A 55788-nucleotide genomic window follows, 5' to 3' on the forward strand; every position below is an offset into this window, starting at 1 on the left:
GAGCTGGTGACCGCTGCGGAGGACTCCCTGGGCGGAGCCGCCGCCGTGGCCACCCAGGCGCAGCTGCCGGAGCTGGCCGCGCAGGCCAGGGTGGCGTTCACCGACGCGCTCGCCGACACCAGCCTGGTGGCCGGCGTGTTCATGCTGGTGGTCAGCGTCGTCGTCTTCGCCACTGCGCCCAAGGGGCTGGACATCACCAAGCAGGAGCACTAGCCCCACCCGGTGGCCTGCACGGGATACGTTGCCGCACATGAGCACACCCCTGGTGACCACGACCCGTGAGGGCCGGACGCTGGTGATCCGGCTGGACCGGGAGGCCAAGCGCAACGCCCTCAACCCCGACGTCACCGCCGGGCTGGACGCCGCCCTCAACGAGCTGGACGACGACCCGCAGCTGTGGTGCGGCGTGCTCACCGGCGGCCCCGCGGTGTTCTCCGCCGGCGCCGACCTGGCCACCGGACCGGGTGAGCCCACCGAGCGCGGTGGCATCGCCGGGCTCATCACCCGCCGCCGGGTGAAGCCGCTGATCGCCGCCGTGGAGGGCCTGGCCCTGGGCGGGGGCATGGAGCTGGTGTTCTGCTGCGACCTGGTGGTGGCCTCGCGCACCGCTGCCTTCGGCCTGCCGGAGGTCAAGCGTGGCCTGGTGCCCGACTTCGGCGGCGCGTTCCGGGCGGCGCACCTGCTGCCGGCCAACGTGGCCCGCGAGCTGCTGCTCACCGGCGCCACCCTGGACGCCGAGCGCGCCGAGCGGCTGGGCTTCGTCAACCGGCTCACCGCACCGGGGGAGGCGCTGGCCACCGCGCTGGCGCTGGCCGAGGAGATCAACCGCAACGCGCCGCTGGCCGTGCGGGAGGCGCTGCGCCTGGGCGGCGAAGAGATCAGCGGTGACGAGACGGCGTCCTGGCAGCGCAGCAACGCCGCGCACGCCCGGCTGCTGGCCTCGGCCGACGTCAAGGAGGGCATCTCCGCGTTCTTCGAGCGGCGCGACCCGGACTGGTCCGGCCGCTGAGCGAACCCGGTCAGCGGGGCAGGAACAGGTCCCGCCGCGCCATGGTGCTGGACACCGCCGCCGCGGCGGCCCGGACCGCGTCCACGTGCGCCTCCGGGCGAAACCGCGACGTGGGCCCGGTGACGCTGATCGCCGCCACCGCCCGCTCGTCCGCGCCCAGCACGGGGGCGGCCACGCACTGCAGCCCCACCGCCGACTCCTCGTGCTCAAAGGCCACCCCGCGCTCCACCACCGCGTCCAGCTGGCGCAGCAGCAGTCCCGGCGCCACCACGGTGTGCGGGGTGCGCCGCTCCAGCCGCCCGCTGAGCACCGCCCGCCGCAGCTCGGGCTCCGCGTGCGCCAGCAGCACCTTGCCGATGGCCGTGCAGTGCAACGGCATCCGACCCCCGTGCCGGGACGGCGTGGCGGCCTGGCGGTGCCCGCCGATCTTGGCGACGTAGACCACCTCCCGGCCCTCCGGCACGCCCAGGTGCACCGTCTCGTGGGTGCGCTCGTAGAGGTCCTGCAGGAACGGCATGGCCACCTCCAGCAGGCTGCGCTCCACCGACGCCCGCAGGCCCAGCTCGAACAGCCCGCCGCTGAGCCGGTAGCCGGCGCTGCTGCCGCTCACCCGGTCCAGCAGCCGGGTGGCCACCAGCTCACCGGCCAGGCGGTGCACGGTGGCCTTGTGCAGCCCGGTGCGCCGGACCAGCTCGGCCAGGCTGAGCACCTGGTCGTCCGGGGTGAAGGCGCGCAGGATGGCCACCGCCTTGCCCAGCACCGTGTTCAGGTCTCCGGTTCCCACCGACGGGTCCACAGGCGGGTCCACCGCTGGGTTCACCACCGCGCCCTCCTCGGCCGACTTTCGCCCACCGTATCGCTGAGCGAGACGAAGGGGTGGTCTGTGCCCGCTGGGTGGCGCAGAGTGGCCGGCGAACCAGAACCTGTCGAGAGTGGAGCACCACCATCAGCCAGTACCAAGTTCCGACCGGGCCCGCCGAGGCGCCCAGCACGGACATCGCCGCCGAGACGGTCGCCGCCGCTGCTGACCGCCTGGTGCAGGCGCACTTCAGCGGAGTGGCCTGCGCCCCCATCCGCGACCTGATCGGCCGCGACGACGTCGCCGCCGCCTACCAGGTGCAGGAGCGGCTCAACGCCGCCCGCACCGACCGCGGCGCCCGGGTGATCGGCCGCAAGATCGGGGCCACGTCGGAGGCTGTGCAGACCCAGCTCGGCGTCGACCAGCCCGACTTCGGGGTGCTCTTCGACGACATGGGCTTCGCCGACGGCGAGGAGATCCCCATCAACCGGCTGATCCAGCCCAAGGCCGAGGCCGAGGTCGCCTTCGTGCTCAGCGAGGACCTCGGCGAGGGGCCGCTGGACGCCGCACAGGTGCGTGGCGCCATCGCCTACGCCGTCGCCGCGCTGGAGATCGTGGACAGCCGCATCACCAACTGGGACATCTCCTTCGGCGACACCGTGGCCGACAACGCCTCCTCCGGCCTGTACGTGCTGGGCTCCGAGCACCGCACGCTCGCAGAGGTGGAGCCGGTGGACGTCACCATGTCCATGAGCATCGACGGCGAGGAGGTCTCCACCGGCAACGGCGCGGCCTGCCTGGGCGACCCGCTCACCGCGGTGGCGTGGCTGGCCCACCAGGCCCGCACCTTCGGCGAGCCGCTGCGCGCCGGCCAGGTCATCCTCTCCGGTGCCCTCGGCCCCATGCGGCCGGTCGCCGCGGGGTCCGTCGTCACCGCCACCATCTCCGGCCTGGGCACCGTCACCGCCCGGTTCGGCAACCAGTCCACCACCGAGGAGAACCACTGATGAGCGAGAAGAAGACCAAGGTCGCCATCATCGGGTCGGGCAACATCGGCACCGACCTGATGATCAAGGTGATGCGGCACTCCCAGCACCTGGAGATGGGCGCGATGGTCGGCATCGACCCCGACTCCGACGGCCTGGCCCGCGCCAAGCGGATGAAGGTCCCCACCACCCACGAGGGCGTCGACGGCCTCATGGCCATGGACAACTTCGACGAGATCGAGATCGTCTTCGACGCCACCTCGGCCAAGGCGCACATCGCCAACGACGCCAAGCTGCGTCCGCTGGGCAAGCGGATGATCGACCTCACCCCGGCGGCCATCGGCCCGTTCCTGGTGCCGGCGGTCAACATCGACGAGCACATCGACGAGCCGAACGTGAACATGGTGACCTGCGGCGGGCAGGCGACCATCCCGATCGTCGCCGCCGTCTCCCGCGTGGTCCCGGTGGAGTACGCCGAGATCGTCGCCTCCATCGCGTCCAAGTCGGCCGGTCCGGGCACTCGCGCCAACATCGACGAGTTCACCGAGACCACCTCGCACGCCATCGTCAAGGTCGGCAAGGCCAAGCGGGGCAAGGCGATCATCATCCTCAACCCGGCCGAGCCGCCGCTGATCATGCGCGACACCGTGTTCTGCCTGGTCTCCGCGCCGGACGAGTCGGTGCACGAGCAGATCCGCGCCTCCATCGAGAAGATGGTCGGCGACGTCGCCGCCTACGTGCCCGGCTACCGCCTCAAGCAGAAGGTGCAGATCTCGGAGATCCCGGCCGACCAGCCGGTGGAGACGCTGCTCGCCGAGGGTGAGACCGACCGGCCCACCCACCAGGTGTCGGTGTTCCTCGAGGTCGAGGGCGCCGCGCACTACCTCCCGGCCTACGCCGGCAACCTCGACATCATGACCTCGGCCGGCGTTCAGGTCGCCGAGCGGATCGCGCAGAAGAAGGAGACCGCTCGATGAGCGCCGACCAGAGCACCTCCGACCAGCCCGCGGGCGCCGAGATCTTCGTCCAGGACGTCACCCTGCGCGACGGCATGCACGCCGTGCGGCACCGCATCAAGCCCTCCGACGTCAAGCGGATCGTCTCCGCCCTCGAGGCGGCCGGCGTGGACGCCATCGAGGTGGCCCACGGCGACGGCCTCGCCGGCGGCTCGGTGAACTACGGCCCCGGGTCCAACACCGACTGGGAGTGGATCGAGGCCGCTGCCGAGGTGATCGACAAGGCCCGGCTCACCACCCTGCTGCTGCCCGGCGTCGGCACCATCGAGGAGCTCAAGCACGCCTACAGCCTGGGGGTGCGCTCGGTGCGGGTGGCCACCCACTGCACCGAGGCCGACGTCTCGGCGCAGCACATCGCCACCGCCCGCGAGATGGGCATGGACGTCTCCGGCTTCCTGATGATGAGCCACATGGCCCCCGCCGAGGAGCTGGCCAAGCAGGCCAAGCTGATGGAGTCCTACGGCGCGCACTGCGTGTACGTCACCGACTCCGGTGGCCGGCTCACCCTCAAGGGCGTCGAGGAGCGCGTGCAGGCCTACCGCGAGGTGCTCGACGCCGGCACCGAGATCGGCATCCACGCGCACGAGAACCTCTCGCTGTCGGTGGCCAACTCCGTGGTGGCCGTGGAGAACGGCGTCTACCGGGTGGACGCCTCGCTGGCCGGGCACGGCGCCGGGGCGGGCAACTGCCCCATCGAGGCGTTCATCGCCGTGGCCGACATCTACGGCTACCAGCACCGCTGCGACGTCTTCGCGCTGCAGGACGCCGCCGACGACATCGTCCGTCCGTTGCAGGACCGGCCGGTGCGGGTGGACCGCGAGACGCTGACCCTGGGCTACGCCGGGGTGTACTCCAGCTTCCTGCGCCACGCCGAGACCGCGTCGGAGCGCTACGGCATCGACGTGCGCACCATCCTGATGGAGGCCGGCCGGCGCCGGCTGGTCGGCGGCCAGGAGGACATGATCGTGGACATCGCGCTCAACCTCTCCGCAGAGCGCGACGCCCAGGCCAGCTGACCCACTCGCTCGACCCCGCACCACGTTCGTCCCCCACCACGCCGCACCGGAGCTTCTCGGTGCGGCGTGGTGTGCGTCGTGGACGGGCTCGCCCCTGCCCGTCGCGCTGCACGGCGGGCAGGGGATGCTGGGGGCGTGCAACTCTCCCAGCCTGAGCTGACCGCGGCCCTGACCGGCGCCGCCAAGACGGTGCTGGCCAGCCAGCGCAAGGACGTCCGGCGCGGCAAGGTCGACGTCGACACCGCGTGGGAGGAGATCGAGCCCTACCGGCGCTTCCAGCTGCTGGAGTCGCTGGGGGAGCAGCTGCTGCCGGTGCTTGCCGCGCTGCCCGAGGTCCCCGTGCCGGTGGGCACGCGTCCGTCGTGGACCACCGCTCAGGTGACCGACGCCGTGGAGGGCTTGTTCACCGAGGACGTGGGCCGGCTGCGCCGCAGGGTGCTGGTGCGGGCCCGCGTGGCCCTGGTGCAGGCCGCCGTGGCCAGCCTCCCGCCGCGGCCGGACCCGAAGCGGCTCGACGACCTGCAGCGCTAGCCCAGCACCACTGCTTCTCCCATTGTTTTAGGCACACAATGGTGAGTTCTGACTGGGACAATCAAGCACTCTACGTAGTAAATAACTGCGCTGCGTTTCCACATCGGTACAAATACTCCTTTGTGCCGCGCGCCGGTTCGATCTCTCGTATTGTTCGGCGACCGAGGGGTTTTGAACCGCAGGGGGTGGAGCGTGGAAACACAAGACGCAATGGTGAGCCGACGGCGATTCGTCGCCGGAATGGCGGCGACCGGTGCGGCGCTGACCAGCGTGGGGTGGATCTTCTCCGGCGCGGAGGCCGCCGCGTACCCGCTGGAGCCGGCAGTGCGGGACACCACCAACGCCATTCTCGCCTTCGTGGTGCCGGGCAACGACCGGTACTCCCAGCACCAGGGCATGGCCACCGATCGCCCCGGAGGGGTCACCCCGGGCACGGCGGCCTCGCTCGAGCTGACCTTCAACGAGGCCATCCCCGAGCCGATCAAGGGGCTGCTCGGGATCGAGGAGACCGGGTCCATCGCCATCGCCGCGCTGGTCAACCTGTTCACGGTGACGGCGTTTCCCCAGTCCATCCACGGACCGTTCGCCGCGCCCTTCGCCAACCTGAGCCACCAGGCCAAGGCGCACGTGTTCGAGCTGCTGGACACCGACCCGCGGCTGCCGGGGCTGCCCATCGAGTTCGCCATCAACGCCATCCCCACGCTGGCCGCCTTCGCGGCGTTCTCGGAGCACTCGGCGTTCGACCGCCAGCGCCGCGTCCTCACCGGCCGTCCGGTGGGGTGGGAGCTGACCAAGTACCGGGGCGTGAGCAACGGTCGCAATGAATTTCTCGGCTACTACCGCGGCGTCGACCGCGTGGAGGACTGACATGACCGACGTGATCGTCATCGGCTCCGGCGGCGGCGGCCCCGTGGTGGCCAAGGAGCTCGCCGCTCGCGGGCTCGACGTGCTGGTGATCGAGGCCGGGCCGCGCTACGCCGACCCGGAGAAGGAGTGGACGCACTTCGAGGACGACGCCAACAACCCCATCACCGGGTTCCTCCGACAGGGCCCGGGCGACCGGTCCAAGGGACCCTGGCTGCGGGACCTCCCGCAGAACTCCTGGGTGTGGCAGGTGGCCGCCGTGGGTGGCACCACGCTGCACTTCTTCGGCAACTCACCGCGCGCGGCCCCTGGGGCGTTCCTCGGCTACGACGGCGCCGACCGCGACATGTACGACACCGCTCACCTGTTTCCCTTCGGGTACGAGGAGCTGCGCCGCTACTACGAGTGGGTGGAAGCCACCCTCCCCGTCCAGACCGCACCCATGGGCGCGAAGGAGGAGATCTTCCTGCGCGGCGCCGCCGCCATCGGGCTGCCGCACCAGACCACCCTGGACACCACCGGGCCGTCCCACCGCGCCCAGCAGAACGCGATCCTGCAGCCCGGGGGCACCGCGGGACGCACCGACGACGACGCGCGGCTGCACTACCCCGAGGCGCAGGGGTGCACCATGTGCGGTCACTGCTACCAGGGCTGCTACCTGCCGCTCGGGGCACCACGCAACCTCAAGGCCCGGCGCTCGACCGACAACTCCTACGTCCCGATGATGCTCACCGCCGACGCGTGGTCACCGACCGGCAAGCCGGTCACCCTGGTGACCGACGCCATGGTCACCCAGATCCTCTCGCACGACGTCTGGGGCCAGCGCACCGCGCACGGCGTGCGGTTCCGCACCACCGACGGGGTGTTCCACGAGGCGCAGGCGAAGGTGGTGGTGCTGGCGGCGGGCGCCCTCGAGTCGCCCCGGTTGTGGTTCAACTCCGGGCTGCCCAACCCCAACGACTGGGTGGGCCGGGGCCTGACCGACCACCACCTGGACGGCGTGGCCGGGGTGTTCGACGAGTACACCGGCCAGACCGGGGGAGCCGGGTCCAACGCCCGGGTCGACCTGCCCGGGTACGGGGGGATCGAGCAGGTGGCGCTGCCGCCCGCGCTGCAGGCGTACTCGGCGAACTACAGCGACTCCGGGATCCACGGCTACGGCCGGGCCGGTGGTGTGGTCGGCTCGGCCGGGGCAGACACGATGGGCCGGCTCGTCGGCCACGACCTGCTCAACACCCTCTCCGACGCCGACCGCACGCTGTGGGCGCTGGTGATCACCGATGACGACGTCGAGCCCGGCAACCGGGTGACGGTGCCCGGGTTCCTGCCCCCGGACGACGGCGGTTGGGTCCCGCGGCTCACCATCAACCACCGCGCCCGCTCGGCCCGCACCCGGCGCAACCGCGAGCACTGCACGCGGACGGCCGTCGAGCTGATGCGGGCAGCGGGGGCCAAGTCGGTGCACCGCTCCGACTGGCCGCCGCTGATCCTGCACGTGCAGTCGAGCATGCGCATGGGGATCAGCCACCAGGACTCCGTGCTGGACTCCGACGCCGAGGCCCGCTGGGTGAAGAGCCTCTACATCACCGACAACTCGGCCCTGGCGAACAGCCTCGGTGGTCCCAACCCCACTCTGACCACGCAGGCCATCGCCACCCGCACGGCGGAGAAGATCTTCGCCAAGCACTTCGGCGGCGACTCGTGGGTGGGCAAGGAGAACCCGGTCTCCTCGATCGACGACCGGGTCACCCAGGCAGTGGTGCAGCGGGGGATCTGACTCGGTCGCCGCGGTCACCTTCCTGCGCCGCACGGGCGTCAGCGCAGGAAGGTGACCGCCTGGTCGAGCTCGGCGCGGTCGGTGCGGAAGGAGTTGGCCGGGTGCGCAGGGTCGGCGTAGCCGAAGGACACCGCGCACACCACCGAGCGGTCGTCGCCGAGGTCGAGGAAGTCGTGCACGAAGTCGGAGTACAGCGCGATGGCGGCCTGGGCGATGGTGGCCACCCCGAGGCTCTGGGCCACGGTGAGCAGGGTGGCGACGTAGCCGCCGCAGTCCACGGCGCCGTAGGTGCCGAGCGCGCGGGGACTGCTGATCACCGCCACGTGCGGGGCGCCGAAGAACCGGAAGTTCTCCGCGCCCTGGCGCATCCGGCCCTCCGGGTCGTCCCGGCCGATGCCCATGGCCTGGTACAGCCCGAACCCGGCGCTGCGGCGGCGCTCCAGGTAGGCGCCCTCGTAGCTCGCCGGCGGCTCCAGGTCGGGCTGCTGCGGGTGGGTCGCGGCCCACTCGGCGATGCCCTTGGCGAAGCGGCTGGTCTGCTCCCCGGAGCAGACGTGCACCTGCCAGGCCTGGGAGTTGCACCACGAGGCCGTGCGCTGGGCGCGGGTGAACATCGTCCGCATGGTCTCCTCGGGGACCTCCTCCGGCAGGAACCCGCGGCAGCTGTACCGGGCCGCGAGCACGTCGGCGACGGCATCGGCAGTATGTCGATCAGTCATGTGCTGAGTATGAGTGGCCGCCGCCGGGCAGGGGCGCGCGCTGCCTCCCAGTGGGACTGTCACCCAGCAAAGCTGTGTCTCAAGGGGATTGGTCAGGGAACGACGCGGACCTTGAGGGCCTCGCGGTTGGCCATGGCCGCGTAGCCCGTGGCGATCTCCGCCAGCGGCAGCTGTGCGTCGAAGACCCGGCCGGGCTCGATGGCGCCCTCGATGATGTCGGGCATGAGGGTGTTGATGTAGGCCCGGGCCGGGGCCACGCCGCCGGAGAGGGTGATGTTGCGGGCCATGGTGCCAAAGCCCATCGGCACCTCGGTGTACTGCGCGGCCCCCACCCGCCCCACGGCACCGCCGTCGCGCACCGCGTCCAGGGCCATCCCCAGCGACTCCGCCGTGCCCACGCACTCCAGCACCGCGTGGGTGCCGTCGCCGCCGGTCAGCTCCCGCACCAGCGCCACGCCCTCCTCGCCCCGTTCGGCCACCACGTCGGTGGCGCCGAGCTCGCGGCCCAGGGCGGTGCGGTCGGGGTGGTGGCCCATCAGGATGATCCGCTCCGCGCCGAGGCGCCTGGCCGCGAGCACCGCGCACAGCCCGACCGCGCCGTCCCCGATGACGGTGACCTGGGTGCGCGGGCCCACCCGGGCCGAGACCGCCGCGTGGTGGCCGGTGCAGAGCACGTCGGACAGCGTGAGCAGGGACGGCATCAGCGCGGAGTCGGCGGGCACGGGCAGGCGCACCAGGGTTCCCTGGGCCTGCGGGCAGCGCACCGCCTCGCCCTGCCCACCATCGCGGTGGTGACCCCAGTTGCCGCCGTGCCGGCACGAGGTCTGCAGGTTCTCCCGGCAGAAGTCGCAGGTGTTGTCCGCCCACATGAACGGGGCGACCACCAGGTCACCGCGCCGCAGCTCCAGCACCTCGGCGCCGACGTCGGCCACCACGCCGATGAACTCGTGTCCCATGCGCCGGCCGTGGTCGGTGCGGGGCAGCGAGCGGTAGGGCCACAGGTCGCTGCCGCAGATGCAGGAGTGCGCCACCTGCACCACCGCGTCGGTGGGTTCCTTGATCGACGAGTCGGGGACGTGCTCCACGCGGACGTCGCCGGCGCCGTACATCAGGGTTGCGCGCACGAGCGGCTCCTCTCGGGTGCGGCTCACACCGAGAGTACGACGAGCCGAGCGGCAGCGCCGTGGACCTGTGCGCCACCCCGGCCGACCGCGGCGCACCGGAGCGAAGACGCCTGGGGCCAGCGGAGATCGTGCCGCCGTTAGGCTAGCCTCACGCGGTGTCTCCTCCTGCCACTGCCGGGGCCCTGCTCCGCCGCGCGGTGCACCGCAACCGCCGCCCGCTCGCCGGCTCGGTCGCCCTGATCGCGGTGTGGCAGGTCTGCGAGGTCTTCGTCCCCGTCCTCATCGGCGTGGTCATCGACGCCGCCGTGGCCACCGGCGACGTGTCCCGCGCCCTGCTGTGGGGTGCCGTCCTCTGTGTGCACTTCGGGGTGCTCAGCACCTCCTACCGGCTGGGCTCGCGGATCGGCTTCCGGGCCACGCAGACCGAGGGGCACCGCCTGCGCACCGAGGTCTCCGCGCACGTGCTCGACGACCGGGGCGCGCGCACCGAGCAGCCGCCCGGCGACCTGCTCAGCGTCGCCACCGCGGACGCGGACATGGCCAGCGGGGTGCTGCAGCAGGTGACCTACGCCGTGGCCGCGGTGCTGGGGCTGGTGGTCACCGCGGTGGTGCTGGCCAGCATCGACCCGGTCCTGGCGGTGGTGGTGCTGGTGGGGGTCCCGCTGGTGCTGGCCTGCACCCAGCTGCTGGCCCCCGCCCTGGCCCGGCGCAGCGAGGTGCGCCAGGCCGCGTCCGGGCGAGCCATCGGCGTGGCCACCGACCTGGTGCAGGGGCTGCGCCCGCTCAAGGGCATCCGCGCCGAGGGCACCGCGCTGGCCCGCTACCAGCGGCAGAGCCGCGAGGCCGCGGGCGCCGCCGTCTCCGCCGCCCGCTGGGAGGGCGTGCTCTACGGCGTCACCGCCGGGCTCAGCGGCATCTTCCTGGCCGTGGTGGCCCTGCTGGCCGGCACCCGGGCCCTGGACGGCGAGCTGGGCGTCGGCGAGCTGATCGCCGTGGTGGGGCTGGCCCAGTTCATCGCCGAGCCGATGCGCACGCTGGCCTACCTCGTCGCCCAGGTCGCCAAGTCGAAGGCCTCGGCCGGTCGGATCGTGGCCGTGCTGGCGAGCCCGCACCTGGTGGTGTTCGGCGACCAGCCCGACGCCGACGGCCCGCTCGAGCTGCAGGAGGTGCACCACGGCCCGCTGCAGGCGCTGAGCCTGGTGGCCCGGCCCGGCGAGATCGTGGGCGTGGTGGCCGAGGACCCCGCCGACGCGGTGGCCATGATGACCCTGCTGCGCGGCGAGGCGGTGCCCGAGCGCGGCAGCGTGTGCCTGGGCGGGCAGCGGCTGACCGACCTGGGCGCCACGGCGGTGCGGCGGCGGCTGCTGGTCGCCGACCACCACGTCGACCTCTTCGAGGGAACCTTGGGCTCCAACGTCGACCCGCTGGGTCACCTCGACCCCGAGCAGCTGCGCGAGGTGCTCACCGCCTCGGCGGCCGACGACGTGGTGGACCACGCCCCGCTCGGCCTGGCCGAGCCGGTGGCCGTGGGCGGGACCACGCTCTCCGGCGGGCAGCGCCAGCGACTGGGCCTGGCCCGCGCCCTGGCCGGCGACGCCGACGTGCTGGTGCTGCACGACCCCACCACCGCGGTGGACGCCGTCACCGAGCTGCGCATCGGGCAGGCGCTCCGGGCGGTGCGCGCCGGGCGGACCACCGTGGTGCTCACCAGCAGCCCGGCCCTGCTCAGCCAGGCCGACCGGGTGCTGCACGTGCGCAGGGGCCGGGTGGTCGCCACCGGCACCCACCCCGAGCTCGTCCACCAGCAGGCCTACCGACAGGCGGTGCTGCGATGAGCGGCACGCTGCTGCCGATCGCCTCCGGGCGCGAGGCCTGGCGACTGGCCTGCGGGCTGCTCACCCAGCGCCGCGCCGCCCTGGTGGCCTGCCTGCTCGCCTTCGCCGCGGGCGGGCTGGCGGGGCTGGTCGGGCCGGTGCAGCTCGGTCGCATCGTGGACCTGGTCTCCTCCGGCGGCACCTCCGGGCAGCTGTCCGTCGCCGTGGCCTGGATCGCCGGCGCCGGGGTGGCCACCGGGGTGACCACCTGGCTGTCCAGCCTGCTGCTGGCCCGGGTGGCCGAGCCGGCCCTGGCCGAGCTGCGCGAGGAGGCCCTGGACCGGGCGCTGCGGCTGGACAGCGCGACGCTGGAGGAGGCGGGCTCGGGTGACCTGCTCTCCCGCATCGGCGACGACGTCCGGCTGGTGGCCGACTCCCTCACCACCGCGATCCCGCTGCTGGTCACCTCGGTGGTGGCCATCGTGTTCACCGCGGGCGGGCTGTTCACCCTGGACTGGCGCCTCGGGCTCGCCGGCCTGGCCATCCTGCCGTTCTACGCACTGGGGCTGCGCTGGTACCTGCCCCGCTCCGGGCCGTACTACCGGCGCGAGCGCGTCGCCAACGGGGAGCGGGCCGAGGCGTTCCTCACCGGCATGCACGCCAGCCGCACCCTGCGCGCCTTCGGCATCGCCGAGGCGCACCAGCAGAAGGTGGACGCGGCCTCCTGGCGGTCGGTGCAGATCTCCGTCGACGTCTACCGGCTGCTCACCCGCTTCGGCGCGCGCACCAACCGCTCCGAGCTGATCGGGCTGCTGCTGGTGCTGGGCACCGGCTTCGTGCTGGTGCGAGGCGGCTGGGGCACGGTGGGTGCGGCCACCGCGGCCGCGCTGTTCTTCCACCGGCTGTTCAACCCGATCGCCGCGGTGATCATGCTCTTCGACCAGGTGCAGTCGGCGGGAGCGTCGCTGACCCGGGTGGTGGGCCTGGCGCAGCTGCCCCCGCCGGCCGCCCGGGCGGGCCTGCTGGCCCCGGCGGACAGCACCGTCACCGTGCACCAGCTCGGCCACAGCTACACCCCGGGCCGGGCCGTGCTCGCCGACGTCACCCTCACCGTGCCCGCCGGCCAGCGAGTGGCCGTGGTGGGTGCGACCGGAGCGGGCAAGACCACCCTGGGTGCTGCGGTCGCGGGCCGGCTGCAGCCCACCTCGGGAGAGATCCGGGTGGGCGGCGTGCCGCTGGCGCAGGTGCAGCCGGACGGCCGTCCGACCGTGGCCCTGGTGAGCCAGGAGGTGCACGTCTTCACCGGCACCCTGCGCGACAACCTCACCCTGGCCGCCCCGGCCGCCGGCGACGAGCAGGTGTCGGCCGCGCTGGCCGAGGTGGGGGCCACCGGATGGGTGGCGGCGCTGCCGAGCGGGCTGGACACCGTGGTGGGCGACGGCGCCGCGGTGCTCACCCCCGCCCAGGCCCAGCAGGTGGCGCTGGCCCGGGTGGTGCTGGCCGACCCGCTGGTGGTGGTGCTGGACGAGGCCACCGCCGAGGCCGGCTCGGTGGGCGCCCGTGACCTGGAGCAGGCCGCGCTGGCCGCCACCCGCGGACGCACCTCGCTGACCATCGCCCACCGCCTCACCCAGGCCGTCTCGGCCGACCAGGTGGTGGTGCTCGACGACGGCCGGGTGGTGGAGACCGGCACCCACGCCGAGCTGGTGGAGGCCGGCGGGCCCTACGCCATCCTGTGGAAGGCGTGGTCGGGCACCTAGGCGCTAGTGGTGCGCCGCCGCGGTGACGTGGTGGCGCCCGATCGGCAGCATCAGCGGCTTGCCCGAGGTGGGGTCGGGGATCACCTGGCAGTCCAGGCCGAACACGGTGCGCACGCACTCCTCGGTGAGCACCTCGTTGGGCTCGCCGGCGGAGTGCAGCCGGCCCCCGGCGAGGGCGATGAGGTGGTCGGCGTAGCGGGCGCCCAGGTTGAGGTCGTGCAGCACCATCACGATGGTGGTGCCGCGGGAGCGGTTCAGGTCGGTGAGCAGGTCGAGGACCTCCACCTGGTGGCTGACGTCGAGGAACGTGGTGGGCTCGTCGAGCAGCAGCAGGTCGGTCTGCTGGGCCAGCGCCATGGCGATCCACACCCGCTGCCGCTGGCCGCCGGAGAGCTCGTCCACGGAGCGGTCGGCCAGCATCGCCGTCTGGGTGGCGTCCAGTGCGTCGGCGACGGCGGCGTCGTCCTCCTTGCTCCACCGGGAGAACAGGGACTGGTGCGGGTGGCGGCCGCGGCCGACGAGGTCGGCGACGGTGATGCCCTCGGGGGCGATCGGTGACTGGGGGAGCAGCCCCAGCGTGCGCGCCACCTCCTTGGCCGGCAGGCGGTGCAGCGACTTGCCGTCCAGCACCACCCGGCCCGCCTGCGGGGACAGCAGCCGCGACATCGACCGCAGCAGCGTGGACTTGCCGCACGCGTTGGCCCCGACGATCACGGTGATCTTGCCGGGCGGCACCAGCAGGTCGAGGGACTCGATGACCGTCCGGTCGCCGTAGCCGAGGGTGAGGTCCTCGACGGCGAGAGTGTGGGTAGTGGTCACAGGGAGCCTCCCGCGCGGTTGGTGCGGACGATGAGGTAGACGAGGTAGGGCGCACCGAGCACGCCGGTGACCACCCCCACCGGGAAGCGGGTGTCGAAGGCGAACTGGCCGCAGAAGTCGGCGACCAGCACCAGCAGGGCTCCGACGAGGGCGGCGGGCACCAGCAGCGACCCGCCGGGGCCCACCAGCCGGGCGGCGATGGGCCCGGAGAGGAAGGCGACGAAGGCGATGGGTCCGGCGGCCGAGGTGGCGAAGGCGATCAGGCCGACCGCGGCGATGATGACGACCAGGCGGGTGCGGTCCACCCGCACGCCCAGGGCCGAGGCGGTGTCGTCGCCCAGCTCGCTGGTGGTGAGGTTGCGGGCCTGGCCCAGCAGCACCGGGGCCAGCACCACCAGGGCGACGAGCACCGGCACCACCTGCGTCCAGGCCACGCCGTTGAGGCTGCCGGTCAGCCAGCGGGTGGCCAGCTGCAGGTCCCACTCGGCCGCGGTGGAGAGCACGTAGGCGGTCAGGCTGTCGAGCATCGCGGCAAGGCCGATGCCGATGAGGATCAGCCGGGTCCCGACCACGCCGTCCTTGAAGGACAGGACGTAGACCAGCAGCGCCACCCCGAGGCCGGCGACGATCGCGAAGATGGACACCTGCGTCTCGCCGAGGGACAGCGTGATGATGGCGAAGGCAGCCGCCGCGCTGGCCCCGGAGCTGATGCCGATGATGTCCGGGCTGGCCAGCGGGTTGCGCAGCATCGTCTGGAAGGTGACGCCACCCAGGCCGAAGCACAGTCCGGCCACCACGGCCAGCACCGCGCGCGGCAGCCGCAGCCGGCCGACGGTGAAGGTGGCGCCGGGCACCTGCTCGCCGCGGATCACCTGCCACACCTCGGCGGGCGGGTAGAAGGTGTCGCCGCACATCAGGCTGACGGCGAAGGCGGCCACGATCAGCGCGGCGAGCACCGCCATCACCAGCTGGCGCCGCCGGCCCCGCCGCCGCCGGCCCCGCGCGACCAGCACCGCCGTCGGGGTCGCCGGCTTCGGTGCCGGTGGCTTCGGGGCTGGGGTTGCCGCCGTCTGCACGCTCACAGGGCCCGCACCTTCTGTCGCCGGACGATGTAGATGAAGAACGGGGCGCCGATCAGCGCCGTCACGATGCCCACGTCGAGCTCGCCGGGGCGGGCGGCGATCCGGCCGACCACGTCGGCGGCGGTGAGCAGGGACGCACCGAGGAGCGCGCAGAACGGCAGCATCCAGCGGTGGTCCACCCCCACCAGCAGCCGGCAGGCGTGCGGCACGACGAGCCCGACGAACCCGATGGGCCCGGTCACGGCGGTGCAGGCGCCACACAGGACCACGGCCCCGACCGCGGCGAGCGCGCGCACCACGACGACGTTCTCGCCCAGCCCGGCGGCCAGGTCGTCACCCAGGGCCAGGGAGTTGAGCCCGCGGGCGGAGAGCAGGCAGAGGGCGAAGCCCACGAGCAGGAACGGCAGGATCTGCCCGATCTTGTCGTACGAGCCACCGCCGACGCCGCCGATCTGCCAGAGGCGAATGCCCCCGGCGATGTCGTTGCGGGGCAGGGTGATCGCGGTGACGAGCGAGGCGAGGGCGGCGGAGGTGGCGGCCCCGGCCAGGGCGAGCTTGAGCGGGGTGGCGCCACCGCGGCCCAGCGAGCCGACGGCGTAGACGAAGGTGGCCGCGACGGCGGCCCCGGCGATGGCGACCCAGATGTAGCTGGTGGGGGAGGTCAGGCCGAAGAAGGTGATGCCGAGGACCACGGTGAGCGAGGCACCCATGTTCACGCCCAGGATCCCGGGGTCGGCCAGCGGGTTGCGGGTGACGCCCTGCATGACGCCCCCGGACAGCCCGAGCGCGGCACCCACGATCAGCGCGAGCAGGGTGCGGGGAACCCGCTTGCTGACCGCGGCTTCCTCCAGGGTGGCCTCGCTCCCGCTGAGGCCGGCGAGGATGTCGCCCCAGCCGACCGTGCGCGAGCCGATGGCCACGGAGGCGAGCGCGACGGCCGCCAGCAGCACGATCGCGGCGAGCAGCCACAGGGTGCGCGCCGACGCCGGACGCCGCACGAGTGCGGCGTCCGGCGTCGGCAGAGGGTCGAGCTTCGTCACTTCACCTTGTCCGCGGCTGCGGCGAGGAGCTTGACGTAGTCCTCGAGCACCCAGGAGATGGCGAGCGGGGTCGGGTTCGCGGCGGTGGCCAGCGGGGTGCTGCCGGGCAGCAGGGTCACCGAGCCACGCTGGACGGCGGGGATCTTGGACAGCAGCGGGTCGCTCTGCAGCTGCTGCAGGAGCTTGCCGTCGGCGTCGCCGTAGCCGGTGATGATGTCGACGTCGTTGAAGAAGTCGATCTGCTCCGAGCTCTGCTTGAGCGAGAACTTCTTGGTGTCGGCCGAGGCCTTCGCGACGCTGGCCGGCGTGGTCAGCCCCAGGTCCTCGAAGAACAGGGTCCGGGTGTCGTGGGTGGTGTAGTAGCCGATCTGGCTCACGTCGCTGGGGTCGATGTGGGTGACGAACATGGCCGACTTGCCGGCGAGCTGCGGGTACTTGGCGACCGTGGTCTTGACCTGCTGCTGGATGTCGGCGATCAGCTTGTCGCCCTCAGCGGCCTTGCCCAGCGCCTTGCTGTTCAGCTTGATGATGTCCTGCCACGGCGTGGCCCAAGCGGCCTCGGGGTAGGCCACGACCGGGGCGATCTGGCTGAGGGTGTCGTAGTCCTGCTGCGTCAGGCCCGAGTACGACGCGAGGATGACGTCCGGCTTGGTGTCGGCCACCGCCGCGAAGTCGACGCCGTCGGTCTCGTCGAAGAGCACCGGGGTCGGCGCCTTGAGGTCGTCGAGCTTCTTCTTGACCCAGGGCAGCAGCCCGTCGGTGTCGTCGTCGCCGAAGTTGGCGGCGGCCATGCCGACCGGGACGATGCCGAGAGCCAGGGGAACCTCGTGGTTGGCCCAGTTGACCGTCGCCACCCGCTCGGGCTTCTTCTCGATGACCGTCTTCCCGAGCGCGTGCTCGATGGTCACCGGGGTCCAGGTGTCGCCGCTGGTGGTGCCGGCGTTGGCCTCGGTGTCGGTGGCCGAGGACGAGCAGGCGGCCAGCGTGGCCGTCAGCAGCGCGGCCACGGTGAGCGTGGCGAGGCGTTTGGCGCGGAACATGTGCGTCCTTTCGAAGGTGGTACCGGCGGCGGGTGTCCGCGCGCGCGTGCTGGAGCGAGGCTTCGGCGTGCCGGAGCACAGGTGGTGCAGGTGGGAGGACAACGCTGTCCGGTCCCGAACGTCGAACCGTCCAGTCTGGAGAGACCGCTCGGCACACACTAAGGCGAGGCTAACCATAGTGCCTGCTGGGGGTGGGTGGTGACGAGGCGCTCGCCCACGGGTCGGGGGCCGGGGGTGACGCGAGTCGTGCGGCTGCTCGGGCCGGTGCCTTCCGCGTGACAGCATGACGGTCACGCGGAACTCACTGGGAGACAAATGATGTGGCAGCTGGCTGTGGACCTGGGTGCAGACCGGACCAAGGCTGCGCTGGCCGGGCCGGGCGTCCCCCCGCGGGTGGTGGAGCTCGACGGGGCAGCGTCGATGCCCTCGGCGGTGTACGCCCACGAGGACGGCAGCCTGCTCACCGGCAGCGAGGCCCGGCACTGGGGCCAGCACGAGCCGGACCGCTACGAGGCGCACCCAGTGCTGCGGGCACCGGAGAGCGCCCTGGTGCTGGGCGGGCGACCGGTCCGGGTGGTCGACGCCCTCGCCGCGGTGCTGACCACGGTGGGCGAGGCGGTGCACCAGCTGGTTGACCAGCACCCCGGCCAGGTGCTGCTCGCGGTGCCCGCGTACTGGTCGGCGGCTCAGACGCAGGCCCTGCGCAGCGCCGTCGCCGCGACGCCGTGGGCGCGGGCGGACGTGCGGGTGGTCCCCTCGGTGCTGGCGGCGGCCGCGCACTGCCACCGAGCCGGGCTGGTCCCCACCGACCAGCCATTCGTGGTGCACGACGTGGGAGCCGGCGGGCTGAGCACGGCCGTGGTCGTGGTGGGTGCGGGCGGCCCGCGGCTGCTGGCGGCCGCCGGCGCGGGCGGCGTCGGGGGAGTGGGGGCGGACGCCCTGCTGGTGGAGCACGTGGGCGCTGCCGTCTCCGGCGAGCACCCGGCGGCGTGGCAGAGCCTGGTGCAGCCGCGTGACCTGCCCAGCCGCCGGTCGGCTCTGGCCCTGCGGCAGCGGGTGCGACTCGCCCGCGAGCAGCTCTCCGCCGAGTCGGTGACCGCCGTGGCGCTGCCACCGCCGTTCGCGAGCCTGCCGCTGAGCCGCGAGGAGCTCGACCACCTCCTGGCGCCGCAGCTGAGCCGGGGGCTGGACCTCCTCGGTGGTGCGCTGCAGCAGGCCGGGGTGGCGCCGAACGACCTGGCCGGCGTGGTCCTGCTGGGCGGCTTCGCCCGCACCCCCGGGGTCGCCGACTCCCTCGCCACCCGCTTCAGCGTGCTCGGCCACGGCGACACGAGCGCCACCGTGCTGGGCGCGTCCGTGGTGGCGCCCCCCGCTGCGTCAGCTCCTGTTGCGGCACCGCCGACTGGGTGGGCTGCGCCGACCGCGACCGCGACGCCTGCCCATCAGCCCGTGCCCACCAGCGGCAGCTCCCGCACGGCGCTGGTGGCCATCGCCTCGGCCGCCGCGCTGGTGGTGGTGCTGGTCGTCGCCGTCGTGGTGGTGGTGCTCAACCAGCCGGCGAGCGCGCCGGCCACCGCCCAGCCCACCAGCAGCACCCCCGCGCCCACCACCAGCAGCACCCCCTCGACCACCAGCACCGCTCCCGCCACCACCACCAGCACGCCGCCGACGACGACGTCCACCGCCGCCGCGGCACCGCCGCCGCTGGTGGCGGGCTGGCAGACGGTGGCCTCGTCCGACCGGGGTGCGGCCTACGACGTCCCGCCCGGCTGGAAGGTGGCCTCGGAGGACACCATCGGCGGCTTCGAGACCAAGAGCGGGGACCGGGTGGTGGGCAAGGGCTACACCTCCTTCGCCAGCGACTTCTGCGACCAGTTCACGTCCAAGGCCAACTCCGCGCTCACCGGCTCCGACCAGGCTGATCCCGCCGCCGCGGCTCTCCAGGTGGCCACCCGGTGGGCGACGGTGGCCTTCACCGACGACGCCGGGGTGGTGCCCCCGCTGGCACCCGGTGCCCCGCGGACGGTGGTGAGCCCGGCCGGCACCGGCTCGCTGGTGGAGGTGACCGCGCCGCTGGCCAAGAAGCAGGAGTGCTCGGCGCCGGCGGGGGCGATGTACGCCTACGCACTGCCCGGCTCGACCCCCGGGCGCGCCTTCGTGCTGGTGGTGCACGCCGCCCGGGGCGTGCCGGACGAGGTGAGTGCGGCGGTGGTGGAGCAGATCGCCACCACCGTGCGTCCGCTGGGCTGAGCGCTAAGGTCTGCTGCCGTGCAGGTGGAAGCGGTGAGCCGGGCAGCGAAGCACGCGTTCAGCAAGACCAACCAGGACGCGATCCGGCTGCTGGCCGGGCTCGGCGTGGACGGTGACGCCCACGCCGGCGCCACCGTGCAGCACCGCTGGGCGGCGTCGCGCACCCCGACCGCGCCCAACCTGCGCCAGGTGCACCTGCTGCAGGCCGAGCTGCACGACGAGCTCCGCGCCGAGGGCTTCGAGGTGGCTCCCGGGGCGCTGGGGGAGAACGTCACCACTCGCGGGGTGGACCTGCTGGCGCTGCCCACCGGCACCCGGCTGAGCCTGGGCGCGGAGTCGGTCGTCGAGCTCACCGGGCTGCGCAACCCCTGCGTGCTGATCGACCGGTTCCAGCCGGGGCTGCGCCGAGCGGTGTCTGACCGCGACCACCGTGGACGCATCGTGCGGCGCAAGGCCGGGGTGATGGCGGTGGTGCTCGTCGGCGGGCAGGTGCGCCCCGGCGACCCGGTGGTGGTGGAGCTGCCGGCGCCGCCGCACCGACCCCTGCGCCTGGTCTGAGGCGCCGGGTGCGGCGCATCCGTGGCTAGGGTGAGTCGATGACCGTGCTGAGCGCCGCGCCCACCTCCCGCCCCCGGTCGGCTGCCCGGATCGCGCTCGGTGCGGTGCTGGCCTTCGCCGGGGTGAGCCACCTGACCTTCGCCCGCGAGGACTTCCAGGCCCAGGTGCCCGGCTGGGTGCCCCTCGGGGAGGACCCGGTGGTGCTGCTGAGCGGGCTGGTGGAGATCGGGCTCGGCGGGGCGCTCATCGCGTTCGGCCGCGGGCGCATCGGGGTGGGCCTGCTGGTCGCCGCCTTCTTCGTCGCCGTGTTCCCGGGCAACATCGCCCAGTACCTCGACCACGCCGACGCCTTCGGCCTGGACACCGACCGCAAGCGCCTGGTGCGGCTGTTCTTCCAGCCGCTGCTGGTCGCCTGGGCGCTGTGGTCGACCGCGGCCTGGCGGGACCGCCCCCGGTAGCACCAGCGCCCCACCCCGTGCCGGGTGCCGGTGCGCGCCGGCCCCGGAAGGCTCAGACGATCTTGTTGCCGTTGTCGCGCAACATTTCCTGGGCCACCTCGACCACCCACCGGTTCTCCGCGTACGCGGTGCTGCGCAGCACGGCCAGGGCATCGGGCACGGAGATCCCCTGGCGCACTGCCAGCATGCCGGCGGCCTGGTGGACATCGTTGCGGTCGGTCATCCGCGCCAGGTGCATGCGCGCCGGGTTGCTGTCCGGGAAGGTGGGCGAGAGGACCGTGCCGAGCCCGGCCAGGCCCTCGTCGAGCACGGGCCCGGCAAGGGAGTCCGCGTGCTGCTGCGCGGTGGCCACCGACTCCTCGCTCAGCGGTCCCGGTGCACGGCGGTAGAGCTCGAGCACCCCGAACGCCGTGCCGTCGATCCGCAGGGCGAACGCGAAGGCGGCGCCCGCGCCGGCAATCGCCGCCTCCCGCGCGTATCCAGGCCAGCGTGCCATCGCCGCGGCGCCGACCATGTCGTTCTCGAACAGCGGCTTGGGCAGCGTGAACGCGGTCAGGCACGGTCCCTCGCCGAGGGTGAACTGCAGCTCGTCGAGCACGTAGGCGGTCTCGTCGGTGGCGTGCAGCAGGCGGCGAGTGTTCTGACCGGCCAGCATCACCACCGCGGCGCCGTCCACCGGGAGGTCGCGAAGGCACAGCGCGCACAGCTGGCTCGCGGCACCAGGCTCGGTCAGCTCGGACACAGACACCCCTTCAGCTCTGTTGTGACTGGAGGTGACAGTAGGACGGCTCCCGCGGCCCCGCAGTGCGAGGCGGGGTGCCGCTGATCACCCGCGCTCGTCGGGGTGGGCCACTGACCTGCGGAGCCAGAACCCGGTGAACCAGCGGAGGCTGGCGCCCGAGTACCGTTTTGCCGTCGGCCACTGACCTGCGGCAACCAACGCTGAGCAGGTCTGTGACCCCCGTTACCTGGTTGCAGCGACTGCCGCCTGACCGAGCCCTCCGGGATCTCCTGGGGGCTCTTGCCATGTCAGGGGGCGTCCGGTGGCGCAGGCCACAGCTCGACTCACCACCACGCTCGCTCGAAGGGACTCCCACCGCATGTCTGGCTACATCCAGGACGACGTCAGCGACGCCGAGATCGACCGCCAGGCCGCGCTCTACGGCGGGCTGGCGCAGAGCGTGCGAGAGCTGATCGACGCCGCGCTGCGCACCGAGACCGGCGAGGACGTGGTGCTCAAGGCCACCGACGAGATCCGGGAGCTCACCGGGCGGCTGCAGGAGAAGCAGATGCCGGGCTCCTTCGGCGTGCGCTGGTCGCCCAGCGGACGCAAGCGGGAGTGGGGCAACGCCGTGCGGGGCATTCGCAACGCCATCGCCCCACCAGTGGACATCCACGAGGGCCCCGACGGTCGGGTGTGGGCCGACTTCACTCTGGGCGCGGCCTACGAGGGTCCGGCCGGGCTCACCCACGGCGGCGTCTCGGCGCTGATCCTGGACAACATCCTGGGGGCTGCCGCCGAGGCCGGCGGGTCACCGGGCATGACCGGCACTCTGACCGTCCGCTACCGCCGGCCCACCCCGCTGAACGAGCCGCTGCACGCGGAGGGCGAGATCGACCGCGTCGAGGGCATCAAGTGCTTCGTGCGCGGCACCATCTCCGACGAGGGCGGAGTGTGCGTGGAGGCCGAGGGTGTCTTCATCTTGCCGCGCTGGGCACGGGCCGCGCTGGCGGCCGCAGCTGAGGAGAAGGCAGCCCAGGAGAGCCCGGCCGGCTAGTGCGCCGGCGGTGCTCGCTCAGCCACCGCCGACCGCCCAAGCGAGGCTCCCACCGGTAGTCGACGCCCGCCTCGGGCCGCAGTCGCGTGAACGCCTCCTGCTCGGCGGTGCCGTGCCCGACGGTGAGCAGCCTGGTCATGGACGGCCGTCCTCGGCGCTCAGACCACGAAGCGGTAGCCCATCCCGGCCTCGGTGAGCAGGTGCCGCGGGTGCGCCGGGTCGGGCTCGAGCTTGCGGCGCAGCTGGGCCAGGTACACCCGCAGGTAGTGGGTCTCGGTGGCGTAGGCCGGGCCCCACACGTCCAGCAGCAGCTCGCGCTGGCCGACGAGCTTGCCGGGGCTGCGGGCCAGCAGCTCCAGGATGGCCCACTCGGTGGGGGTCAGGCGCACCTTCTCCCCGTCCCGGGTGACGGTCTTGGTGGCCAGGTCCACGGTGAACGACGCCGTCACCACCACCGGGTCAGAGCTGACGGCGGTGGCGGTGGAGCGCCGCAGCGCCGCCCGCAGCCGGGCCAGCAGCTCGTCCATGCCGAAGGGCTTGGTCAGGTAGTCGTCGGCGCCGGCGTCCAGGGCCTCGACCTTGTCGGCGGAGTCGGTGCGGGCGGAGAGCACGATCACCGGGACGCTGGTCCAGCCGCGCAACCCGGCCAGCACCTCGGTGCCGTCCAGGTCGGGCAGACCCAGGTCCAGGATGACCACGTCAGGGCGGCGCTCGGCGGCTGCCCGCAGCGCCGCGGCGCCGGTGGCCGCGGTGACCACCTCGTAGCCGCGGACGCTGAGGTTGATCCGCAGGGCCCGCAGGATCTGCGGCTCGTCGTCGATCACCAGCACCGTGGTCATGCCGCCACCTCGGCACGAGCCAGGTCGACCACCATGGTGAGGCCGCCGCCAGGGGTCTCGCCCGCGGTCACCGTCCCGCCCATGGCCTCCACGAACCCGCGGACCACGGCCAGGCCCAGCCCCACCCCGGTGGTGTTGTCGTGGTCGCCGAGCCGCTGGAACGCCTCGAACACCGCGTCCTCGCTGCCGCGCGGCACCCCCGGGCCGGAGTCGGCCACCGTGATGACGGTGCGCTCGCCCACCTCGGCGGCCTGCACCCGCACCACCGAGCCAGCCGCGTGCCGCAGCGCGTTGTCCACCAGGTTGGCCAGCACCCGCTCGAGCAGGCCCTGGTCGGCCAGCACCGTCACCGGTCCCACCTCCACCACCACCTGCTCGGGCCCGGCGCAGCCCCGGCCGAGCGCCCCCTTGCGCAGGCCGAGCAGCGCCCGGTGCACGGCCTCCTCCAGGTAGACGGTGCGCAGCTGCGGGTGCAGCGCCCCGGCCGCCAGCCGCGAGGAGTCCAGCAGGTTGCCGACGAGGTCGGTGAGCTGGTCGGTGGACTCCTCCACGGTCGCCAGCAGCTCGGCGGTGTCTTCGGGGGAGAAGTCCACGTCGTCGCTGCGCAGGCTGGAGGCCGCTGCCTTGATCGCCGCCAGCGGCGTGCGCAGGTCGTGGCTGACCGCCGACAGCAGCGACCGGCGCAGCTGGTCGGCGGCGGCGAGGCCCCGGGCCGTGTCCGCCTCCGCCGACAGCCGCTCCTGGCGCAGCAGCGCCGCCGCCTGGTTGGCCACCGCGGTGAGCACCCGCCGGTCGTGCCCGGCCACGGCCGGCCCGGCCAGCACCAGGGCGTGCTGGTCCACCTCCACCACGCTGTCGGCGTCGGCCCGGCGCAGCGGCGGGCACTCGCCCACCGCGCACTGGGGCTCGTCGTCGGCGTCGAGGATGCTCACGCCGTGCTGCCCGAAGGTCTCGCGCACCCGCTCCAGCAGGGCGGGCAGGTCTGCGCCGCGCAGCACCGAGGCGGCGAAGGACGCGAGCAGCTCGGCCTCCTGCACGGCCCGGCGGGCCTGCCGGGTGCGGGCAGCGGCAGTGTCCACCAGGGCCGCCACGGCCACGGCCACCGTCAGCAGCACCAGGATGACGAGGAGGTTGGCGGGCTCGGAGATGGTGAAGCTGTGGGTGGGGGCGGTGAAGTAGTAGTTCAGCAGCAGCCCGGAGACCAGCGCGGACAGCGCCGCCGGGGCCACCCCGCCGAGCAGCGACACCGCCAGCACCACCACGAAGAACAGCGCGCTGGCCCCGCCGACGCCCAGGCGCTCCTGCACCCCGAGCATGGCCACGGTGGCCAGCGGCGGCAGCGCCACGGCCACCAGCCAGCTGAGCACCCGGCGGGGCCAGCCGGCCGTCACCGCCACGCGCGGGCGGTGGCGGGAGTGTTCGTGGGTGACCAGGTGGACGTCGATGGTGCCGGCGCCGCGGACCACCGCCGCCCCGATGCCCTCGTCCAGGATGCGGGCCCAGCGCGAGCGGCGGGAGGCGCCGATGACCAGCTGGGTGGCGTTCACCGACGCGGCCAGCTCGAGCAGGGTGGCCGGCACGTCGTCGCCGACCACGGTGTGCACCGTGGCCCCGAGATCGGCGGCCAGGCGGCGCACGTTGGTCATGGTCAGCGTCGCGTCGCCGGCCAGGCCGTCCCCGCGCACCACGTGGGCCACCACCAGCTGGGCGGCGGAGCGCGAGGCGATGCGGCTGGCCCGGCGCACCAGGGTCTCCGACTCCGCGTCGCCGGTCACCGCCACCACCACCCGCTCCCTGGCCTCCCAGGTGGCGGTGATGTGGTGGTCGGTGCGGTACCGGGCGAGGGCGGCGTCCACCTGGTCGGCCAGCCACAGCAGCGCCAGCTCGCGCAGCGCCGTGAGGTTGCCCGGGCGGAAGTAGCTGCTCAGCGCGGCGTCCACTCGCTCCGGTGGGTACACGTTCCCGTGGGAGAGCCTGCGACGCAGTGCCTCCGGCGTGATGTCCACCAGCTCCACCTGGGTGGCGGCGCGGACGAACACGTCCGGCACCGTCTCCCGCTGCACCACACCGGTGATCTGCTGCACCACGTCGTTCAGGCTCTCCAGGTGCTGCACGTTGAGCGTGGACAGCACGTCGATGCCCGCGGCCAGCAGCTGCTCCACGTCCTGCCAGCGCTTGGGGTTGACGCTGCCCGGGGCGTTGGTGTGCGCCAGCTCGTCCACCAGCGCCAGGCGGGGCCGCCGGGCGAGCACCGCCGCCACGTCCAGCTCCTCCAGAGTGACGCCGCGGTGGCTGACCTGGCGCAGCGGCACCACCTCCAGGCCGGCGAGCTGCTCGGCGGTGTGCACCCGGCCGTGGGTGTCCACCACCGCCACCACCACGTCGGTGCCGCGCTGGGCCCGCCGGTGGGCCTCGTCCAGCATCGCGTAGGTCTTGCCCGCCCCGGGGGCCGCGCCGAGGTAGATGCGCAGCGTCCCCCGTGCGGACCCGGCAGCCGGGTGCTCAGCGCTCACCGGCACATCATCCCTGTGACGGTGAAAAAGGTTGCTGGGCACCCGGCTGCGCCGCTCACCGGGTGGTGCAGCCGGGCGCGGTCAGCCCGAGCGCCACGTTCAGCGCCGGGACGTGCACGCCCTCCTCGCCGAGGAAGCCCAGCTGCCGCCCGGCGGTGTGCTCGGCGACCAGCCCGCGCACGGTCTCCGGGGACATGCCGTTCTCCCGCGCCACCCGCGCCACCTGCAGCTCGGCGTAGGCCGGGCTGATCTGCGGGTCGAGCCCGGACCCTGAGCCGGTGAGCGCATCTGCGGGCACCGTCTCCGGCGGCACGGACTCCCGGGCGGCGACGAGCGCGCGCCGCTGCTCGATGAACCCGGCCAGCGCCTGGCTGGACGGTCCCTGGTTGGTGGGCAGCCCGGCGGCGGGGCTGCCCGGGGCCATCGCGTCCTCGGCGCTGACGGAGCCGACCACCCGAGTGTGGAAGTACGGGTCGGGCTCACCGGCGGGCACCTGCGGGTCCACCCCGAGCAGGCTGCTGCCCACCACGCACCCGGCGGAGTCTCGCAGCGGCGACCCCTCGGCGCTCGCTGAGTCGAGGCGACTGACGGCCCAGACCCCGGCGGGGTAGGCGACGCCGAGGATGACGGTCAGCACCAGCAGCACGCTGGCGCCGGCCCACACCTGGCGCAGGTAGCTCATGGCAGTTCTCATCGATCTCACCCAATCCCGGGAATCATGCGAACAACGAGGTCGATCAGCCAGATGGCCACGAACGGGAGGATGACACCGCCCAGTCCGAAGCGGAGCAGGTTGCGGCCCAGCAACCGCGAGGCTGAGGCGGGCCGGTACTGCACGCCCTTGAGCGCCAGCGGGACGAGCCCGATGATGATCAGCGCGTTGAAGATCACCGCCGAGAGGATGGCGGTGTTCGGCGAGTGCAGGTGCATCACGTTGAGCCGGTCGAGCTGCGGGTAGATGCCCACGAACAGCGCGGGCAGGATGGCGAAGTACTTGGCCAGGTCGTTGGCCAGGGAGAAGGTCGTCAGTGCCCCGCGGGTGATCAGCAGCTGCTTGCCGATGGCCACCACCTCGATGAGCTTGGTGGGGTCGGAGTCGAGGTCGACCATGTTGCCGGCCTCCTTGGCTGCCGACGTGCCGGTGTTCATCGCCACCCCGACGTCGGCCTGGGCCAGCGCCGGTGCGTCGTTGGTGCCGTCGCCGGTCATCGCGACCAGCCGGCCACCCTCCTGCTCGCGGCGGATCAGCGCGAGCTTGTCCTCCGGGGTGGCCTCGGCCATGAAGTCGTCCACCCCTGCCTCGGCCGCGATGGCCTTGGCAGTGAGGGGGTTGTCACCGGTGATCATCACCGTGCGGATGCCCATGGACCGCAGCTCGGCGAACCGCTCGGCGATCCCCGGCTTGACCACGTCGGACAGTCGGATCGCGCCCAGCACCCGGGCGGTGCCGCCACTGGCCTCGGCGACCAGCAGCGGGGTGGCGCCCTCGTTGGCGATGGCGTTCACCTGGTCCAGCACGGGTTGTTCCACCCGGCCGCCCTCAGCGGTGACCCAGCCGGCGACCGAGTCGCTGGCACCCTTGCGGATCTGGCGGTCACCGCCGTCGTCGGTCAGGTTCACCCCGCTCATCCGGGTCTGCGCAGTGAACGGGACCAGCTCCGCGGCCCGCTCGGCGGCTTCGGGCTCGGCGGCCAGGCCGAAGTCCGCGGCGCACAGCTCGACGACGCTGCGCCCCTCCGGGGTCTCGTCGGCCAGGCTGGACAGCCGGGCCCCCGCCGCGAGCTCGTCAGCCGTCACGCCCGGTGCTGGGCAGAGCTCGGTGGCACGCCGGTTGCCGAAGGTGATGGTGCCGGTCTTGTCCATCAGCAGGGTGTCGATGTCGCCGGCGGCCTCCACCGCGCGGCCGGACATGGCCAGCACGTTGCGCTGCACCAGACGGTCCATGCCGGCGATGCCGATGGCCGAGAGCAGTGCCCCGATGGTGGTGGGGATGAGGCACACCAGCAGCGCGATCAGCTTGACCGGGTCCTGCGCCTGGCCGGCGTAGGCCGCCATCGGTCCGACCGCCACCACCGCGAGCAGGAAGATGATGGTGAGGGAGGCCAGCAGGATGTTCAGCGCCACCTCGTTGGGCGTCTTCTGGCGTGCCGCGCCCTCGACCAGGGAGATCATCCGGTCCACGAAGGTCTCGCCGGGCTCGGCCGTGATGGTGACGACGATGCGGTCGGACAGCACCGTCGTCCCACCGGTCACCGCGCACCGGTCGCCGCCGGACTCCCGGATCACCGGCGCCGACTCTCCGGTGATGGCGGACTCGTCGACGGTGGCGATGCCCTCCACCACGTCGCCGTCGCCGGGAATCACCTGTCCCGCCTCGACCACCACCCGGTCGCCCTTGCGCAGGTCGGACCCGGCGACGTCCTCCACCTCACCAGAGGAGGTGAGGCGGTGGGCGGTGGTGCTGGTGCGCAGCTGGCGCAGGCTGGCCGCCTGTGCCTTGCCCCGTCCCTCGGCCACCGACTCGGCGAGGTTGGCGAAGAGCACCGTGAACCACAGCCACAGCGCGGTCAGCCAGGCGAACAGGCTGGGACTGCCGATCGCCATGGCGGTGGTGACCACCGAGCCGACCAGCACGACGAACATGACGGGGTTGCGCGCCTGGTGGCGAGGGTCGAGCTTGCGCACCGCGTCGGGAAGTGACGTGAGCAGCTGCCGGGGGCTGAACGTCCCACTCCGCACCGGTGTGGCAGCGGTGGTGGAGGTGCGTTCCTTCGGGAGCACGGGCTCGTCGAGCGTGGGAGCGGTCATGACAGGGCCTCCGAGATGGGTCCCAGCGCCAGCGCCGGGAAGAAGGTGAGGGCCGCGACGAGCACGACGGTGCCCGTGAGCAGGCCGGTGAACACCAGCCCGCCGGTCGGCAGCGTGCCCGAGCTGGTGGGAGTCCTCGGCTGTCGGGCGAGGGAGCCCGCCAGGGCCAGCACGAAGATGATGGGCAGCAGTCGGCCGAGCAGCATGGCGATGCCGAGCGAGGACTGGAACCAGTCACTGGTGACGGTGAGCCCGCCGAAGGCGCTGCCGTTGTTGTTCGACGCCGAGGCGAACGCGTAGAGCACCTCGGTGAAGCCGTGGATGGCGCCGGGCGAGCCGGGATCACCGCTGTTGCCGAGGAACCCGGTGGTGGAGGACAGCACCACGGTGATGGCCGTGCCGATGAGCACCAGGGCCGGCATGACCAGCACTGACAGGGCCGCCATGGTGATCTCGCGACGGCGGATCTTCTTGCCCAGGTACTCCGGGGTGCGACCGACCAGCAGACCACCGACGAACACCGCGATGATGGCGAGCACGAGGAGCCCGTACAGCCCGGTGCCCACCCCGCCGGGAGCGATCTCGCCCAGCAGCATGTTCAGCAGGAGGGCCCCGCCACCCGCGGCGGAGAAGCTGTCGTGGGCGGCGTTCACTGCGCCGGTGGAGGTTCCGGTGGTGCTGACGCCGAACAACACCGAGCCGGGGATGCCGAAGCGCACCTCCTTGCCCTCCATCATGGCGCCGGCGGCCTGGGCGGCGACGCCGTGCAGGTGCTGCTCGGCCCAGGAGGTGACCGCGAGCAGCGCGCCCCAGAGCAGCGCCATCACGGCGAGCAGCGACAGGCCCTGGCGGCGGCTGCCGACCATGGTGCCGAAGGTCCGGGTGAGGCACACCGGAATGAGCAGGATCGCGAGGATCTCGACGGCGTTGCTCAGCGGGGTCGCGTTCTCGAACGGGTGCGCGGAGTTGGCCGCGAGGATGCCGCCGCCGTTGGTGCCCAGCTCCTTGATGGCCTCCTGCGAGGCCACCGGGGCCAGGGCGTTGGTGGACTGCGCGCCGTCCAGGCCGGTGGAGGCGAAGCCGGTGTGGAAGGACTGGATCACGCCCTGGCTGAGCAGCACCAGTGCGACCAGGAAGGACAGCGGCAGCAGGATCCGCAGGGCGCCCCGGGTGAGATCCACCCAGAAGCTGCCGATCTCGCCCCGTCCGGTGACCCGGACGAAACCGCGGATGAGGGCTACTGCCACGGAGAGCCCGACCGCGGCGGATAGGAAGTTCTGCACCGCCAGGCCGGCGGCCTGGGTGAGGTGGCTCATCGTGGTCTCAGGCACGTAGGACTGCCAGTTGGTGTTGGCCACGAAGGAGATCGAGGTGTTGAAGGCGACCGACGGGCTGACCCCGGACAGGCCGCCGTTGAGCGGCAGCACCCCTTGCACGCGCTGCAGCAGGTAGAGCAGCAGCACGCTGGCGGTGGTGAAGCCGAGCATGCTCAGCGCGTAGCCGACCCAGGTCTGCTCGGCGGACGGGTTGATGCGGCAGAGCCGGTAGACGCCGCGCTCCACCCGCAGGTCGCTGGTGCTGGTGAACACTCGGGCCATGTAGTCGCCCAGGGGCACGTAGACCGCGGCGAGCACCGCGAGCACCGCACCGAGCTGGAGGGTGGCGGCCAGGGCGGGGCTCATCAGAACCGCTCCGGGTCGAGCAGGGCCACCAACAGGTAGACGACGAGGAGGAGCGCGAGGACGATCAGCGCCACGCTCAGCGCGCCCGCGCCCGTCACCGGGAAGCCTTGGTCGTGGAGCTGGGGCTCTCCGAGTCGCGCAGGGCACGCAGCACCAGCACGCAACAGAGCAGTCCACCCAGGACCAGTGACAGGTAGGCCAGGTCGGCCATCAGAACACACCCCTTCCAGCGCGGAAACCTTCCGCCGGAAGACAGCGTGAGCCGGTGGGGGAGTGTGGAAGCCGGTCCTGACGAGCTCCTTACGCGGGCACCCGTCGTCTTGACGAGTTCTTGATGCCCGGCGCTATCGGTCCCGGTCCGTGGCAGCGGAGCCCGCCGCGATGACCAGCTCGGCCATCTGCCGGCCCAGGCGCAGCGGCTCCTCGGAGTGCTCCACCTTGGAGCCGGCCAGCGCACCGTCGTAGATCAGCTGGATGCGCTGCGCTGCGTCCTCGGGGTGGGCCAGACCGGCCTCGCGCAGCAGGGCGCTGACGGTGTCGCGGAACCACGTCCGGTGCGCCTGCACGGGCTCGAGCTCCTCGTCCGGAAACTCGGTGGCCGCGTTGACGTACTGGCAGCCGCGGTAGTTGCGCGCCGGAGCGGAGGCGATGGCCAGGTCGAAGAAGGTGAGCACCTTGGCCAGCGGGTCCTCGACGGTGGCGACGGCCTCGGTCCAGCGGGCGCGGTCGCGCTCGTCCAGCCGGCGCAGGTAGGCCAGCACCAGCGCGTCCTTGGAGCCGAACGCGGAGTACAGGCTGGCCTTGGCCACCCCCGCGCCGCTGAGGATCCGGTCGATGCCCACCGCGCGGATTCCCTCGGCCGCGAACAGCGCGGTCGCGGCGTCCAGCAGGCGATCGGCGGGGGATGCCTTGCCAGCCTTGGTGCTTCCGGGTCGCCGGCCCGCGCGGGCGGGGAGGGTGTCGTGAGGCGCAGGCACGACACCAGGTTACTGCCCCAGCGCGTCCCGTGGGGGGATTTCTAGACAGAACGATCTGTCTATTGCTACTGTTCTGCAGGTGACCCGCAGCTTCCTGATCCGCCGCCTGCACGTGGACCTCGTGCGTGTGGCGAACGCTGCCTGTCGTCGCACTCGCTGACCGCCCGCGCACCCGCTGAACCAGCGCTGCGCCCTCCTCGGTCTTGCCGGCCACCGTCGCCGGTTCTCCGGACACCGTCGTCCGAATCGCACTTCTTCATCCTGACGCGCGCTGCGCGCTGCGCGCTACCCGTCTCTCGAAAGGTGACCCCCATGTCGCTGTACCTCTACGAGCTCGTGACCACCGCCGGCCAGGCCGCCCAGGTCATCAAGGACGTCGACGCCCGCACGGCCGAGGCCGGTGGCGAGCTGATCGAGACCCAGGTGACCGCCGGCGGTGAGCGCGTCTTCGCGATCACCGAGTTCGAGTCCTGCCGCGCCCCGGAGCTGGCCGCCGACGCGCTGGGGGTCGCCAGCGTCGAGGGCCCCAGCGAGGTGCGGCTGGTGGGCGCCGAGCTGGCGCAGATCAAGGCCGCCCGTCCGGAGGCCGGCTACCTGGTGGAGTGGGACCTGCCCGCGGAGCTGGACATGGACTCCTACCTGGCGCGCAAGAAGGCCAACGCGCCCAAGTACGCCAACGTGCCCGAGGTCGCCTTCCTGCGCACCTACGTCCGCGAGGACATGGGCAAGTGCCTGTGCTTCTACGACGCCCCCGACGAGGCTGCGGTGTTCCGCGCCCGCGAGGCCGTCAGCACCCCGGTCGACCGCATCCACGCCCTCGAGGGATAGGTAGCCATGACTGCGGCCATCGCACCCACCGAGGAGCAGCGGCGGCGCGAGGTGTGCGCTCTGGTGCGCGACCGCGCCGACGCGCTCGACCGGGGTGAGACCGACGTTCGGGCCGACATCGCCGCCCTCGGCGAGCGGGGCCTGTTCCGGCTGGGCCTGGACGGGACGAGCCTGGACCGGATGGTCGCCGTCATCGAGGACGTCGCGGCGGAGAGCCTCGCCGCCGGGTTCTCGGTGTGGGCGCACCGGGTGACGCTGGAGTGCGTCAACCGGGCGCCCGAGCCGGTGCGCGCCGCGTTCCGGCCCGCGCTGGAGAACGGCACCGAGGTGGGTGTCACCGCCATGGCGGCCGGGCTCAAGCACGCGGCCGGCCTGGGCGAGACTCCGCTGATCGCCACCGAGGTGGCCGACGGGCTCGAGGTCTCCGGTCCGATCCGCTGGGCGTCCAACGTGTTCCGCTCGGCCCTGGTGGTGCTGCCCACCCGCACCGAGGACGGGCGCACCTTCGTCGCGCTGGTGCGCACCGACGACCCGGGCGTCACCGTGCACCCACCCCCGCAGCTGCTGGCGCTGGGGGCCACGGCCTCCACCTCGCTGACCCTGGAGCGGGTGCACGTGCCCGCCGCACAGGTGGTGAGCACCGACCTGGTCGGGTTCGTCGCCCGGTTGCGGCCCACCTTCCTGCTGCTGCAGACGGCCTTCTGCAGCGGCGTCACCGGGGCCGCGCTGGCGGAGTCCGAGCCGCTGCTCACCAAGCTGGGCAAGCTGCTGGAGGCTGAGCACCGGCAGGTGGCCGCCGAGCACGCGTCGGTGCGCGAGCGGCTGTACCGGTGGGCGGCGCAGACCACCCCCGACGGCCCGCCCCCCATGACCGGGCGCGAGCTGGTGCAGCTGCGCCTGGACGCCGCCGGTGCCGCGGTGACCGCCACCCGGCTGGAGTCCACCCTGCGGGGTGGGGCCGGCTACGCCACCGGCAGCGCCACCAACCGTCGCTTCCGCGAGGCGGCGTTCCTCCCCATCCAGTCACCCTCGGAAGGACAGCTGCGGTGGGAACTAGCGCAGTCCGACTAGTCAACGGCCACAAGAGCTACGCCGGGCGGGGTGACGCCGTCCTGCGCGGGGTCGACCTCTCCGTCGAGGCGGGGGAGACCCTGGTGGTGCTCGGCGTCAGCGGCAGCGGCAAGTCCACGCTGCTGCGGATCCTGGCCGGGCTGGACCAGCTGGACAGCGGCTCGCTGCAGTGGGAGCAGCCGCACACCCCGGGCCGTGGCGAGCCCCGCCCGCACACCGGCGTGGTGTTCCAGCAGCCGCTGCTGATGCCGTGGCTGACCGTGCGGGAGAACATCGCGCTGGGTGGGCGCTTCGCCCGCAACCGGGACCGCTTCGACCCCGCGCACGCCGAGGAGCTGCTCGAGCACTTCGGCCTGGCCGCGCTGGCCGGGTCCTACCCCGACCAGCTCTCCGGCGGGCAGGCCCAGCGGGTGGCGGTGATCCGCGCGGTGGCGATCCGGCCCCAGGTGCTGCTGCTGGACGAGCCGTTCAGCGCGCTGGACCCGGCGATCCGCGCCGACCTGCAGCAGTGGCTGCGGACGATGACCACCGAGCTGGGCCTGACCACCGTGCTGGTCACCCACGACATCGACGAGGCCGTGGTGGTGGGCGACCGCATCGCGCTGCTCGGCGCCTCCGGGGTGTTCGAGCAGGAGTGGTCGACCAGCACCGACCCGCAGCGGCTACGGGTGGAGATCATGGCCCGCTACCGCGACGCCACCGGTGTGCCCGTGGAGGCCCGGTGAGTGCTGGTGGTGGGCTGAGCCGGCGCACCCTGCTGCGCGGCGCCACCGGGCTGGCCGTCGCGGGTGGGCTGGCCGGGGTGGCCGACCTGGCCCGCGCCGCGGCCACCGACCGCAGCAACACCACCGGTCAGCTGCGCATCGGCTACCTGCCCATCACCGACGCCTCCCCGCTGCTCATCGCCCACGACGCCGGGCTCTACGACCCGGCGGTGGTGAGCCAGGCGAAGCCGGTGCTGTTCCGCAGCTGGGCGTCGCTGGCAGAGGCGTTCGTCAGCCGGCAGGTGGACGTGGTGCACCTGCTGATGCCGATGGCCGTGCAGCTGCGCTACTCGGTGGGCTCCAGCGCGCGCATCCTCGGCTGGAACCACACCAACGGCTCCGCGCTGACGGTGGCGCCGCACGTCACCGAGCTGGGCCAGCTGGCGGGGGAGCAGGTGGCCATCCCGTTCTGGTGGTCCATCCACAACATCGCCATCCAGCAGCTCTTTCGGGCCAACGGCCTGCGTCCGGTGATCCGCCAGTCCGCGTCCCGCTCCGCCGGCACCGTCGAGCTGATCGTGATGAGCCCGTCGGACATGGTGCCCGCGCTGGCCGCCGGCTCCATCGCGGCCTTCACCGTGGCCGACCCGTTCAACGCCGCGGCCGAGGCCAGGAAGATCGGGCGCATCCACCGCTTCGTCGGCGACGTCTGGCGCGACCACGCCTGCTGCGCGCTGCTGGTGCACGCCGACCTCATCGACCGTGCCCCCGCCGGGGTGCAGACGCTCACCGACTCCGTGCTCGCCGCCCAGCTGCGCATCGACGGCGGGCGCCAGGCCACCGCCGGGGAGCTCTCCGCCGGCAAGTACCTGCCGCAGCCGCTGCCGGCGATCACCAAGGCGCTGACCTACCCGGCCGACAAGTACGACCTGCGCCACCCCGCCTGGCAGCCGCAGCGGCTGGGTTTCCAGCCGTTCCCGTTCCCCAGCTTCACGCAGGCGCTGGTGGAGGCCATGCACGACACCGTGGTGGACGGCGACACCGGCTTCCTCGACCGGGTGGACGCCGCGGCGGTGCACGGCGAGCTGGTGGACGACCGCTTCGTGCGGCAGAGCATCACCCGGCACGGCGGTCCCGCCGCGTTCGGCCTGCCCGAGACCCTCACCCGTACCGAGGAAGTGGATCCCACGTGAGCACCAAGCAGCCTGCCCGTCCGAGGTGGAGCGCGTGCTGGCCGCCCGCGGCCGCGATCGCCGTGGCCGTGGCCGTGTGGTGGCTGCTCACCACGGTGGTCGCCGGCAGCACGTCACTGGTGCGCGAGTTCGCCCCGCAGCACGTCGTGCCGGCGCTGGTGGAGCTGTTCGACCGCGGGGTGCTGCTGCCCGACGTCGGGGTCAGCGTGTGGCGGCTGCTCGTCGGCCTGCTCGTCGCCACGGTGATCGGCATCCCGCTGGGCCTGCTGATCGGGCTCAACGTCCGCTTCGAGCGCGCCTCGATGCCGGTGGTGCAGTTCCTCCGGATGATCTCGCCGCTGTCCTGGGCGCCCATCGCGGTGGCCCTGTTCGGCATCGGCCACCAGCCGGTGTTCTTCCTCATCGCCGCCGCTGCGGTGTGGCCGATCGTCATCAACACCGCCGCAGGCGTGCGCGCCGTGGACCCCGGGCACCTGCTGGTGGCCCGCTCGCTGGGCGCCACCCGGTGGGAGCAGCTCACCGCCGTGGTGCTGCCGGCGATCCGCGACCACGTCCGCACCGGGCTGCGGGTGGGCCTGGGCATCGCCTGGATCGTGCTGGTGCCGGCGGAGATGCTGGGGGTGCGCTCCGGGCTGGGCTACCAGATCCTCAACGCCCGCGACCAGCTCGCCTACGACCAGGTGATGGCCGTGATCGTGGTGATCGGCGTGCTCGGCTTCGTGCTCGACTGGGCGGCCCGGCGGTTGCTGGACACCAGCCGCCGCAGCAGCACCACCACGGCCGCCGCGCAGCAGGGCGTGCTCACCGGGGCCTGACCCTGGGCCGGTGCTGCCGTCAGCCGGCGAACGCCGCGGCGCTGGTGGTGAGCGCGGCCCCGGCAGCCTGCATCTCGGTGCGCGCGGCCGCCCCCAGCTCGGCGGTCACCGGCACCGTCAGGTCGCGCAGCAGCCGGACGCCGAAGCCGTGGCGCAGCGCGTCCAGCACGGTGGCCCGCACGCAGTGGCTCTCGGCGATGCCCAGCACGTCCAGGTCGGTGACGCCGGCCTCGCGCAGCACCTGCAGCGCCGGACGGCCGTCCGGGTCGGCGCCGTCGAAGAGGGAGTACGCCGCCTCGTGCGCACCCTTGCGGACCCGCACGTCGATAGCGGTGTCGGCCAGCGCGGGGTGCAGCTCGGCGTTGGCGGTGCCGGCCAGGCCGTGCGGGGGCCAGGTGTCGACGAAGTCGGGCTCGGCGGAGAAGTGGTGGCCGGGATCGACGTGGTAGTCCTGGCTGGACACCACCAGGTGGTAGCGGTCGCCGTGCTCGGCGAGGAACTTCGCGCTGCGGACGCAGACGCCGTTGCCGCCGTCCACCGCCAGCTCACCGCCCTCGCAGAACGTCGGCTGAGCGTCCACGACGAGGCAGGCCCGGACGGTGCTCATCGGTCGTCTCCTCGTGCTCAGGGCCAGTGCCGCCCACCCTAGTTCGCCCGGGCCGCGGTCTCGGCTCAGCACCGTCGCTCGGTGGCCGATGGGGGAGGTGGCGGTGCGCCCGGAGCAGGGCGGCCGAGACAGCTACGGAGACCCCACATGACGCTGACCGTTCCTCGCCTCCGCGGGCTCGCGCTGGCCGGTGCCACCACGGCGCTGCTGATGGCCTCCGGTGCCACGGTGGCCTCGTCGGCACCCGCGCCCGTGGCGCCGGACCCGGCGCCGGTCACCACCACCGGGGCCGCCTCGGTCAGCTACGACGGCTACGCGCTGCACCACAACCCGGACGGGACGGTGATCCGCTGGAACCCCTGCGAGCCCATCCCGTACCAGGTCAACCCGCGCAACGGCGGTCCCACGGCCGAGGCTGACGTGGCGGCGGCCGTGGACATCGTCCGCCGGGAGTCCGGGCTGAACCTGGTGTACACCGGCACCACCGACGTGGTTCCGCAGCGCGGCCACGGCTTCGACGGCACGCCGGCCAACCCCAGGACGCCGCTGGTGATCGCCTGGGCCGCGCCGGGGACGGGTCCGGACACGTCCAGCCTGCTCAACGGCATGGGCGGCGCCGCGGGCGTCGGCGGCGTCACCACCTGGTCGTACACCCCGCCGGGTGCCGCGCAGGCGACCCCGTGGCAGGTGGTGTCCGGGTTCGTGGTGCTCGACAGCCGCACGTACCCGCAGCTGGCGCCCGGGTTCGGGCCGGCCGCGTCGTCCACCCGGGGCCGGCTGGTGCTGCACGAGCTGGGCCACGCCATCGGTCTGGACCACACCAGCACGCCGGGCCAGGTGATGAACCCGACCGTCAGCGGTGCCGCCACCCCAGGGTTCGCCGCGGGCGACCGCAAGGGCCTGGAGCGGGTGGGCCGGGCCGCGGGCGGACTGGACGGCGCGCCGTGCGCGGGCGAGCCGGCACCGCCGGTGGCCCCCGCGCCGTCGAACCCGTGGCTGGACTTCTGGAGCTGGCTGGTGGCGCTGTTCCTCAGCTTCTTCCGCTGACCGGGTGCTGCTGACCGGGTGTTGCTGCTGGCGGGGGCTGAGCAGCAGCACCTGGTAGCGGTTAGCGACGACGGTCGGCGGCGCGCTTGGTGGTACTTGCAGACGGCCCATCCACGGCGCGGAGGGCCTTGACGGTGCGGCGCACGCGGCGCGGGGTGCTGGCCCGGCGCTGCAACCCGGCCGAGGCCGAGGTGCGCCAGCCGCTGCAGTACTGCATCGTCGCGGTCATCCAGGGACCGCCGCGTCCTGACGAGGTGCTCATCGCCGGTCCTCCTCACCACCCCGAGCGGGGTGTGTGCCCAAGAATGCCCTGTTCAGGGCGGTTCAGAGGGCCTTGATCGCCGGGATGTGACCGGTTGCACCCCCGGGCGCGGCCCACCGGCAGGTCTCAGGCGTCAACCTCCGGCTCGTCGGTGAGCACCGTGCGGTCGGCGACGGGCAGCCCGTCCTCCAGCCGGTAGAACGTCATCTCGGTGAGCCGGGGGGAGTAGGCGTGGATGCTCACCGCCGGCTCGTCCCGCTCGGTGCGCACGTCGTGGATCACGCCGGTGGTGACGGTGCGCAGCCCGCCCACCCCCAGCCGGTCGGCGTGCAGCCCACCGCGGCCGTCCGGGCGCACCTCGGTGATCGTGCCCTGCACCACGGTCAGCGCGGCGCTGGCCAGCCCGTGGCTGTGCAGGTCGGTGCTCTGCGTCCTGGTCCAGGTGAGCAGCCAGACGTCCACCCCGGCCGGTGACTCCAGCCGGGACCAGCAGCGCTCCCGGGTGGAGAAGCGCACCTGGTCGCGCCACAGGTGTGGCTGGGCGGCGATGCCCCGCACCAGGGTGGCCAGGCGCAGCGTGGTGGGGGTCTCGGTCGCCGCCGCAGCGGCGGGGCGGGACAGCAGGGTGGTGGTCACGGCGTTCTCGTTCCGCTCAGGGACCCCAGAGATCCCGAGAGAGAGCGTGCGTCACTCGGGGGTCCGCGCTTGCTCCGACACCTCGCCGGAGCCTGGTCCTCACCCGGGGCACCCCACCGCGGAGGAGGGTTGCCGGCCAGCGAGCCGGGGCTTGACGCTGGCGCTCATGACCTGGCACCAATAGTCGACCGGACTGGTCAACTTTGTCAAGCGGTTTCCGCCGGGCGCGCAGCGCAGACGTCCAGGCAGCTCGGACTAGGACGACTGGTAGGCCTGGGCGACGAGCGCGGTCGCCACGTCGCGGAGCTTGCGGTTGGCGTCCTGGGAGACCTTGGACAGCAGCCGGAAGGCCTCGTCGGGGCTGCACCGGCGCTCGCCCATGATGATGCCCTTGGCCTGCTCGATCACCGCGCGGGACTGCATGGCCTCCTGCATCTGCTCGGCCAGGGTCGTGGTGGCCGTGTAGAGGCTGGCGTTGCGCACGGTCACCGCGGCGTAGCCGGCGAAGTGCTCGGCCAGCTCGCGGCTGTGCTCGTCGAAGGCGTCGACCCCCCGGGCGTAGATGTTCAGCGCGCCCACCGTGGTGTCCTGCACGGGCAGCGGTACCGACAGCGAGCTCAGCCCGCCGTTGCGCGCGGCGAAGGGGGTGTACTCAGGCCACCGCTGCTCTGCCTGCATGTCCGGGATGTGCAGCGTCTCTCCGGTGGTGGCCGCCTGTAGGCACGGACCCTGCCCCGTGGAGTACTGCCGCTCGTCCAGCGTGCACGCGAGCTCGCCCGTCGCGGCCGGTGTGGTGGGGTCCGACCCGTCCACCATGGTCACCGACACCTCGTCGGCGCCGGGAATCTCCTGCCGGGCCAGCTGGACCACCTGGGCGAACACCTCGTCGAGCGGCTTCTCGCCCACCACGATCCGGGTGAGCTCGTGGATCGCGGCGATGAGCTCGCGCGCGGGGCCCGGGCTGGGCACCTCCACAGCGCCAGCCTGGCTCACGCTCGGTGCTGGACGCCCAGCGGCGCTGGGGGTGTCACTCATGGTTGTGCTCCCGTTTGCGGCCGCACAGGCGGCCATCCACGAGGATGCAGTGGGCGCGCGGCCCACGGAACACCCTCAGCGACAAGGGTGGCCCGACGGCTGGACCGCGTCGGGCCCGCACGGGCCAGACAGGTGAAACTTTAAGCGATGGTGCCCGCGCTGGTCGACGAGGGTGCGGCTGGGGACCGACTCACCCCCGCGCGGCGATGTGCTCCGGCCGTGGGGCCGGCGCGGCGAACGGCTCCACCAGGCGGTTCTGCACGCTGTTGAACACGACGAACAGGTTGGACCGCGGGTACGGGGTGATGTTGTTCGCCGAGCCGTGCATGCAGTTGGAGTCGAACATCGTGGCCGAGCCCGCAGCACCGGTGAGCAGGCTGATGCCGCCGGCCGCGGTGAGGGTGGCGAGGCTGGCGTCGTCGGGGGTGCCGACCTGGCGGCCCTGCTCGCGCAGCGAGGTGGTGAAGTGCTCCTCGGGTGTCTCGCCCACGCAGGGCACGAACGTTCGGTGCGATCCCGGGATGATCATCAGGCAGCCGTTGTGCGGGAAGTTCTCCGTCAGCGCGATGGAGATGCTGGTGGCCCGTGGGGCGGGCATGCCGTCCTCGGCGTGCCAGGTCTCGAAGTCGGAGTGCCAGTAGAAGCCACCACCGCCGAAGCCGGGCTTGTAGTTGATGCGGCTCTGGTGGACGTACACGTCGGAGCCCAGCACCTGGCGCGCCCGACCGATCACGCGCTCGTCGGCGACCAGCGCCGCCACCGCCTGGCTCGTCCGGTGCACCTCGAACACCGAGCGCACCTCCTGGGAGGACTTCTCGATGACGGTGCGGCGGTCCTCCCGCACGGCGGGGTCGGTCGCGAACCGGACGAGCTCGTCCGCGAGGTCGGCCACCTCCTGCGGGCCGAGCAGCGCCGGGACCGCGCTGAAGCCGGTGCGGTCGTAGTCAGCCAGCTCGTCGGCGGAGAACGGGCCGGGGGCGGAGAGCCCGCCCCACACCGCGGGATCGGTCCGGACCAGCAGCTCCGGGCGCGCCGCGGTGCGGGTGGGGTAGTGGTCGAGCACGGGTTCCGAGCCAGCGGTGATGGCTGTCGACGGCGGGGAGAGGCGATCGGTCACGGCATCCTCCTTCGGCGCACGAGCCACCGCGTCCGCGGTGCGGGCATGGCCCGATCGTGCCCGTCTGCCCCACTGCCGCAAGTCGAGGTGAGCGCGGCTGGGTGGGCGCTGGCTCAGCTGCCCGGGCCGAGGCTCTGGTGCAGGTTGTTGGCGGCGACCGCACCCATCGCGGCGGCCACCACCACCAGCTCCTCCAGCGGTGCCAGGTCGCCGGCGGCGTAGACGCCCGTGGTGGTGGTCTCCTGCCGCCGGTCGACGACGAGGCCCTCCGCGCCCACCTCGCAGCCCAGCTGCTTGGCCAGCTCGGAGAGCGGCTCGTGGCCCAGGGAGTAGAACACCGCCGCCGCCTCCAGCACGGTGCCGTCGGCCAGCTCCACTGCCTCCAGCTGCCCGTCGGCCCCGTGCAGGCGGTGGATCGCCTGCTCGTGCACCTCGATGCCGCGGGGCGCCAGCGCGGCGAGGTCCTCGGCGGAGCCGGCCAAGGTGGAGCCGTGGGTGACGATGGTGAGCGGGTCGGCGTAGGGCACGAGCTCCTGGGCGTACCCGGCGACGTGCTCCCCGTTGCCCACCACCACGATCGGCTTGCCGGTGTACTCGTAGCCGTCGCAGGCGGGGCAGTGCCAGATGCTCCTGCCCTCGTAGTCGGCGAAGCCGGGCAGGTCCGGCTGCACGTCGCGGATGCCGGTGGCCAGAACCACTCGGTCAGCGGTGACCGCCAGCTCACCGGCGGTGATGCAGAACTGGTCGCCGTCCTGGGCGGCGGTGTCCACCCACGCGGTGCGCCGGGTGACGCTGGGGTACTGGTCCACCTCCGCCTCGAGCTTGTCCAGCAGCTCCCCGGGGTTGGCACCGTCGAAGCCGGGGTAGCCGTGCGCGACCTGCGCCGGCGCGTTGCGGGACGGTCCGGCCGAGAGGACCAGCGTCCGTCGGTGGAACCGGCCTAGCCACAGCGCGGCAGTGAGCCCGGCGAAGCCGCCTCCCACCACCACGGCCTCGTAGTGGGTCTCCTCACCGGTCTTCTGCTGTGGGGGGGTCATGGCGCCCAGGATGCACCGCCCGAGCGGCCGCGGCTCGCTGGAGGGGCCCAGCAGCGCGGTGCTGCGACGAAGGCCACTGCGCCGAGCAGCGCGGGCCCAGCCGTCCCACCCTGGAACCACGGCGAGCGAGGCGAGTCCGTGCTGCGGTTCTGCTACGTCTTCGCGGTCGACTCCTTCACCGACATCGACTACGAGTTCGCCGAGACGTCTTCTCGTTGAGCGGGTTCGGGGGCGCCACCGTATCGTTGGCCACGGGGGGAAGCTGTAGCCATCGGCACACCCCACGTCGGGTGAGTGCACCCCGGCGGCACCCTCCCTCTCTCCTGTGGAGCGCCATGGCCGCAACAGAAGCACCGCTGATCGCCATCACCATCCCCTGCCACAACGACGCCGACCTGCTCGCCAGGACGTTGGCCGGCATTGCCGGGCAGGGCCCTGCCCTGGACCGCGTCGAGGTGATCTTGGTCGACAACAACTCCGACGTCGACTCCCTCGAGCGGCTCCACCGGCAGTTCTCCAGCCGGATGCAGCTGACCCTGGTGCAGCAGCCCAAGCTGCCGCACCCGTTCGCGCTCTGCCGGGCGCGCAACCTGGCCCTCCGGCTCACCCGAGCCCAGTGGGTGCTGTCCCTGGACTCCGACTGCGTGCTGCAGGAGGGGTACCTGGTCGCGGCGCTGCAGTACGTCGCCCAGGGCGGGCCGAGCAGGATCTGCACGGGTGAGCGGGTATTCGTCTCCTGTGCCGCGCTCAGCCCCGCCCAGATCATGCGGGACGTGAGCGTGCTGGACCTGCTGCCGACCGTGGGCAGCGTGTCCAACTACGGGCTGCCGCAGGATCGAAGGATGCCGGACATGGTGGCGCTGCCGGACGTTCCGCAGCCCTGGGCGTTCATGCACGCGGGCAACCTGTTGTACCCCGTGGCCAAGGCCCGGGAGATCGGCGGTCACGACGAGGAGTTCGACGGGGTCTGGGGCTACGAGGACGCCGACTTCGCCCACCGGATGATCACCGTTGCTGGTTGCGTGCCCGAGTACTCGCCGGACCTGCGGGTGTTCCACCAGGAGCCGGCAGACGCCGAGGTGGCCACCTACGGCTACAAGCGGGACAAGAAGACCAACCCCAACTGGCACCGCGCGTGCGAGCGCATCCCCGGCTTTCGCGAGTTCAAGGAGAACCAGTTCCGTGGCCTGGGTGCCGATGTCAGCATCTGATCCGGGGGCTGCTGCGACTCCGGTGAACCCACTTGCCGCACCGCTGCCGCACCTGGTGGCCAGCGACCTGGACGGGACGCTGCTGGGCGCTGACGGGCTGGTCAGCCCGGCGACCATCGCGGGGGTGCGCGCGCTGGCGACCTCGCAGGTCCCCTTCGTGCCGGTCACCGGACGTCCCCCGCAGTGGGTGCTGCCGGTGACCGACCAGCTCGGCATCGCCCCGCTCGCCGTCTGCGCCAACGGCGCGGTGCTCTTCGACACCGCGACGCTGCGGGTGCTGTGGAAGCGCTGCCTGGAGCCGCCGGTGCTGGCCGAGGTGGCGGAGGTGGCCCTGGCTGCGCTGCCGGGCTGCGGCCTCGCCGTCGACCGCCTGGGGCACCCCGAGCCGTCGACCCGCGACGAGGTGTGGGTTCCGCGCCGTGCCCACCACTGGCCCAGCGCGGACAACCTCGAGGTCTCCCTGGCCGAGCTCTGCGCCGAGCCGGCGGTGAAGCTGCTGGTGCGCCAGTGCGGCCTGAGCAGCCAGGACGTGGCCGACGTGCTGGCCCCGCGGCTGCCGGAGAGCGTGGGACTGACCTACTCCACCGGCGACGGCCTGGTGGAGATCCTGCCGGCCGGGGTGAGCAAGGCAGCCGGGCTGGCGATGGTGGCCCGCTACCACGGGGTGCAGGCCCAGCGGGTGCTCGCCTTCGGCGACATGCCCAACGACGTGTCGATGCTGCGGTGGGCGGGCTGTGGCGTGGCCATGGGCAACGCCCACGCCTCGGTCCGGGCCGTGGCTGACGTGGTCACCGACACCAACACCGAGGACGGGGTGGCTCGGGTGCTGCGGCGGTGGTGGGAACCGGTGAGCGTCGTCGGACCCGGCGACGGCCTGGCAGCGATGGTGGGCGAGACCGCCGCACCGTGACCCGGTGAGTGGGTGGAGCTGCCGGACGGCCCCGGCCCTGCGGTCGAGTCCGCTACGGTCGAGTCCCCTGCGGTCGAGTCGCGGGGGGTCGGCACGGCTGGTACCTGTGGTCCATGGGTGCATCAGGGGGTGACCTCGGGTCCCGCACGTCCCACGCGGCTCGGGACGTCGAGCGGGTGGTGGTGACGGGCGGCGCTGGGTTCCTGGGCAGCCACCTGTGCGAGGAGCTGCTGCGGCGCGGCGCGGAGGTGGTCTGCCTGGACAGCTTCCTCACCGGCAGCCCCGGCAACGTCGCCCACCTCCTCGACGACCCGCGCTTCCGGCTGGTGCGCTGCGACGTCACCGACTTCGTGCACGTGCCCGGGCCGGTCGACCTGGTGCTGCACCTCGCCTCGCCCGCCTCGCCGGTGGACTACCTGACGCTGCCCATCGAGACGCTCAAGGTGGGGGCCATCGGCACGCTGCACGCTCTGGGCCTGGCCAAGGACAAGGGCGCGCGCTTTCTGCTGGCCTCCACCTCCGAGGTCTACGGCGACCCCCAGGTGCACCCCCAGCCGGAGAGCTACTGGGGCCACGTCAACCCGGTGGGCCCGCGCGGGGTGTACGACGAGGCCAAGCGCTACGCCGAGGCCATGACGGTGGCCTACCGCAGCAGCTGCGACGTGGACACCGCCATCGTGCGGATCTTCAACACCTTCGGCCCCCGGATGCGCCCGCACGACGGCCGCGCCATCCCCACCTTCATCCGCCAGGCGCTGGCCGGGCAGCCGCTGACGGTCGCCGGCGACGGGCTGCAGACCCGGTCGGTGTGCTACGTCTCCGACCTGATCGCGGGGATCCTCGCGCTGGCCGGGAGCGGGCACCCCGGCCCGATGAACATCGGCAACCCCACCGAGCTGACCGTGCGGCAGATCGCCGAGGACGTGGTGGCGGCCACCGGGTCACGCTCCACCATCGAGCACGTCGGACGTCCGGTGGACGACCCCCAGGTGCGGCGGCCGGACACCACCCTCGCTGAGCACGCGTTGGGCTGGCGCCCGGAGGTGTCCTGGCCCCAGGGCCTGGCGCGGACGGTGGAGTGGTTCAGCCAGGCCGCGCGGCAGTCGGCCTGACCGGCCCGCCCACCAGGCGGCGCACCGCCTGCAGCACCTCCGCCACGGTCACCGCGGCCAGGCGTGGGTCGAGCGCCTCGGCGTGCGGATCGCCCCAGGCGGGAGCGGCAGGATCACCCGGCCACAGCACGGTGTGCAGGTGCGGGTCGACGGTCGGGCCCCAGCGGTGCGGCGGGGTGGGTCCGAACAGCAGCACCGACGGGGTGGCCAGCGCCGTGGCCAGGTGGGCCACCCCGGTGTCGCCGCACAGCACCACACCGGCTCCGGCCACGCAGGCGGTGAGCGCCGCCAGGTCCAGCCGACCGGCGGTGCTGCGCGCACCCGGCGCCTGCTCGGCGATGCGGGCGCAGAGCCCGGCCTCGGCGCGGCTGCCGGTGAGCACCACCTGGTAGCCCTGGGCGAGCAGTGCGCGCGCCACGGGGGCCCAGCGCTCCACCGGCCAGCGGCGTGAGCCCGAGGCCGCGCCGGGGTGCACCACCACGGTGTCCGGCGAGCGGGTGGCGCCGGCGGGGTGGCTCAGGCGCAGGTCCTCCGGCCCGCAGTCCCCACCGGCGCTGCGCACCAGCCGGCACCAGCGGAGCACCTCGTGCTCGTCGGCCCGCCACGCGGGCCCGAGGTGGTCGGCGGCGGGGCAACCGAAGGCGACGAGCTGCTGCGGGCGCAGGGCCTGCAGCAGTCGGTGGCTCTGCGGGCCGTGGCCGTGCAGGTTCACCGCCACCGGGACAGGGCCCTCCCAGTGCAGCGGCGCCAGCCCTGCGGTGGGCAGCACCGCGTCCACCACGCCGCGGCGGTGCAGCCAGGCGCCGACGGGCTCGGGGGCGGCGAGCACCAGGCGGTGGGCGGGAAACGCCCGGCGCAGCCCGCGCAGCGCGGGCACCCCGGTGAGGGCGTCGCCGAGGCCGAGGGCCCGCAGCGCGAGCACCGTCGGGGTCACGGCCAGGACGGCTCGGTGGAGGTGGCCACCACCAGCTCGCGGACCTCCGAGCCCACCGGTTGGCGCAGGGCCATCACCACGGTGGCCGCGGTGTGCGCCGGGTCGTTGAGCACGGCGTCCGGACCCGGCCGGTACTGCTCGGTGCGGCCGTCGAAGAACGCGGTGCTCATGCCGCCGGGGATCAGCAGGGTGACCCCGACCGTGCCGGCCAGCTCGGTGGCCAGCGCCCGGGTGAAGCCGACCACGCCGAACTTGGAGGCGCAGTAGGCGGTGGCGTCGCCGATGGCCTTGATCCCGAGGGTAGAGGCCACCGTCACCACGGTGCCGCGGCTGGCCCGCAGGTGCGGCAGGCAGGCGCGGACCACCGCCACGGTGCCGAAGAGGTTGACCCGCACCACCCGCTCCCACGTCTCGGTGGGCACCTCGTCCAGGCCGCCGCAGGCGTCGGTGCCGGCCGCGGTGACCACGGCGGTGGGTGGGCCCACCCGCTGCACCAGCTCGGCGACGGCTGCCTCGGCGGCGGTGCTGTCGGCGAGGTCGGCCAGCACGTGCGGGACGTCGGCCTGGGGTGCGACGCGGTCGATCACCGCAGCTCGGCCGCCCTGGGCGCACACCGCCGCCACCACGGCGGCACCGAGACCGCTGGACCCGCCGGTGACGTAGACCGTGCCGAGCTCGCGCGGCGCGAGCGGGGTGGTGCCGTTGCCTGCTGCGGTCACGGAACCTCCAGGTTGGGCTGGGAGCTGGGCTGGGCGGCGAGCAGGGCGGTGGTGGAGCGCCCGTCGAGGTAGGGCAGCAGCACCACGCGTCCGCCCCAGGAGCGCACCAGGGCGGTCTCCGGCAGCGGGGTGCCGCCGTAGTCGCCGCCCTTGGCCCACACGTCCGGACGCAGCTTCGCCAGCGCGGCCCGCGGGTCGTCCTCGGTGAACACCGCGACGGCGTCCACGCTGGCCAGCGACTGCAGCACCCGGGCCCGGTCGTCCTGGGTGACCACCGGCCGCGACGGGCCCTTGAGCCGGCGCACCGACTCGTCGGAGTTGAGCAGCACCACGAGCGCGTCCCCCAGGCGGCGCGCCGCCTCCAGGCACGCAACGTGCCCGGCGTGCACCAGGTCGAAGCAGCCGCCGGTGGCCACCACGGTCCCGCCGCGGGCGCGCACCCGGGCGACCACCTCCGCCGCGGTGGGCTGGACGGGGTCCAGGCCGGCTGCGTCGGCGGCGGGCGGCTGGGGCGGGCGAGCGCGGTAGCCGGCCGCGCCGCCGGCGCGCACCCACGCGGAGGCGTCGGCGACGGCGTCCACCACCGCCTCCGAGAGCACCGCTCCGCGGGCCAGGGACAGCGCGGCCGAGGCGGCGAAGCGGTCGCCGGCCCCGCACGGGTCACCGCCGGCCACCACGGGTGCGGGGACGTACATCGGCTCGCTGGCGGACAGCGCGAGGTAGGCGCCGTCGCTGCCGGCGGTGACGCAGACGGCGCGGGCCTGCCACTGCGTCCGCAGCGCCACGGCGAGGGCATCGGGGGTGCTGGCTAGCCCTGCGGTGCTGCTGGGCGATCCTGCGGTGCTGGTGGACGGGGCAGCGCAGGCGTGGGCGGCCTCCGCGCGGTTGGGCGTGACCAGCGCGGTGCCCGGCACCGGAGCACCACCGCGCGGGTGCGGGTCCCACACCAGCGGCCGGCGGGCGGCGGCCTCGGCCAGCAGCGCACGCAGGCCCGCGTGGTGGGTGGTTCCCCCGCCGTAGTCGGCCACCAGCACCACGTCCGCGCCGGCCAGCGCGGCGCGCACCAGGGACAGCGGCGGGTCGGCCGGGGTGCCGGGCCCGCCGTCGTCCAGGCGCAGCAGCGACTGCCCGGCGCTGCGCACCCGGGTCTTGCGCCGGGTGCCGCCGGCGTGCGGCAGGGCCACCAGCTCCACCTCGGCCCGCAGCAGCCGGGCCAGGCGCGCACCGGCGTCGTCGGCGGCCACCGGCGCCACCAGCACCACCTCGGTGTCCGCGGCCGTGCACAGCAGGGCCGTCAGCCCGGCGCCGCCGGGGCTCTCCCGCACCCCCGTGACGTCCACCACCGGCACCGGCGCGTCCGGGCACACCCGCTGCACCGTGCCCAGCAGGTCGCGGTCGAGCAGCACGTCGCCCACCACCACGATGCGCCGGCTCATGCCGAGGCCACCGGCATCGCGGCGGGGGTGCCCCGGGGCCGGGTGGGCAGGCGGGAGTCGACGGCGGCGCACAGCGCGTGCACCGCCACCAGGTGCACCTCCTGCACCGTGGAGGTGCTCGGGGCCGCCACCGCCACCGCCTCGTCGGCCAGCTCGGCCAGCGGGTTGGGACGCGGCCCGGTGAGCGCCCACACCCGCAGCCCGCCCGCGCGGGCCCGCTCGGCCGCGCAGAGCACGTTGGGGCTGGCCCCGCTGGTGGACAGCAGCAGCAGGACGTCGCCGGCCCGGCCGTGCGCCTGCACCTGGCGGGCGAAGACCTCCTCGGCGCCGTAGTCGTTGAGGATCGCGGTGAGGCTGGAGGTCTCCGCGCTCAGGCACAGCGCGGACAGCGGCTGCCGCTCGTCCACGTAGCGGCCCACCAGCTCGGCGGTGAGGTGCTGAGCCTCAGCGGCGCTGCCCCCGTTGCCGGCCACCAGCAGCCGTCCGCCGCCGGGCAGCAGCCGGGCCAGCTCGGCGCCCCACGCCTGCACCAGCGCGGCGTCGCGCTCCAGCTCGTGCAGGGCCGCCGTCAGGTCCGCCACGTGCTGGCGCACCCAGTCGCTGCTCACAGCGCCTCCGCCGGCTCGCGCTGCCCGGAGCACACGGTGGCGTAGGCCTCCTCGGTCTCCGCGGCCACCCGGTCCCAGCTGTAGCGGTGCACCGCGCGGCGCCGAGCCGCGGCGCCGAGGCGCGTCCGCCGTGGCGGGTCCGCCAGCAGGGGAGTCAGCGCCGCGACCAGGGCGTCCGGCTCGCGCGGGGGCACCAGCACGCCCGTGGTGCCCGGCTGCACCGTGTCCAGCAGCCCGCCCACCGCGCTGCCCACCAGCGGCCGCCCGCACGCCATCGCCTCCAGCGGCACGATGCCGAACGGCTCGTACCAGGGCGTGGTCACCACCACGTCCGCCGAGCGCAGCAGGGCAGGCACGTCGGTGGGGGAGACCTCACCCAGCAGGTGCACCCGCTCGGCCACCCCCAGCTGCGCGGCCAGCGCGCTGAGCCGCTGGGCCTCGGCGTGCCCGGGCAGCTGCGCCGCGGGCGGGCCACCGGCCACCAGCAGCTCCACCCCGGGCAGCTGAGCCAGGGCCCGCACCGCGGTGTCCACCCCCTTGCGCTCCACCAGCCGGCCGACGCACACCAGCCGCGGCACGCCGGCCGGACGCAGCCCCGCCGGGTCGCCCCGCCACGGGGGGCCCGCCGGGCAGAAGTGCTGCACGTCCACCCCGCACGGCACCACCCGCACCCGCTCCAGCGGCGCCCCCAGCGCGGCCAGCTCGGTCACCTCGTCGGCGCAGGTGGCCACCACGCAGTCCACCTGCTGGGCCAGCGCGGCCTCGGTGCGCACCCGCGAGCGGGGGCTGGTGTCCGCCAGCCCTTGGTGGCGGCGCTTCACCGAGCCGAGGGCGTGGAAGGTCTGCACCACCGGCACCCCCACGGCCCGCGCGGCGGCGAGCGCGGCCACGCCGGACATCCAGAAGTGCGCGTGCACCACGTCCGGGGGCGTGCGGGTCCACGCGGTGGTCAGCCACTCGCCGAACGCCGGCATGTGCTGCAGCAGCTCGTCCTTGGCCATGGCCACCGGTGGACCGGCCGGCACGTGCACCACGTCCACCCCGGCGCACAGCGTCACCCGCTCCGCCTGGGTGGCGCTGTCCCGGCGGGTGTAGACGTCCACCCGATGGCCCCGTGCGGCCAGCGCCCGGGCCAGCGCAGCCACGTGCACGTTCTGCCCCCCGGCGTCGGTCCCACCGAGGGTGGCCAGTGGACTGGCGTGCTCGGACACCATGGCGATCTTCATCAGGCAACCTCCTGGCCGGCAACAACCCCCGCGAACACTGCGTCCCAGTCGTCGAGGAACCGCGGCAGGCCGAAGCGGCGCAGCGCGTGGCTGCGCCCGGCGGCTCCACGCTCGCGCGCCTCCTGGGGATCCCGCATCCACCGGCGCGCGGTCCGCACCAGGGTGGTGAGGTCGTTGGTCACCACCCCGGCCGCCGCCGGAACCGCTTCCGGGGCCTCGGTGGTCGCGAGCGCGAGCACCGGCTGGCCGAGGGTCATTGCCTCCACCAAGGCCAGACCCAGGCTGGTCCAGCGGTACGGGTGCAGGTAGGCGCGGTGCCGGGCCAGCTCGGCGTGCATCCGCGCCTGCGGCAGGTTCTCGTGCACCCGCCCGTGCAGCTGGGGTGCCCGCTCGAGCAGGGCGGACATGCCCATGCCGTACACCTCGACGTCGACGTCCCTGGCGACGCGCAGCAGCACGTCGGTGCCGGCCACCCGCCAGCGCCGGACCGGCTCGTTGACCACCACGCCCAGCGACGCGCGCTCGCCGGTGTAGAGCGGACCCGGGTCCACCACGCCGTGCTCCAGCACGGTGGTGGGCGCGGCGCCGCAGTCCCACATCAGCTGGTTGAACCGGGTGACGTGCACGACGGGGATCGCGGCCTGCTCCGCCAACGGGTGGCGGCTGCCCGGCGCGGCGGCCGTGGGGGCGTTGTGCTCGACGTACACCGCGGGCACGTCCACCCCGGCGCGCAGCCCCGTCCACCGCTGCAGCAGCGCCGCCTCGTGCGGGCGCTGCAGCACCACCACGTCCACGCCGTGCTCGGGCAGCCGGTCGGGCGCCACCTCCACCGCCGAGCTGGGCCAGCTCCAGGTCTGCGCCCGCCCCCGCCCGTCCGGGCCACGGTCGTCCACCAGCGGGAGCACGTACTCGTGCCCGCCCTGCACGAAGGACGTCGTCCACGACCCGTGCACGTGCCACAGCAACACCCGCACTAGCGCCCTCCCGCCACGGCTGGGGCCGGCGCACCGACCAGGGAGGTCACCGCGGCGGCCACCGCCTCCGGGGCCACCCCGCTCAGGCAGGGGTGCCCCGGCACCGGGCACTCGCGGGCCCGGCTGTCGCGGCAGGGGGCCTGCTGGTCGCCCAGCAGCACGTGCGGCACCCGCCAGGGCGCCCAGCGCTGCGCCGGCACCACCGGGGAGAACAGCGACACCACCGGCGTGCCCACCGCGGCCGCGAGGTGGGCGGGCCCGGTGTTGCCGACCACCACGCACGCCGCCCGCTGCAGCACCGCCGCCAGCTCGGCCAGGGTGGTGCGTCCGGACAGGTCGGTGGCGCCCGGTGCGGCGGCGGCCGCAGCCAGCCCCGTCTCCGCGGGCCCGCCGGTGACCACCACGGTCCGGCCCTCGGCGCGCAGCCGGGCCACCACGGCCGCGGCGTGGCCGGCCCCGAGCGCGCGGGCGGGCACCGAGGCGCCGGGGTGCACCACCACCAGCTCACCAGCGGGCAGCAGCGCGTCCACGTGCGGCAGCGGGTGGCGCACGGCGAGGCGGTCGTCGGCCAGCGGCGCGGCGCCGGCGGCGCGGGCCAGGTCCAGCGCGGCCTGCACCTCGTGCCGGCCCGGCAGGCGCTGGTGGCGCACGTCCAGCAGCGACCCGGGGTAGTCCGCGCTGGTCGCGGCCACCCGGCCGATGCCCGCCAGCCGCGCCAGCAGCGCCATGGGCAGCGGGCTCTGGTGGAAGGAGGTGAACACGACGGCGAGGTCGTACCCGCGCCCGGCCAGCTGCTGCACCAGTGCCTGCACCGCCGCGGCGTCCACCGCCGGCGGGCGGTACCCGGTCCACGGGGCGTCGAAGACCAGCACGTCGTCCACCCCGGGGAGCAGGCGGGCGGCCGCGGCGCCGGCGGGGGAGACCAGCACGTCCAGCCGCTGCGCGCCGGCGGCCAGCGCACGCAGGGCCGGGCCGGTGAGCAGGACGTCGCCGTCGCTGTCCAGGCGGACGGCCAGCACCCGGGTCATCGCGGGGCTCCCGGCGCCGCAGGTCCGGCCAGCAGCGTGGTGACCGCGGCGTAGAGGTCCGGCGCCACCACGGGGGCGGCGCTCACCTCCTCGGCCAGCGTCACCGGGGTGGGCACCAGCACGGCACGGGCCCCGGCGGCGCGGGCGGCCTGCACGTCGGCGCCGATGTCGCCGATCACCGCGCACTGCTCCGGGCGCACCCCCAGCTCGCGCGCGGCCTGCAGCACCAGGCCCGGGCGGGGCTTGCGGCAGGGGCAGCCGTCCTCCGGTCCGTGCGGGCACACCTGCCAGGTGTCGAACGGGCCGAGCTCGGCGGCCACCCGGGCGTTCACCGCGTCCACCTGCTCCCGGCTGAGCAGCCCGCGGGCGATGCCGGACTGGTTGCTGATCACCCCGGTGGCCAGCCCCGCCGCGCGCACCAGGTCCAGGGCGGGTCGTGCGCTGTCCACGGTGCGCACCGCATCGGGCTCGCCGTTGTAGGGCACGTCGTGCACCAAGGTGCCGTCCCGGTCGAAGAGCACCGCCCGCAGCGGTGGCGGCCACGGGTCCGCGCCCCGGCGGTGGCGCCACTCGCCCCGCGCCCGGTGCCACACCGCGGCGGGCGGGATCGCCACGCTGGTGGTGGCCATCCGGCGCAGCTCCGGCCACCACTGCTCCTCGCTCGGACGCGGACCGGGCGCCAGGCGTCGGCGGGCGAAGTCACCGGTGAGCCCGCCCCACAGCAGCCCGGCGCTCGCCGCCACCCGCCGGCGTCGGGACAGCAGCGCTGCGGCAGCCACCCCGGCGGCCGCGGTGGTCACCGCGTGCCAGCGCAGCCGGCCCGGCGGCGCCTGCGCGGCGGCGCGCCAGCCCCGCCCGTGCAGCCGGCGCACCAGGGCGTCGTCGGTGTTGCCGCGCTGCACCCGCAGGCTCACCCAGTCGTCGGCCGGGCGCACGGGGTGCACGGTGGTGCGTCGGCCGCGCTGCAGCACCCAACCGGCGCGCTGCACCCGCAGCGCCAGGTCGGCGTCCTCGCGGTAGGCGCGGGGAAAGCGCTCGTCGAAGCCGTGCGCCTGCTCCAGCGCGCACCGCCGGTAGGCCATGTCCGCGGTGGCCCAGGCGGCGTCGCGCAGCCCGGCGGTGCCCCGCTCCCAGTCGGTGGGCCGGCGGTGGACCGGCAGCGGCACGTGCAGGCGCGCCTGGCTGCCGCCCACGCTCGGCCCGGCGGCGGAGAGGTCGGCGGCCAGGTGCTGCGACCAGTCGGCGGGCAGCTCCACGTCGTCGTCCAGGAAGCACACCCACGGCGTGCTGGTCACCGGCCACCCGGCGTTGCGGGCGGCGGCGGGTCCGCGGCCGTGGCCGCGCAGCACCCGGGCGGCCCACGGCAGCGCGGCGTCCACCGTCAGCTTCAGCTCGTCCGGGGCCTCGGCCCGGTCGTCGACCACCACCACCTCGCGGGGCTGCGGCTCGTGCTGCGCGGCGAGGGTGTCCAGCAGCCGCTGCAGGCTGGGTCGGCCCAGCGAGGGGATGACGACGGCGTAGTCCGGCGGGGGCAGCTCGCTGCTCGGTAGCTCACTCATCGGCACGGCCTCCGCCCGGGCGGCTCCGGAACGTGGCGGCCCGGCGCACCAGGTGCGGGCCGAGGACCAGCACGTCCACCGGTGCGGAGCCGAACACCTCCAGGGCGTCGCGCGGGTCGTCCACCATGGGGCGCCCTGCGGTGTTCAGGCTGGTGTTCACCAGCACCGGCACCCCGGTGCGAGCGGCGAAGGCGCGCAGCAGCGCGGCGATGCCGGCGTTGGTGGAGCTGTCCACCGTCTGGATCCGGGCGGTGCCGTCCACGTGCACCACGGCGGGCACGCGGTCCCGCCACAGTGGACTCACGTCGTGCACGAAGAGCATGTAGGGGCTGGGCACGGGTCCGTTGCCGAAGATCTCCGCGGCCCGCTCGGTGAGCACCATGGGCGCCACCGGCCGGAACTGCTCGCGGCCCTTGACGTCGTTGAGCCGCTCCAGGTTGGCCGCGTGCATCGGGTTGGCCAGCAGCGAGCGCTGGCCCAGCGCGCGGGGGCCGTACTCGCTGCGGCCGTCGAACCAGGCCACCACCCCGTCGGCCACCAGCACGTCGGCCACCTCGCCGGCCAGGTCGTCGGGGGTGGTGAAGGGGACCTGGGCACGGCGCAGCCACGCCGCCAGGTCCGCGTCGGACCAGCCGCGGCCCAGCGCGGCCGAGGGCATCGGCGCCGGCACCTGCCCGCCGTCCGCGCTGGTCTGCAGCGCCGCGCCCAGGGCGGTGCCGGCGTCGCCGGCGGCCGGCTGCACCCACACCTGCTCGAACGGCGACTCCCGCCAGATGCGGGAGTTGGCGACGCAGTTGAGCGCGGTGCCGCCGGCCATGGTGAGCACCTGGTCGCCGGTCTGGGCGTGCACCCAGGTGGCGAGGTCGACCAGCACCTCCTCCAGCCGCTGCTGCACCGAGGCGGCCAGGTCCGCGTGCCGGGCCGCCCAGCTCTCCTCGCCGCCCCGCCGCGGGGGCGCCCACCGGTGCCAGTCCAGCTCCGGGGCCACGAATCCACCGTCGCCGGTGGCGTGCACCAGCTCACGCAGCTCCTCGAGGTGGCGCGGGGTGCCGTGGGAGGCCAGCGCCATCACCTTGAACTCGTCGCTGGAGCGCAGGAAGCCCAGGTGCTCGGTGAGGGACTCGTACAGCAGGCCCAGGGAGTGCGGCAGCTGCTGGGCGGCGAGGACCTGCAGCGCCCCGTCGCGGTAGGTGCCGGCCAGGTGCGAGGTGCTCTCGCCCCGGCCGTCGAGCACCAGCACGCTGTTGCGCGGGTGCGGCGCGGCCAGCCCGGCGGAGGCCGCGTGCGCCACGTGGTGCGGGACGAACTGCACCTGCGCCGGGTCGAGGCCGGGCAGCGCGGTGGCGAGGAAGCTCGGGGCACGGCGGGCGTAGTCCAGGCGCAGGTGGTCCCACGGGTCGCTGTCCACCGGCTTGGCCAGTGCCGGGTCGAAGGAGTACGCCACGGCGTCGAGGTCCTGCGGGCGCAGCCCCGCCGTCTCCAGGCACCACCGCATGCTCAGCTCGGGCAGCTCCCAGGCGGAGAACGGCACCGGGCGCTTGCCGTGCTTGCGTCGGCTGAACCGCTCCTCCTCGGCGGCCGCGACGACCTGTCCGTCGACCACCAGGGCAGCCGCCGGGTCATGAAAGATCGCGTTGACTCCCAGCACCCTCACGCGGTCAACGTTCCACAGCGGAGCAACGCTCGCACGGCGAAGCCGTCGCACTCCCCAGGAACCTGCGACATGGGCGTGACCTGCACTTTTGGGGCTTTTGCCCGCCCATGATCGGCGGTGCTCCGCCGTTCGTGGGTAGCGTTTCTCGGGTGGACGGCGCACCGGGGATCCAATCAGGACAGCGGGTGGAGCAGCACCTCCTTGCCGGCCAGGTGGTGCCCGCAGAGGGCTCCCGCGAGGTGCGGCGGACCAACCCGTCCACCGGCCAGCCCGGCACGGTGCTCATTGCCGCGACGCGGGAGGAGGTGGCCGCGGCGGTGGCCACTGCGGACGTGGCGCGGGGGGTGTGGCGACGGACGCCGCCAGCCCAGCGCGCCGCGGCGCTGCAGGAGGCGGCCCGGGTGGTGCGGGCCGATGCCCAGCACCTGGGCGAGGTGCTCAGCGCCGAGACCGGCCGCCTGCTCGGCGAGGCCACGGGCTCGGCGGAGGTGGCCGCGGACCTGCTGGCGGAGGCCGCGGTGACGGGCCTGCTGGCGGCGGGCAGGAACTTGGCGGGCGACCCGGGTGCGGTGGACGTGGTGCGGCGGGAGCCGCGCGGAGTGGTCGCCGTGCTCACCCCGTGGAACGACCCCTACCCGGCCGCTGCAGGACTGCTCGCCGCTGCGCTCGTCATGGGCAACACGGTGGTGCACAAGCCCTCCGAGCGCAGCGCCGCGGCGGGCTGGGAGCTGGCCGTGCGGATCTCGCAGTGCCTGCCCGACGGCGTGCTCAACGTGCTCACCGGTGACGGTGCGGTGGGCGCCGCG

At 73.8% G+C, this 55788-nt stretch carries 54 protein-coding genes and 1 riboswitch (2 of these 55 running past the window's edge); of the genes, 24 read left to right on the forward strand and 30 right to left on the reverse strand.

The features are described from left to right. Both AC3YO9_RS07410 and AC3YO9_RS07415 read left to right on the forward strand, forming a co-directional pair. Nucleotides 1–213, forward strand: partial view of an MFS transporter gene (locus tag AC3YO9_RS07410; RefSeq protein ID WP_489982718.1) — the 3' end only. The gene continues 1335 nt to the left of window position 1, outside the view; 213 of the gene's 1548 nt are visible here — the last part of the coding sequence; the start codon falls outside the window, past its left edge; its stop codon occupies nucleotides 211–213. A 37-nt stretch (nucleotides 214–250) separates the two neighbouring features. Then, nucleotides 251–1009, forward strand: coding sequence for an enoyl-CoA hydratase-related protein (locus AC3YO9_RS07415; protein ID WP_489982719.1), 759 nt, complete (start codon nucleotides 251–253; stop codon nucleotides 1007–1009). Nucleotides 1010–1019: 10 nt separating this feature from the next. On the opposite strand, the gene AC3YO9_RS07420 is transcribed toward AC3YO9_RS07415, so the two are convergent. Next, complete coding sequence (locus tag AC3YO9_RS07420) at nucleotides 1020–1832, reverse strand: IclR family transcriptional regulator (RefSeq protein ID WP_489982720.1); 813 nt, start codon at nucleotides 1830–1832, stop codon at nucleotides 1020–1022. A gap of 173 nt (nucleotides 1833–2005) precedes the next feature. Here AC3YO9_RS07420 and AC3YO9_RS07425 point away from each other — a divergent pair, with 173 nt between their 5' ends. The 6 genes from AC3YO9_RS07425 (at nucleotide 2006) to AC3YO9_RS07450 (ending at nucleotide 7998) form a co-directional block, all read left to right on the forward strand. Continuing rightward, a complete protein-coding gene (locus AC3YO9_RS07425; RefSeq protein WP_489983436.1) occupies nucleotides 2006–2815 on the forward strand; it encodes a 2-keto-4-pentenoate hydratase in 810 nt (269 codons plus the stop codon). Beyond that, nucleotides 2815–3771 carry an acetaldehyde dehydrogenase (acetylating) gene (locus tag AC3YO9_RS07430; RefSeq protein ID WP_489982721.1) on the forward strand — a complete coding sequence of 319 codons (957 nt, stop codon included), beginning with the start codon at nucleotides 2815–2817 and terminating at the stop codon, nucleotides 3769–3771. Before AC3YO9_RS07425 ends, AC3YO9_RS07430 begins: the two co-directional genes overlap by 1 nt. Beyond that, on the forward strand, nucleotides 3768–4826 hold the full coding sequence (dmpG, locus tag AC3YO9_RS07435; RefSeq protein WP_127783633.1) for a 4-hydroxy-2-oxovalerate aldolase: 1059 nt from the start codon (nucleotides 3768–3770) through the stop codon (nucleotides 4824–4826). Before AC3YO9_RS07430 ends, dmpG begins: the two co-directional genes overlap by 4 nt. A 135-nt stretch (nucleotides 4827–4961) precedes the next feature. Beyond that, complete coding sequence (locus AC3YO9_RS07440; RefSeq protein ID WP_489982722.1) at nucleotides 4962–5357, forward strand: hypothetical protein; 396 nt, start codon at nucleotides 4962–4964, stop codon at nucleotides 5355–5357. Between the two features lie 210 nt (nucleotides 5358–5567). Beyond that, nucleotides 5568–6224 carry a hypothetical protein gene (locus tag AC3YO9_RS07445; RefSeq protein WP_127783631.1) on the forward strand — a complete coding sequence of 219 codons (657 nt, stop codon included), beginning with the start codon at nucleotides 5568–5570 and terminating at the stop codon, nucleotides 6222–6224. 1 nt (nucleotide 6225) lies between these two features. After that, entirely contained in the window at nucleotides 6226–7998 is a 1773-nt protein-coding gene (locus AC3YO9_RS07450; protein ID WP_127783630.1) for a GMC family oxidoreductase N-terminal domain-containing protein, read from the forward strand. 38 nt (nucleotides 7999–8036) lie between these two features. Here the strand turns inward: AC3YO9_RS07450 and AC3YO9_RS07455 are convergent, their stop codons facing one another. Next, nucleotides 8037–8717 (reverse strand): nitroreductase, encoded by a 681-nt coding sequence (locus tag AC3YO9_RS07455; protein WP_489982723.1) that lies wholly within the window; start codon nucleotides 8715–8717, stop codon nucleotides 8037–8039. A gap of 92 nt (nucleotides 8718–8809) precedes the next feature. Further along, entirely contained in the window at nucleotides 8810–9841 is a 1032-nt protein-coding gene (locus AC3YO9_RS07460; RefSeq protein ID WP_489982724.1) for a zinc-binding dehydrogenase, read from the reverse strand. Nucleotides 9842–9996: 155 nt separating this feature from the next. Here AC3YO9_RS07460 and AC3YO9_RS07465 point away from each other — a divergent pair, with 155 nt between their 5' ends. Together AC3YO9_RS07465 and AC3YO9_RS07470 are read left to right on the forward strand one after the other, a co-directional pair. Next, nucleotides 9997–11676: an ABC transporter ATP-binding protein gene (locus tag AC3YO9_RS07465; protein WP_489982725.1), complete on the forward strand. Its 1680-nt coding sequence runs from the start codon at nucleotides 9997–9999 to the stop codon at nucleotides 11674–11676. Then, the gene (locus tag AC3YO9_RS07470; protein ID WP_489982726.1) at nucleotides 11673–13415 is read left to right on the forward strand and encodes an ABC transporter ATP-binding protein; all 1743 of its coding nucleotides are present in this window, start codon (nucleotides 11673–11675) and stop codon (nucleotides 13413–13415) included. The genes AC3YO9_RS07465 and AC3YO9_RS07470 overlap by 4 nt, the downstream gene beginning before the upstream one ends. A 3-nt stretch (nucleotides 13416–13418) precedes the next feature. On the opposite strand, the gene AC3YO9_RS07475 is transcribed toward AC3YO9_RS07470, so the two are convergent. The 4 genes from AC3YO9_RS07475 to AC3YO9_RS07490 all read right to left on the reverse strand — a co-directional run bounded on the left by AC3YO9_RS07475 (nucleotide 13419) and on the right by AC3YO9_RS07490 (nucleotide 17396). Next, nucleotides 13419–14234: an ABC transporter ATP-binding protein gene (locus tag AC3YO9_RS07475; protein ID WP_127783627.1), complete on the reverse strand. Its 816-nt coding sequence runs from the start codon at nucleotides 14232–14234 to the stop codon at nucleotides 13419–13421. Further along, entirely contained in the window at nucleotides 14231–15196 is a 966-nt protein-coding gene (locus AC3YO9_RS07480; protein WP_127784863.1) for an iron chelate uptake ABC transporter family permease subunit, read from the reverse strand. The genes AC3YO9_RS07475 and AC3YO9_RS07480 overlap by 4 nt, the downstream gene beginning before the upstream one ends. Before the next feature lie 116 nt (nucleotides 15197–15312). Next, nucleotides 15313–16356, reverse strand: coding sequence for a FecCD family ABC transporter permease (locus tag AC3YO9_RS07485; protein WP_489982727.1), 1044 nt, complete (start codon nucleotides 16354–16356; stop codon nucleotides 15313–15315). Next, nucleotides 16353–17396, reverse strand: a complete 1044-nt coding sequence (locus tag AC3YO9_RS07490; RefSeq protein ID WP_489982728.1) for an iron-siderophore ABC transporter substrate-binding protein — start codon at nucleotides 17394–17396, stop codon at nucleotides 16353–16355. Before AC3YO9_RS07490 ends, AC3YO9_RS07485 begins: the two co-directional genes overlap by 4 nt. A gap of 318 nt (nucleotides 17397–17714) precedes the next feature. Between AC3YO9_RS07490 and AC3YO9_RS07495 the strand changes: the two genes are divergently transcribed. From AC3YO9_RS07495 to AC3YO9_RS07505, 3 genes are read left to right on the forward strand one after another with little or no spacing between them, the layout of a single operon-like run. Further along, nucleotides 17715–19646: a DUF8017 domain-containing protein gene (locus tag AC3YO9_RS07495; RefSeq protein ID WP_489982729.1), complete on the forward strand. Its 1932-nt coding sequence runs from the start codon at nucleotides 17715–17717 to the stop codon at nucleotides 19644–19646. Nucleotides 19647–19679: 33 nt separating this feature from the next. Beyond that, on the forward strand, nucleotides 19680–20204 hold the full coding sequence (locus tag AC3YO9_RS07500) for an MOSC domain-containing protein (protein WP_489982730.1): 525 nt from the start codon (nucleotides 19680–19682) through the stop codon (nucleotides 20202–20204). Nucleotides 20205–20242: 38 nt separating this feature from the next. Continuing rightward, nucleotides 20243–20662, forward strand: a complete 420-nt coding sequence (locus tag AC3YO9_RS07505; protein ID WP_489982731.1) for a DoxX family protein — start codon at nucleotides 20243–20245, stop codon at nucleotides 20660–20662. 52 nt (nucleotides 20663–20714) lie between these two features. Here the strand turns inward: AC3YO9_RS07505 and AC3YO9_RS07510 are convergent, their stop codons facing one another. Beyond that, complete coding sequence (locus AC3YO9_RS07510; RefSeq protein ID WP_489982732.1) at nucleotides 20715–21404, reverse strand: ANTAR domain-containing protein; 690 nt, start codon at nucleotides 21402–21404, stop codon at nucleotides 20715–20717. 358 nt (nucleotides 21405–21762) lie between these two features. Here AC3YO9_RS07510 and AC3YO9_RS07515 point away from each other — a divergent pair, with 358 nt between their 5' ends. Next, entirely contained in the window at nucleotides 21763–22440 is a 678-nt protein-coding gene (locus AC3YO9_RS07515; protein WP_489982733.1) for a PaaI family thioesterase, read from the forward strand. A 158-nt stretch (nucleotides 22441–22598) separates the two neighbouring features. Here the strand turns inward: AC3YO9_RS07515 and AC3YO9_RS07520 are convergent, their stop codons facing one another. The 7 genes from AC3YO9_RS07520 to AC3YO9_RS07550 form a co-directional block, all read right to left on the reverse strand. Further along, nucleotides 22599–23279, reverse strand: coding sequence for a response regulator (locus AC3YO9_RS07520; RefSeq protein ID WP_127783620.1), 681 nt, complete (start codon nucleotides 23277–23279; stop codon nucleotides 22599–22601). After that, nucleotides 23276–25792, reverse strand: coding sequence for a DUF4118 domain-containing protein (locus AC3YO9_RS07525; protein WP_489982734.1), 2517 nt, complete (start codon nucleotides 25790–25792; stop codon nucleotides 23276–23278). Before AC3YO9_RS07525 ends, AC3YO9_RS07520 begins: the two co-directional genes overlap by 4 nt. Before the next feature lie 55 nt (nucleotides 25793–25847). Further along, entirely contained in the window at nucleotides 25848–26486 is a 639-nt protein-coding gene (locus AC3YO9_RS07530; RefSeq protein ID WP_489982735.1) for a potassium-transporting ATPase subunit C, read from the reverse strand. A 5-nt stretch (nucleotides 26487–26491) separates the two neighbouring features. After that, nucleotides 26492–28600: a potassium-transporting ATPase subunit KdpB gene (kdpB, locus tag AC3YO9_RS07535; protein WP_489982736.1), complete on the reverse strand. Its 2109-nt coding sequence runs from the start codon at nucleotides 28598–28600 to the stop codon at nucleotides 26492–26494. Then, nucleotides 28597–30282: a potassium-transporting ATPase subunit KdpA gene (kdpA, locus tag AC3YO9_RS07540; RefSeq protein WP_489982737.1), complete on the reverse strand. Its 1686-nt coding sequence runs from the start codon at nucleotides 30280–30282 to the stop codon at nucleotides 28597–28599. Before kdpA ends, kdpB begins: the two co-directional genes overlap by 4 nt. Then, complete coding sequence (gene kdpF, locus AC3YO9_RS07545; protein ID WP_127783616.1) at nucleotides 30282–30380, reverse strand: K(+)-transporting ATPase subunit F; 99 nt, start codon at nucleotides 30378–30380, stop codon at nucleotides 30282–30284. Before kdpF ends, kdpA begins: the two co-directional genes overlap by 1 nt. Before the next feature lie 246 nt (nucleotides 30381–30626). After that, the gene (locus AC3YO9_RS07550) at nucleotides 30627–31172 is read right to left on the reverse strand and encodes a TetR/AcrR family transcriptional regulator (RefSeq protein ID WP_489983437.1); all 546 of its coding nucleotides are present in this window, start codon (nucleotides 31170–31172) and stop codon (nucleotides 30627–30629) included. Nucleotides 31173–31571: 399 nt separating this feature from the next. Here AC3YO9_RS07550 and AC3YO9_RS07555 point away from each other — a divergent pair, with 399 nt between their 5' ends. Genes AC3YO9_RS07555 through AC3YO9_RS07575 form a run of 5 tightly spaced genes read left to right on the forward strand, consistent with a single transcriptional unit; the run spans nucleotide 31572 to nucleotide 35870 of the window. After that, a complete protein-coding gene (locus tag AC3YO9_RS07555) occupies nucleotides 31572–32087 on the forward strand; it encodes a DUF4242 domain-containing protein (protein WP_127783614.1) in 516 nt (171 codons plus the stop codon). Between the two features lie 6 nt (nucleotides 32088–32093). Next, nucleotides 32094–33158 (forward strand): acyl-CoA dehydrogenase family protein, encoded by a 1065-nt coding sequence (locus AC3YO9_RS07560; protein ID WP_489982738.1) that lies wholly within the window; start codon nucleotides 32094–32096, stop codon nucleotides 33156–33158. Beyond that, a complete protein-coding gene (locus AC3YO9_RS07565) occupies nucleotides 33134–33883 on the forward strand; it encodes an ABC transporter ATP-binding protein (RefSeq protein WP_489982739.1) in 750 nt (249 codons plus the stop codon). The genes AC3YO9_RS07560 and AC3YO9_RS07565 overlap by 25 nt, the downstream gene beginning before the upstream one ends. Beyond that, nucleotides 33880–35055 (forward strand): ABC transporter substrate-binding protein, encoded by a 1176-nt coding sequence (locus tag AC3YO9_RS07570; RefSeq protein ID WP_489982740.1) that lies wholly within the window; start codon nucleotides 33880–33882, stop codon nucleotides 35053–35055. The genes AC3YO9_RS07565 and AC3YO9_RS07570 overlap by 4 nt, the downstream gene beginning before the upstream one ends. Then, a complete protein-coding gene (locus AC3YO9_RS07575; protein WP_489982741.1) occupies nucleotides 35052–35870 on the forward strand; it encodes an ABC transporter permease in 819 nt (272 codons plus the stop codon). The genes AC3YO9_RS07570 and AC3YO9_RS07575 overlap by 4 nt, the downstream gene beginning before the upstream one ends. A 19-nt stretch (nucleotides 35871–35889) precedes the next feature. Here AC3YO9_RS07575 and AC3YO9_RS07580 read toward each other — a convergent pair whose 3' ends face one another. Next, entirely contained in the window at nucleotides 35890–36477 is a 588-nt protein-coding gene (locus AC3YO9_RS07580; RefSeq protein WP_489982742.1) for an isochorismatase family protein, read from the reverse strand. A 147-nt stretch (nucleotides 36478–36624) separates the two neighbouring features. Between AC3YO9_RS07580 and AC3YO9_RS07585 the strand changes: the two genes are divergently transcribed. Further along, entirely contained in the window at nucleotides 36625–37524 is a 900-nt protein-coding gene (locus AC3YO9_RS07585) for a matrixin family metalloprotease (protein WP_489982743.1), read from the forward strand. A gap of 61 nt (nucleotides 37525–37585) precedes the next feature. Here the strand turns inward: AC3YO9_RS07585 and AC3YO9_RS07590 are convergent, their stop codons facing one another. From AC3YO9_RS07590 to AC3YO9_RS07610, 5 genes are all read right to left on the reverse strand, one after another. Then, nucleotides 37586–37786 (reverse strand): hypothetical protein, encoded by a 201-nt coding sequence (locus tag AC3YO9_RS07590; protein ID WP_489982744.1) that lies wholly within the window; start codon nucleotides 37784–37786, stop codon nucleotides 37586–37588. 126 nt (nucleotides 37787–37912) lie between these two features. Next, nucleotides 37913–38422, reverse strand: coding sequence for a cupin domain-containing protein (locus AC3YO9_RS07595; RefSeq protein WP_489982745.1), 510 nt, complete (start codon nucleotides 38420–38422; stop codon nucleotides 37913–37915). 60 nt (nucleotides 38423–38482) lie between these two features. Beyond that, nucleotides 38483–38594, reverse strand: a riboswitch (SAM riboswitch). 83 nt (nucleotides 38595–38677) lie between these two features. Next, nucleotides 38678–39457, reverse strand: coding sequence for a GAF and ANTAR domain-containing protein (locus tag AC3YO9_RS07600; RefSeq protein ID WP_489982746.1), 780 nt, complete (start codon nucleotides 39455–39457; stop codon nucleotides 38678–38680). Nucleotides 39458–39647: 190 nt separating this feature from the next. Further along, complete coding sequence (gene thpD / locus AC3YO9_RS07605; RefSeq protein ID WP_489982747.1) at nucleotides 39648–40574, reverse strand: ectoine hydroxylase; 927 nt, start codon at nucleotides 40572–40574, stop codon at nucleotides 39648–39650. 113 nt (nucleotides 40575–40687) lie between these two features. After that, complete coding sequence (locus AC3YO9_RS07610) at nucleotides 40688–41611, reverse strand: NAD(P)/FAD-dependent oxidoreductase (protein WP_489982748.1); 924 nt, start codon at nucleotides 41609–41611, stop codon at nucleotides 40688–40690. A gap of 335 nt (nucleotides 41612–41946) precedes the next feature. Here AC3YO9_RS07610 and AC3YO9_RS07615 point away from each other — a divergent pair, with 335 nt between their 5' ends. The 3 genes from AC3YO9_RS07615 to AC3YO9_RS07625 all read left to right on the forward strand — a co-directional run bounded on the left by AC3YO9_RS07615 (nucleotide 41947) and on the right by AC3YO9_RS07625 (nucleotide 44844). Further along, on the forward strand, nucleotides 41947–42822 hold the full coding sequence (locus AC3YO9_RS07615; protein ID WP_489982749.1) for a glycosyltransferase family 2 protein: 876 nt from the start codon (nucleotides 41947–41949) through the stop codon (nucleotides 42820–42822). Nucleotides 42823–42844: 22 nt separating this feature from the next. Further along, the gene (locus AC3YO9_RS07620; RefSeq protein WP_489982750.1) at nucleotides 42845–43732 is read left to right on the forward strand and encodes an HAD family hydrolase; all 888 of its coding nucleotides are present in this window, start codon (nucleotides 42845–42847) and stop codon (nucleotides 43730–43732) included. A 113-nt stretch (nucleotides 43733–43845) separates the two neighbouring features. After that, nucleotides 43846–44844 (forward strand): UDP-glucuronic acid decarboxylase family protein, encoded by a 999-nt coding sequence (locus tag AC3YO9_RS07625; RefSeq protein ID WP_489982751.1) that lies wholly within the window; start codon nucleotides 43846–43848, stop codon nucleotides 44842–44844. On the opposite strand, the gene AC3YO9_RS07630 is transcribed toward AC3YO9_RS07625, so the two are convergent. From AC3YO9_RS07630 to AC3YO9_RS07670, 9 genes are read right to left on the reverse strand one after another with little or no spacing between them, the layout of a single operon-like run. Next, nucleotides 44816–45778, reverse strand: a complete 963-nt coding sequence (locus AC3YO9_RS07630; protein ID WP_489982752.1) for a glycosyltransferase family 9 protein — start codon at nucleotides 45776–45778, stop codon at nucleotides 44816–44818. The genes AC3YO9_RS07625 and AC3YO9_RS07630 overlap by 29 nt on opposite strands. Next, the gene (locus AC3YO9_RS07635) at nucleotides 45775–46497 is read right to left on the reverse strand and encodes an SDR family oxidoreductase (protein WP_489982753.1); all 723 of its coding nucleotides are present in this window, start codon (nucleotides 46495–46497) and stop codon (nucleotides 45775–45777) included. Before AC3YO9_RS07635 ends, AC3YO9_RS07630 begins: the two co-directional genes overlap by 4 nt. Beyond that, nucleotides 46494–47933, reverse strand: a complete 1440-nt coding sequence (locus AC3YO9_RS07640; RefSeq protein WP_489982754.1) for a PfkB family carbohydrate kinase — start codon at nucleotides 47931–47933, stop codon at nucleotides 46494–46496. The genes AC3YO9_RS07635 and AC3YO9_RS07640 overlap by 4 nt, the downstream gene beginning before the upstream one ends. Next, entirely contained in the window at nucleotides 47930–48541 is a 612-nt protein-coding gene (locus AC3YO9_RS07645) for a D-sedoheptulose-7-phosphate isomerase (protein ID WP_489982755.1), read from the reverse strand. The genes AC3YO9_RS07640 and AC3YO9_RS07645 overlap by 4 nt, the downstream gene beginning before the upstream one ends. After that, entirely contained in the window at nucleotides 48538–49767 is a 1230-nt protein-coding gene (locus AC3YO9_RS07650) for a glycosyltransferase (RefSeq protein WP_489982756.1), read from the reverse strand. The genes AC3YO9_RS07645 and AC3YO9_RS07650 overlap by 4 nt, the downstream gene beginning before the upstream one ends. Then, the gene (locus AC3YO9_RS07655) at nucleotides 49767–50741 is read right to left on the reverse strand and encodes a glycosyltransferase (RefSeq protein WP_489982757.1); all 975 of its coding nucleotides are present in this window, start codon (nucleotides 50739–50741) and stop codon (nucleotides 49767–49769) included. The genes AC3YO9_RS07650 and AC3YO9_RS07655 overlap by 1 nt, the downstream gene beginning before the upstream one ends. Further along, nucleotides 50741–51769, reverse strand: a complete 1029-nt coding sequence (locus AC3YO9_RS07660; RefSeq protein WP_489982758.1) for a glycosyltransferase family 9 protein — start codon at nucleotides 51767–51769, stop codon at nucleotides 50741–50743. Before AC3YO9_RS07660 ends, AC3YO9_RS07655 begins: the two co-directional genes overlap by 1 nt. After that, nucleotides 51766–53328 (reverse strand): HAD-IIIA family hydrolase, encoded by a 1563-nt coding sequence (locus AC3YO9_RS07665; protein WP_489982759.1) that lies wholly within the window; start codon nucleotides 53326–53328, stop codon nucleotides 51766–51768. Before AC3YO9_RS07665 ends, AC3YO9_RS07660 begins: the two co-directional genes overlap by 4 nt. Further along, nucleotides 53321–54982: a carbamoyltransferase family protein gene (locus AC3YO9_RS07670; protein ID WP_489982760.1), complete on the reverse strand. Its 1662-nt coding sequence runs from the start codon at nucleotides 54980–54982 to the stop codon at nucleotides 53321–53323. The genes AC3YO9_RS07665 and AC3YO9_RS07670 overlap by 8 nt, the downstream gene beginning before the upstream one ends. A gap of 185 nt (nucleotides 54983–55167) precedes the next feature. Here AC3YO9_RS07670 and AC3YO9_RS07675 point away from each other — a divergent pair, with 185 nt between their 5' ends. Next, nucleotides 55168–55788, forward strand: partial view of an aldehyde dehydrogenase family protein gene (locus AC3YO9_RS07675; RefSeq protein WP_489982761.1) — the beginning only. It continues 804 nt past the right edge of the window; the window shows 621 of its 1425 coding nt (coding positions 1–621); it begins with the start codon at nucleotides 55168–55170; its stop codon lies beyond the right edge, outside the window.

The sequence above is a fragment of the Rhodococcus sp. Z6_132 genome, from assembly GCF_058133635.1.

Bases quoted from the DNA above. Each gene is read 5' to 3' on its own strand.
- AC3YO9_RS07415 (WP_489982719.1), top strand. From the start codon at position 251: ATGAGCACACCCCTGGTGACCACGACCCGTGAGGGCCGGACGCTGGTG.
- AC3YO9_RS07430 (WP_489982721.1), top strand. From the start codon at position 2,815: ATGAGCGAGAAGAAGACCAAGGTCGCCATCATCGGGTCGGGCAACATC.
- dmpG (WP_127783633.1), top strand. From the start codon at position 3,768: ATGAGCGCCGACCAGAGCACCTCCGACCAGCCCGCGGGCGCCGAGATC.
- AC3YO9_RS07445 (WP_127783631.1), top strand. From the start codon at position 5,568: ATGGTGAGCCGACGGCGATTCGTCGCCGGAATGGCGGCGACCGGTGCG.
- AC3YO9_RS07450 (WP_127783630.1), top strand. From the start codon at position 6,226: ATGACCGACGTGATCGTCATCGGCTCCGGCGGCGGCGGCCCCGTGGTG.
- AC3YO9_RS07455 (WP_489982723.1), bottom strand. From the start codon at position 8,717: ATGACTGATCGACATACTGCCGATGCCGTCGCCGACGTGCTCGCGGCC.
- AC3YO9_RS07470 (WP_489982726.1), top strand. From the start codon at position 11,673: ATGAGCGGCACGCTGCTGCCGATCGCCTCCGGGCGCGAGGCCTGGCGA.
- AC3YO9_RS07480 (WP_127784863.1), bottom strand. From the start codon at position 15,196: ATGGCGGTGCTCGCCGCGCTGATCGTGGCCGCCTTCGCCGTCAGCCTG.
- AC3YO9_RS07490 (WP_489982728.1), bottom strand. From the start codon at position 17,396: ATGTTCCGCGCCAAACGCCTCGCCACGCTCACCGTGGCCGCGCTGCTG.
- AC3YO9_RS07495 (WP_489982729.1), top strand. From the start codon at position 17,715: ATGTGGCAGCTGGCTGTGGACCTGGGTGCAGACCGGACCAAGGCTGCG.
- AC3YO9_RS07505 (WP_489982731.1), top strand. From the start codon at position 20,243: ATGACCGTGCTGAGCGCCGCGCCCACCTCCCGCCCCCGGTCGGCTGCC.
- AC3YO9_RS07515 (WP_489982733.1), top strand. From the start codon at position 21,763: ATGTCTGGCTACATCCAGGACGACGTCAGCGACGCCGAGATCGACCGC.
- AC3YO9_RS07520 (WP_127783620.1), bottom strand. From the start codon at position 23,279: ATGACCACGGTGCTGGTGATCGACGACGAGCCGCAGATCCTGCGGGCC.
- AC3YO9_RS07530 (WP_489982735.1), bottom strand. From the start codon at position 26,486: ATGAGAACTGCCATGAGCTACCTGCGCCAGGTGTGGGCCGGCGCCAGC.
- kdpB (WP_489982736.1), bottom strand. From the start codon at position 28,600: ATGACCGCTCCCACGCTCGACGAGCCCGTGCTCCCGAAGGAACGCACC.
- kdpA (WP_489982737.1), bottom strand. From the start codon at position 30,282: ATGAGCCCCGCCCTGGCCGCCACCCTCCAGCTCGGTGCGGTGCTCGCG.
- AC3YO9_RS07555 (WP_127783614.1), top strand. From the start codon at position 31,572: ATGTCGCTGTACCTCTACGAGCTCGTGACCACCGCCGGCCAGGCCGCC.
- AC3YO9_RS07560 (WP_489982738.1), top strand. From the start codon at position 32,094: ATGACTGCGGCCATCGCACCCACCGAGGAGCAGCGGCGGCGCGAGGTG.
- AC3YO9_RS07580 (WP_489982742.1), bottom strand. From the start codon at position 36,477: ATGAGCACCGTCCGGGCCTGCCTCGTCGTGGACGCTCAGCCGACGTTC.
- AC3YO9_RS07585 (WP_489982743.1), top strand. From the start codon at position 36,625: ATGACGCTGACCGTTCCTCGCCTCCGCGGGCTCGCGCTGGCCGGTGCC.
- AC3YO9_RS07590 (WP_489982744.1), bottom strand. From the start codon at position 37,786: ATGAGCACCTCGTCAGGACGCGGCGGTCCCTGGATGACCGCGACGATG.
- AC3YO9_RS07600 (WP_489982746.1), bottom strand. From the start codon at position 39,457: ATGAGTGACACCCCCAGCGCCGCTGGGCGTCCAGCACCGAGCGTGAGC.
- AC3YO9_RS07610 (WP_489982748.1), bottom strand. From the start codon at position 41,611: ATGACCCCCCCACAGCAGAAGACCGGTGAGGAGACCCACTACGAGGCC.
- AC3YO9_RS07615 (WP_489982749.1), top strand. From the start codon at position 41,947: ATGGCCGCAACAGAAGCACCGCTGATCGCCATCACCATCCCCTGCCAC.
- AC3YO9_RS07625 (WP_489982751.1), top strand. From the start codon at position 43,846: ATGGGTGCATCAGGGGGTGACCTCGGGTCCCGCACGTCCCACGCGGCT.
- AC3YO9_RS07640 (WP_489982754.1), bottom strand. From the start codon at position 47,933: ATGAGCCGGCGCATCGTGGTGGTGGGCGACGTGCTGCTCGACCGCGAC.
- AC3YO9_RS07650 (WP_489982756.1), bottom strand. From the start codon at position 49,767: ATGAAGATCGCCATGGTGTCCGAGCACGCCAGTCCACTGGCCACCCTC.
- AC3YO9_RS07660 (WP_489982758.1), bottom strand. From the start codon at position 51,769: ATGACCCGGGTGCTGGCCGTCCGCCTGGACAGCGACGGCGACGTCCTG.
- AC3YO9_RS07665 (WP_489982759.1), bottom strand. From the start codon at position 53,328: ATGAGTGAGCTACCGAGCAGCGAGCTGCCCCCGCCGGACTACGCCGTC.